Annotated in this window: 35 protein-coding genes and 1 pseudogene (1 of these 36 cut by a window edge); 19 read left to right on the top strand and 17 right to left on the bottom strand. The window is 61.8% G+C overall.

Annotated features, from left to right (window positions below; genetic code table 11):
* Positions 1-277: 277 nt before the first annotated feature.
* Positions 278-682 carry a type II toxin-antitoxin system HicB family antitoxin gene (locus IFT47_RS19610; protein ID WP_192173477.1) on the bottom strand — a complete coding sequence of 135 codons (405 nt, stop codon included), beginning with the start codon at positions 680-682 and terminating at the stop codon, positions 278-280.
* A 20-nt stretch (positions 683-702) separates the two neighbouring features.
* Complete coding sequence (locus IFT47_RS19605; protein WP_192173678.1) at positions 703-900, bottom strand: type II toxin-antitoxin system HicA family toxin; 198 nt, start codon at positions 898-900, stop codon at positions 703-705.
* Positions 901-1534: 634 nt separating this feature from the next.
* On the opposite strand from IFT47_RS19605, the gene IFT47_RS19600 reads away from it, so the two are divergent.
* Positions 1535-2893 (top strand): MFS transporter, encoded by a 1359-nt coding sequence (locus tag IFT47_RS19600; RefSeq protein WP_213016797.1) that lies wholly within the window; start codon positions 1535-1537, stop codon positions 2891-2893.
* Positions 2894-2967: 74 nt separating this feature from the next.
* Here the strand turns inward: IFT47_RS19600 and IFT47_RS19595 are convergent, their stop codons facing one another.
* Positions 2968-5397, bottom strand: a complete 2430-nt coding sequence (locus IFT47_RS19595) for a DUF3772 domain-containing protein (protein ID WP_192173478.1) — start codon at positions 5395-5397, stop codon at positions 2968-2970.
* 725 nt (positions 5398-6122) lie between these two features.
* Here IFT47_RS19595 and IFT47_RS19590 point away from each other — a divergent pair.
* Complete coding sequence (locus IFT47_RS19590; protein WP_192173479.1) at positions 6123-7067, top strand: DNA/RNA non-specific endonuclease; 945 nt, start codon at positions 6123-6125, stop codon at positions 7065-7067.
* Between the two features lie 84 nt (positions 7068-7151).
* Here IFT47_RS19590 and IFT47_RS19585 read toward each other — a convergent pair whose 3' ends face one another.
* Entirely contained in the window at positions 7152-8750 is a 1599-nt protein-coding gene (locus IFT47_RS19585) for a J domain-containing protein (RefSeq protein ID WP_192173480.1), read from the bottom strand.
* A 3-nt stretch (positions 8751-8753) separates the two neighbouring features.
* Positions 8754-10451 carry a molecular chaperone HscC gene (locus IFT47_RS19580; RefSeq protein ID WP_192173481.1) on the bottom strand — a complete coding sequence of 566 codons (1698 nt, stop codon included), beginning with the start codon at positions 10449-10451 and terminating at the stop codon, positions 8754-8756.
* A 350-nt stretch (positions 10452-10801) separates the two neighbouring features.
* Here IFT47_RS19580 and IFT47_RS19575 point away from each other — a divergent pair, with 350 nt between their 5' ends.
* The 4 genes and pseudogenes from IFT47_RS19575 to IFT47_RS19560 all read left to right on the top strand — a co-directional run bounded on the left by IFT47_RS19575 (position 10802) and on the right by IFT47_RS19560 (position 17235).
* A complete protein-coding gene (locus IFT47_RS19575; protein ID WP_192173482.1) occupies positions 10802-11503 on the top strand; it encodes a DUF3053 domain-containing protein in 702 nt (233 codons plus the stop codon).
* Between the two features lie 138 nt (positions 11504-11641).
* On the top strand, positions 11642-13828 hold the full coding sequence (locus IFT47_RS19570) for a M48 family metallopeptidase (RefSeq protein ID WP_192173483.1): 2187 nt from the start codon (positions 11642-11644) through the stop codon (positions 13826-13828).
* Positions 13829-13964: 136 nt separating this feature from the next.
* Positions 13965-15611 (top strand): annotated as a pseudogene (locus IFT47_RS19565) (right-handed parallel beta-helix repeat-containing protein); the annotation flags it as partial.
* A gap of 382 nt (positions 15612-15993) precedes the next feature.
* Positions 15994-17235: a DUF1835 domain-containing protein gene (locus IFT47_RS19560; protein WP_192173484.1), complete on the top strand. Its 1242-nt coding sequence runs from the start codon at positions 15994-15996 to the stop codon at positions 17233-17235.
* Here the strand turns inward: IFT47_RS19560 and IFT47_RS19555 are convergent, their stop codons facing one another.
* Positions 17236-17697, bottom strand: a complete 462-nt coding sequence (locus tag IFT47_RS19555; protein WP_192173485.1) for a GNAT family N-acetyltransferase — start codon at positions 17695-17697, stop codon at positions 17236-17238.
* Between the two features lie 192 nt (positions 17698-17889).
* Positions 17890-18783 carry an AraC family transcriptional regulator gene (locus IFT47_RS19550; protein WP_192173486.1) on the bottom strand — a complete coding sequence of 298 codons (894 nt, stop codon included), beginning with the start codon at positions 18781-18783 and terminating at the stop codon, positions 17890-17892.
* A 138-nt stretch (positions 18784-18921) separates the two neighbouring features.
* Here IFT47_RS19550 and IFT47_RS19545 point away from each other — a divergent pair, with 138 nt between their 5' ends.
* From IFT47_RS19545 to IFT47_RS19535, 3 genes are read left to right on the top strand one after another with little or no spacing between them, the layout of a single operon-like run.
* Entirely contained in the window at positions 18922-19665 is a 744-nt protein-coding gene (locus IFT47_RS19545) for an SDR family NAD(P)-dependent oxidoreductase (protein ID WP_192173487.1), read from the top strand.
* Between the two features lie 19 nt (positions 19666-19684).
* Entirely contained in the window at positions 19685-20086 is a 402-nt protein-coding gene (locus IFT47_RS19540; protein WP_192173488.1) for a VOC family protein, read from the top strand.
* Entirely contained in the window at positions 20083-21069 is a 987-nt protein-coding gene (locus IFT47_RS19535; protein WP_192173489.1) for a saccharopine dehydrogenase family protein, read from the top strand. Before IFT47_RS19540 ends, IFT47_RS19535 begins: the two co-directional genes overlap by 4 nt.
* 6 nt (positions 21070-21075) lie before the next feature.
* On the opposite strand, the gene IFT47_RS19530 is transcribed toward IFT47_RS19535, so the two are convergent.
* Positions 21076-21981 (bottom strand): AraC family transcriptional regulator, encoded by a 906-nt coding sequence (locus tag IFT47_RS19530; protein WP_192173490.1) that lies wholly within the window; start codon positions 21979-21981, stop codon positions 21076-21078.
* Positions 21982-22183: 202 nt separating this feature from the next.
* Here IFT47_RS19530 and IFT47_RS19525 point away from each other — a divergent pair, with 202 nt between their 5' ends.
* Positions 22184-22933 carry a glucose 1-dehydrogenase gene (locus IFT47_RS19525; protein WP_192173491.1) on the top strand — a complete coding sequence of 250 codons (750 nt, stop codon included), beginning with the start codon at positions 22184-22186 and terminating at the stop codon, positions 22931-22933.
* 52 nt (positions 22934-22985) lie between these two features.
* Here IFT47_RS19525 and mntP read toward each other — a convergent pair whose 3' ends face one another.
* The 3 genes from mntP to IFT47_RS19510 form a co-directional block, all read right to left on the bottom strand.
* Positions 22986-23552 (bottom strand): manganese efflux pump MntP, encoded by a 567-nt coding sequence (mntP, locus tag IFT47_RS19520; RefSeq protein WP_192173492.1) that lies wholly within the window; start codon positions 23550-23552, stop codon positions 22986-22988.
* A 247-nt stretch (positions 23553-23799) separates the two neighbouring features.
* The gene (locus IFT47_RS19515; protein WP_192173493.1) at positions 23800-25110 is read right to left on the bottom strand and encodes an ATP-binding protein; all 1311 of its coding nucleotides are present in this window, start codon (positions 25108-25110) and stop codon (positions 23800-23802) included.
* A 151-nt stretch (positions 25111-25261) separates the two neighbouring features.
* Positions 25262-26173 carry a LysR family transcriptional regulator gene (locus tag IFT47_RS19510; protein ID WP_192173494.1) on the bottom strand — a complete coding sequence of 304 codons (912 nt, stop codon included), beginning with the start codon at positions 26171-26173 and terminating at the stop codon, positions 25262-25264.
* Between the two features lie 91 nt (positions 26174-26264).
* On the opposite strand from IFT47_RS19510, the gene IFT47_RS19505 reads away from it, so the two are divergent.
* On the top strand, positions 26265-26702 hold the full coding sequence (locus tag IFT47_RS19505) for an ester cyclase (protein WP_192173495.1): 438 nt from the start codon (positions 26265-26267) through the stop codon (positions 26700-26702).
* Between the two features lie 20 nt (positions 26703-26722).
* Positions 26723-27643 carry an NADP-dependent oxidoreductase gene (locus tag IFT47_RS19500; protein WP_192173496.1) on the top strand — a complete coding sequence of 307 codons (921 nt, stop codon included), beginning with the start codon at positions 26723-26725 and terminating at the stop codon, positions 27641-27643.
* A gap of 244 nt (positions 27644-27887) precedes the next feature.
* Here IFT47_RS19500 and IFT47_RS19495 read toward each other — a convergent pair whose 3' ends face one another.
* Complete coding sequence (locus IFT47_RS19495; RefSeq protein ID WP_192173497.1) at positions 27888-29960, bottom strand: calcium-binding protein; 2073 nt, start codon at positions 29958-29960, stop codon at positions 27888-27890.
* A gap of 405 nt (positions 29961-30365) precedes the next feature.
* Here IFT47_RS19495 and IFT47_RS19490 point away from each other — a divergent pair, with 405 nt between their 5' ends.
* From IFT47_RS19490 to IFT47_RS19475, 4 genes are read left to right on the top strand one after another with little or no spacing between them, the layout of a single operon-like run.
* Entirely contained in the window at positions 30366-31388 is a 1023-nt protein-coding gene (locus tag IFT47_RS19490) for an NAD-dependent epimerase/dehydratase family protein (RefSeq protein WP_192173498.1), read from the top strand.
* Entirely contained in the window at positions 31388-32146 is a 759-nt protein-coding gene (locus tag IFT47_RS19485; protein ID WP_192173499.1) for a glycosyltransferase family 2 protein, read from the top strand. Before IFT47_RS19490 ends, IFT47_RS19485 begins: the two co-directional genes overlap by 1 nt.
* Complete coding sequence (locus IFT47_RS19480; RefSeq protein ID WP_192173500.1) at positions 32143-32421, top strand: lipid-A-disaccharide synthase N-terminal domain-containing protein; 279 nt, start codon at positions 32143-32145, stop codon at positions 32419-32421. Before IFT47_RS19485 ends, IFT47_RS19480 begins: the two co-directional genes overlap by 4 nt.
* A 3-nt stretch (positions 32422-32424) precedes the next feature.
* Complete coding sequence (locus tag IFT47_RS19475) at positions 32425-33945, top strand: glycosyltransferase family 39 protein (RefSeq protein ID WP_192173501.1); 1521 nt, start codon at positions 32425-32427, stop codon at positions 33943-33945.
* Positions 33946-34004: 59 nt separating this feature from the next.
* Here the strand turns inward: IFT47_RS19475 and IFT47_RS19470 are convergent, their stop codons facing one another.
* A complete protein-coding gene (locus IFT47_RS19470) occupies positions 34005-34895 on the bottom strand; it encodes an SDR family oxidoreductase (RefSeq protein ID WP_192173502.1) in 891 nt (296 codons plus the stop codon).
* Positions 34896-34994: 99 nt separating this feature from the next.
* Here IFT47_RS19470 and IFT47_RS19465 point away from each other — a divergent pair, with 99 nt between their 5' ends.
* Positions 34995-35882 carry a helix-turn-helix transcriptional regulator gene (locus IFT47_RS19465; RefSeq protein WP_192173503.1) on the top strand — a complete coding sequence of 296 codons (888 nt, stop codon included), beginning with the start codon at positions 34995-34997 and terminating at the stop codon, positions 35880-35882.
* 304 nt (positions 35883-36186) lie between these two features.
* On the opposite strand, the gene IFT47_RS19460 is transcribed toward IFT47_RS19465, so the two are convergent.
* Positions 36187-36372: a DUF2986 domain-containing protein gene (locus IFT47_RS19460; protein ID WP_192173504.1), complete on the bottom strand. Its 186-nt coding sequence runs from the start codon at positions 36370-36372 to the stop codon at positions 36187-36189.
* Between the two features lie 163 nt (positions 36373-36535).
* Here IFT47_RS19460 and IFT47_RS19455 point away from each other — a divergent pair, with 163 nt between their 5' ends.
* Positions 36536-37162, top strand: coding sequence for a pyridoxamine 5'-phosphate oxidase family protein (locus IFT47_RS19455; RefSeq protein WP_192173505.1), 627 nt, complete (start codon positions 36536-36538; stop codon positions 37160-37162).
* A 108-nt stretch (positions 37163-37270) separates the two neighbouring features.
* On the top strand, positions 37271-38179 hold the full coding sequence (locus IFT47_RS19450) for a LysR substrate-binding domain-containing protein (RefSeq protein WP_192173506.1): 909 nt from the start codon (positions 37271-37273) through the stop codon (positions 38177-38179).
* Here IFT47_RS19450 and IFT47_RS19445 read toward each other — a convergent pair.
* The 3 genes from IFT47_RS19445 to IFT47_RS19435 all read right to left on the bottom strand — a co-directional run.
* Complete coding sequence (locus IFT47_RS19445; protein ID WP_244655981.1) at positions 38165-38911, bottom strand: substrate-binding domain-containing protein; 747 nt, start codon at positions 38909-38911, stop codon at positions 38165-38167. The genes IFT47_RS19450 and IFT47_RS19445 overlap by 15 nt on opposite strands.
* Before the next feature lie 41 nt (positions 38912-38952).
* The gene (gene tcuC, locus IFT47_RS19440; protein WP_192173508.1) at positions 38953-40251 is read right to left on the bottom strand and encodes an MFS transporter; all 1299 of its coding nucleotides are present in this window, start codon (positions 40249-40251) and stop codon (positions 38953-38955) included.
* A gap of 191 nt (positions 40252-40442) precedes the next feature.
* Positions 40443-40998: the 3' portion of an EthD domain-containing protein gene (locus IFT47_RS19435; protein WP_192173509.1), read on the bottom strand. The gene runs 320 nt beyond the window's last position; 556 of the gene's 876 nt are visible here — the last part of the coding sequence; its start codon lies off the right edge, out of view; the stop codon is at positions 40443-40445.

Here is a 40998-nt window from a genome sequence, read left to right as displayed (position 1 = left end):
TTGCGCTTTCTGGTCATGTAGAACTCCTCGATAAATGTATTTTCCACTTATCGAGGTGTCCGGGGAAATTAGACCACTGCAGCCTGACGTCTTCCCGGCTTAAGCCGGTCCCACAATCGAGGTCACCGCCGGTTTTTCTGGATGCACGCGATCCATTGGTGGGACCGGCTTTAGCCGGGAAGAGGCCGGTGTGCATCCATCAGTTTGCGGTGTGACGCTTTCCCGGCTAAAGCCGGTCCCACCCGGTGCGCGTGGTATTGCTGCGGTCACTTTCTATTCAAACCCGCCCGAGTTTTTCCAGCGCCGCATCCGCCAAAAACGAAGAGCGGCTTTTGACGTTGTGGTCGCGAACATAACGGTCGATGCGCTGTATGACGAACCCTGGCAAGGTGACATTGACCTTCTCGGTCTTGCCCAGATAAGGGGTGATGTCGATCTCGATCATGCCCCAACCCATGTTTGCGTAATCGTCATTATCATGATGCGCTCGAGCCGATGATGGCATCGGCACGGCGTGACCGTCGGCAACCCGTTCTTCAAGACAAATATGGGCAATTTCGACCGCGGCGTTGTAAGCGTCTTCGAACGTGTCGCCAGCCGTCACCGCGCCGGGAATGTCCGGAATCTGTATGCCGACAGCCGTCGTCTCGTCGCCCCATTCGATGGCGATGGGATATTGCATGATGTGCTCCTGCGCTAGGATCAAGTGGGTGCCAGAGGTAATAGACATGCCCGCCTCCTGATGCTTTTGATCGTTCCGATGGGAAGGTCCTTCTTCGGATGCGGGACCGGGATGGAGTTGGGGCTGCACGGATGTGTGTAAACGTGATGGCTGCCTCTGATTCGGGCCAAGGTCCAGCCCGCGGCCTCTAACTCTGCAATTAATTCCCTGCTTTTCACCAGCAGCTCCCTTTGAAGTGTGGGGCGGATGGTGAAAGTCACTCGATGTTAGATCAAGGAGGAAGATGTATCTAGAGTTATGAATAATAGAAAAGGGCAGTCCTCTTCAGATGTCACGACGCCGAGGAGAGCACGGCGGATTCGGTCTGAACAGGTGGCCAGCGAGGGGCTGACAGGCAAAGTTGATCAGCATTTCACTGGCCGCCCCCTTCCCCGCGCCTGCCTGAAGCGCGGCATCGGCTTGGTGAAACCGCCGAGAAGAGCGGACCAGAGCCATCTTGAAGAAAAAGATTGATTTATTTTCATGCACAAGCTTCAACACCCGATCGCCCAGTCCCTCTACCCCTCAGACGATACAACCGGGCACGTTGTCGCACCCAAGGCAGCCCGGCTCGGTTGTGCTTAATCGATTCATCTGGCATAAAAAGCTGGCTTCGGGCCCGAAAATCTAGAAAAAACATAGATTAATGGGTCGACGACAGCTGCTGTCACGTCCGACCCCCGCCCGCTACCCATCAAGCCAGTTTGCTCGCTGCCCGAAGCGGAAATCTGTGCCACCCATCTGCCTTTCAACCTCATCGAGGCCATTCATTCGGCGCGACCAAACGCCGTGCATCAAAAAAGGAACGGAAAATTGAGCGATCAATCCACTCCGAACACTCCACTCTCACGATTCTGCGAAAAAGTCGGAATTCCCTATCCCATGTTCTGGGGCTTTGTCGGCCTGTTGATCTTCATGATCGGCGATGGCGTAGAACTCGGATACCTCTCGCCCTTTCTCAGTGAACGCGGCATGCCCGGCGACGAAATCGCCATGATCTTCACCCTCTACGGCGTCACGGTCGGGATTTCATCCTGGCTCGCCGGTGCGCTCTCCAATATCTGGGGCCCGAAACGAGTGATGTTCCTGGGATTGGTCATCTGGAGCGTGTTTGAAGTGCTCTTCCTGATCTACGGATTGCAGGAACTGAGCTACTCGATGATTCTCCTGACCTACGGCCTGCGCGGTTTCGGTTATCCATTGTTCGCTTATGGCTTTCTGGTGTGGATCGCAGCGTCAACGCCGTCCCGCAAAATGGGCATGGCCGTGGGCTGGTTCTGGGTGGCTTACGCTGCGGGCCTGCCGATGCTGGGTTCTCTGGTGGCGAGCGCCGCCATCCCGCTGATCGGCGCATTGCAGACCTTCTGGTTGTCCTTTGCTCTGGTGGTCATCGGCGGCGCGATTGGTCTGATCGGGATGCGTGAAGCCCACGGCATGCGTCGACTGGCGCCCGAGGGTGAGCGGCCGATGGTGTCGATGGCGAAGAACATCACCATCATGTGGACGCGTCCGAAAGTCTCGCTGGCCGCCCTCGTCCGGGTGATCAACACCTCGTCGATGTTCGGTTTTCTGGTGGTCATGCCCGGGTTCTTCATGCACACCGTCGGCTTCACCCTGGAAGAGTGGCTACGCCTGCTGACCATCGTCTTCGTGTTCAACATCATCGGTAATCTGAGCTCAAGCGTGATCAGCACCAAGATCGGCTATCGCAACACGATCCTGTGGTTCGGCGCGGTGGGCAGCACGATCAGCACGCCGTTGTTCTTTTTTATGCCCCAGGCGTTTCCCCACGATTTCCTGATCGCTTCGATCTTCGGTGCCTTTTACGGCCTGACCCTGGCGTGTTTCGTCCCGCTGTCGGCACTCGCACCCGCGTTGGCGCCGAATAACAAAGCCGCCGCGCTGTCGGTGCTAAGCCTGGGGGCAGGGGCGTCCACATGGGTGGGCCCGGCGGTGGTCGCGATTTTCAATGAAAGCTACGGCATTGAAGGGGTGGTCTGGGCATTCTGCGGCTTGTACGCACTGAGCGCCGTGCTGACCGCCTTCCTGAAAGACCCGGAGCCAGTGCATGACCCGATCCTGATCAAGATCAAACGCCGGATCAAAGTGTTCGCGCCGCGTCTGGATTATCGTTGGGCCCATGCCGAAGACCCGAACAAAGACGTAAGCTGATTCCGGTGCTCGCGCGGCGTGACCGTCATGAAAGGGTCGACTGCCGCGCCGCGTGTCTTAATGGGGCGGGGTGATCAATCAGCGACTGCCGGCGGTTGCTCCTTGCTCAGCCCGTCGTTGATCAACACCATGCTCTGCGGTGCGGACAACGCGATGCCCATTTCCCGAAGGCGGCCCAGCACGGTAAACAACAGGTCGCTTCGGGCACTGCCCACCGAGCGCGGGCTGTTGACGTAACCGCTGGCGCTGATGATCAGGCCCTTGTTGGTCAAGTCTTTGAAGGTGACCGAGGGCGCTGGCGTATCGAGGACGGCTTCGTGCTCGGTAAACGCCTGCAACAGCAGTTCGCGGATCTGCAGGACATCCGTTTCCAGCGGCAGCGTCAGGGAAATCCCGACCACGCCCAGCGCGTTGCCCATGGTCACGTTGCGCACGTTCTGAGTAATGAACTGGGAGTTCGGCACGATCACCGTGGAGCGGTCGGACATCTGGATTTCAGTGGCACGCACGTTGATCCGGCGAATATCGCCCTCGACCCCCGCCAGGCTCACCCAGTCCCCGACCTTGACTGGCCGCTCGGTCAGCAGAATCAAGCCCGAGATGAAGTTCTGCACGATGGCCTGCAAACCAAAACCGATCCCCACCGACAGGGCGCTCACTACCCAGGTCAGGTTGGTCAGGCTGATGTGCAGGGTGGACATCACCACCGCAATCACCAGCACAAACCCGATGTAGCCGATCAGGGTCACCAGGGACGCCTGCATGCCGGCGTCCATGTTGGTTTCCGGCAGCAGCCGTTCGCCGAACCATTCCTTCAGCACGCGCACGCCCAGCATGCCGAGTACCAGGCAACCCAGTGCCATGAGAATGTCGCTTGGAACGATGTTCAGGTTGCCCAGGGATTTGTTTGTGACTTCCATCTGGGTGAAGCTTTCGAGCAACTCGCCCGGGCTTGAACCCGAGGGCAGAAAGGCCAGCAGCACGGCGGCCAGCAACAGCAAGCTGCGGCCTACGCCCGCCAGAATGGTGCTCGCCTGGGCCTGATGGCGCGGGGACAGGCCGAGTGCCGAACCCAGTGCCATGCCGCCCGGTTGCTTGGGCGACAGGAGGGTTTCGCAGACGTCGCCGAAGAACGCCACCAGCAGGTAGGCGGTCGATGCCACCACGCTCATCCAGAGCAGCTTGACCGCAAGGAAGTAGGCCAGCGTCAGGTACCCGCTCAGCAACGCCAGCAAACTCAATCCGACCCACACCGCGACGACGAAGGGGATCAGCCCGGCGAGGCCGCCCGGACGCTCGATTGCAAAGCGGCGGCGGGTGCGGCGGTAGCGCACCAGGCCGAAGAAGAACACCAGCGAAACGGCCAGTGCGGTCAGGCCGTTGACCGCGACGGTCAGCGCCAGGCTGCTGGCGATCACGCTGTTGATCCGCTCCTGGGTACCGATGACCATCAGCGCCAGGGCCAACACAGGCGGAAAGCGGCCCATGGCCGTGGCAATCTCGTCAGGAATCTTCGGCAGGCGCCACGAGGGGTGCGGCAGCATCAACAGCGCGCGGCCCAGGCCGACGATGAAGGCGCAGAAGGTGATCAGCGTCTGCAGTTGGTCGAGGAGATTGACCACGTCGTTGCTCAGCACTGCATTGCTGGTGATGCCCCAGCGCAACAGGGAGGTGGCAGTGGTGATGGTGAGCACGGTCGAAAGACCGACGGCCAGTGCCAGGGCGCTGCGGCGCAGACGGCCCTCGGGCAGCCAACGGACCATCAGGCGGATCAGCAGGCTCTCCAGCAGGCGGCGCACCACCACCCAGATCAGCAGCGCGCCGATCACCACGCTGGCAAACAGCATGCGGTTGCCGGGCGCCAGTGCGCTGGTGAACACGCTGCGGACGTCGTCCAGCAGGCCGTTCATGCGCCTGAGGTCGTCATCGGTCGGGCGAATCAGGGTCGACCAGAACGCCGAGCTGAGAGGGCTGGCCGTGCGCGTGCTGATTTGCGAGTCGAACAGGCTGCGGCGCAGGCTGAAGATCTGCGTGGCCAGGTCCCGTGCCGACTGACTCAAGGTATTGGTCTGGCGTTCGTCGCTGACCAGCGCGTTTTTCTGGGCGGTCAATGCCTTGCGCTGGCTGGTCAGGGTGGGCGCTTCGTCCGGTTGCACCGGGCCGAGAATGTTCAGCTGATCGTTCAGGTGCTCGATGTCGACCGCCTGTTTGGCGATCAGGTCATCGGCTTGCTTCTGCACCTGTAATGCGGCCTGGCGCAGGCTCGACAGCAGGTCATCGTTGGCGCTGACGGTGACTTTCTGCCGGATCTGGTCGAGCTGTTCGCTCAGGTCATCCAGGCTTGGCGCCTCGACTTCCGGCGTTGCATCAGGTTGGCTCGCGGCCTGCGGTGCGGTTTGTGGCGCGACCTGCGCCGCCGCGGCCTGTGCGAAAGCGGGCAGGGTGACGCACAGCAACAGCGCGAGCACCCCAGCGTAGAAACGGTTCAACGTGACGTGTTGCATTCGGGTTCCTTTGGGGCGTTAACCGGTTTTGCGAGCTGATCGTTTGGCGCATGTATCGAACGGCAGGCGGGGCTCTCGATCATTCGTGCGCGCGGGGGCGGATGATAGCAAGGATTGGGTCGTGACGACTCACGCTCGCTGTCCATTGCCGGCAGTGGTGCGGCTGATGGAAGATCAAGAGCGTCTGCCTGGGGGCAGACTGTTTCGCCTTCGGCGAGTTACTTGATAAAGCCCCAAGTAACCAAGGGCTTGTGCTCCTGATTGGGCCCCTCCTGCGTCGGGGTTCCTTCACTCCGGTCCCGCTCCGTGGGCCCGCGCCGAACGGACATCCATGTCCTGACGGCGCTCTCGCCGCATCCATGCGGCTCGACCCACTGCGCGAGACCTGCGTTCAGCCTGCACCCAAGTCGCGACTGGTGTCGTCTGCACTCGCCGTGTATGAAGATCAAGATCAAAAGCGCATTTAGATCAGATCAAAGGCTTCCCGGCTAAAGCCAGTCCTACGGTCAAGGTCACCGCCAATCCCACTGCACGCATACGATGCTTTTGTAGGACCGGCTTCAGCTGGGAAGGGGCCCTCTCGGTCAACATCAATTCGTGCTGTGAACCACAGTTGGCCGATACCCCCTTCAGGTCATGTGATATTCACACTTGGCGGCACATGATCGTGTTCGGTGTTAAACCGGGCCCGTCCGACGGACCCCCATCAATCAAGAGGTAGCAGGATGCCCACACATAACGCTCAGGTGGATCTCGCCCACCGCCCCCGTCTCGCTGATCTTCAGCCCATCACCGCCGATCCGTCATCCCATGCCACCGCGCTGCGATCAACCCCCCAAGGGCGGATCACGCCGGCGTCGCAACTGGAAGGTCGCTCAGGCTACAGCGGCGATTTCCTCGGGGAATTCGTCGTGCCGTGGCCGACGACATCAACGCCGGACGACGTGTTCCCGGTGGGCAATCCGGGCAATCGTCTGGATTACACCCACTTCTCCATCAGCATGTCCCGGAGTCGGCGCATTGCGCTGTATGTGGGCGTGAACATCGAGGGTGGCAGCAGCGTCGAGATCGTGCGGAGTCAGGGCAACTGGGCCTACGACGGTCGCCTGCCGGTCGAGGCGCAGATTGGCGACGATCTGTACCGCGACAACCTGCTCGATCGCGGCCATCTGGTTCGCCGCCAGGACCCCAACTGGGGCGCCGAGGCGCAGACCGCCAATCAGGACACCTTCCACTTCACCAACTGCTCGCCGCAGATGTCCGCCTTCAATCAGAAAACCTGGCTGGAGCTCGAAGACTTCATCCTGGAAAACACCCGCCGCTGGAAAGAGCGGGCCACGGTGTTTACCGGGCCGGTCCTGCGCAGTGACGACCCGCTGTACCGGGGCGTGCAAATCCCCCGAGCCTTCTGGAAAGTCGTCGCGTTCCTTGGCGATGACGGCAAGCCTTCGGCCAGCGCGTACGTGATCGACCAGACTCGCGAGCTGGGCAAGCTGGAACTGGTGTTTGGCGCACTGAGGACGTATCGACGCAGCGTCACCCAGATTGAGGCGCTCACCGGCATCCGTTTTGGCGAGCTGACGCGGTATGACGGGTTTTCCAATGAAGAGCAGATCACCGGCACCCGGATCGAAGCGCTGATTCAGCGGCCGGAAGACATTCGGCTGTAGCGTTGTCCTGCGATACCGCTGCAGGGGGCCTCTTTTTCTAAGGCCAAGCCCTTCCGTGCGACTTCTCCTGAAAGCGGCCCGGTCTCAGGTGCCTCGCGTCAGCTGAGTGCCGGGCATGTCCATTTGCACATACGCAATCACACTCACCATGACGATGCAGAACAGCCACTGCAGGCGGCTGAGCCCGGCGATCCGGTAGATCGCCTGCAGCGGCTTGCGCCAGCGATATGGGCGATCCACTGGCACTGCACTTTTGGGTTGCAGCCTGCCAATCAGGCCAGTGATGACGTAGGTGGCCACCCCTAGAAGTCCCAGCCATTTCCAGAGCACAAAGGCCAGGGCCAGCACCGGTACGCCGTTGCGGATCACCAGATAACGCCGATTCCGCGTCAGTGTATGGCGTGCGCACCATGCGCTGAAGCGTTGATCCTCATCGTAGAAGTACTCCGAGAATCTGACCCAGTGCTCATACAGCTTCTTGCCCATGTACGTGAGTAGCAGCCCTGTCATCAAGATGAGCGGCGATATGACGACCAAGAGCAGGAGAGGGGCGGGGACGTCGAGTATGCCATTCAGTGCGAGGGTAATAGTCAGAACAATGCCCGCCCGCTGCGTGACGTGGGGCGGACTTTCCGGCCCCACCAGTGCTTGCCAGAACCATGGATTGTGGTCCGGGAACCTCCGTGCCCAGTCGGGAAACCGCTTCGTGAAGTCCTCGGATAATTGTTCGCAAGCCTGCCAGTCAGCCTCGGTGAATGTCGCGACGCGTGCCTGCAGGCGTTCCGCCGACGAACCCGTCAGGAACAGCGCAGCAGCATTGGCGCGAGGGTAGGGATGCTCCTCGCCCTGGCGCACCAGCGCACGCAATTCGTCCACCCATTTCTTCTCTTCGCAGCGCCAGAGCAGCGCGTGCCATTGCTCATCAACGATGGGGACAACGGCTGACTCGCTGTCCCAGGCGAACAGTTGCCGAATCCTTTGAAACAACGCGGGGGACCAGTGCCTATGTTCGAGAAAAAGATCGAGCACCTGCACGTGAAGCGTCTGGCGACGCGCTAAATCGCCCAGCCAGCCTTGTCGACTGTGGTGCTCAAGGCACCCGATGAAGCGTGTTTCTTCGCCGGCCGCCATGTATTGCTCCAGCCGGCGGTACAACCCCATGGAGAGCAGATGGCCAAGCCGCTGCTGATCGGCCTCCCGCGGGCGAATCTGCTGCCACGGCGTCAGCCACTGGCGGGTTTCAAGGCCCCAATGCAACAGGTTCGGGTGGGCGTCCGGTGCCTGTACGCAACGCATGAACAGCAGGGTCTCGACGGTCGATTCGATGCCCCGTGCGATCGCCTCATTCCAGCACTGACCAACGGCAGCATCGTCGAACGTCTCGAGCAGTTCAGCGGCCTGCTCCTGAGCGGAACGCACCACTGGCCGAGTGACTGGCACGGGCCTTTCCATCAAAGGCGTTGCCAAACCCTCCGCACGCAACGTCTCGCCTGCGCTGTCATCTTCGCCGTCGCGCGCCAGTTGCAACGCGCGCTCGTAGGCCTCACGCAGTTGCTGGAACGCGACCGGATTTTCGTCGGGACGGGTAACCTTCAGCAGCTTGGCGTATTGGCGTTTAACACTGCGCTCGTCGGAGCGGGCAGGGAGGTCGAGAATCTTCCAGCAATCGAACGTCGTGTCCATGGGTCATTGCCACCCGCCATGTTCCAGCTGTTTGAGCCGCTCGTTCAGCTCCGTGCGCGTCTGCCGGATGAGGCGCTCGTCCTGACTGTCGAGGGCGCGCTGAAACTGGCCTGCCCAGTCACCGATCAGTTCGCGGCGTGCTCCCAGGCTCTCTTGATAGAGATGCTCCAGACGCGCCATCAACAGCGTATTGATCTGCTGATCGCGCGGATGCACCTTGAGCGCAGCGAGCGCTTGCAGGCGCTCGGCAATTTCCTCAGGGCTGAGCACGCCGGGGTTGTTTTCGATCACCAGTGCGAACGCATCGCCAGTGCCGGGAATCGTGACCTGACATTCGAGAATGCCGTTGTTGTCGTAGGTGAAGCGGACGTCAAGATCGACGTTGCCCTTGTTGTGCGGCGGAAGGGGAATCTCCAGTTCGCCCAGAGGAATGTTGTCGCGCACGAGACGACTTTCGCCCTGGAAGATGCTCACCGTCACGCCGGTTTGCCCTGCGTCGGCGGAGTAAACGGTCTTCACCCGGCTGACGGGTACGGTGGTGTTGCGCTCAATGATCGGCAGATAGTGCCCATACTCACGGTGCTGGCCGACCCGTTCTGCGACCTCGATACCCAGGGTGTAGGAACAGACGTCCGTCAGCACGACTTCTTTCAGGGCCGCATCCCGGGATTTCAGCGCCGCCTGTATCGCGGCACCGTGGGCCACGGCTTCGTCGGGGTTGAGCTGGATAGAAGGGAAGCGCCCGAACATGCCCGCCGCCAGTTTGCGCACCAGTGGCATACGCGTGGTGCCGCCGACCAACAGGATTTCGTCGAGATCGCCGATCTGCAGCCTGGCGTCGCGCATGGCGCGTTCGACCGGGTTACGCAGCCGTTCGAGCAACGGCGCATACAGCGCGGCCATGTCCTCTTGAGTGAAGGTTTGCTGCCACTGCTGGCCGTCCACCCGCAGCACGAACGCGTCGCTGCGGACCTGGCCCAGGGCAATGCGCAGGCGCTGGGCTTCGCGATGCAGCGCGTGGGCGATGGATTCGGGGGCGGGAAAGCCTGGCTGGTCGGCCTGGGCGCGAACGAAGGCCTCGGCCAGCAGCCGGTCAAAATCTTCGCCACCGAGGAAGTTGTCCCCCGCACTGGCGCGGACTTCCATCACGCCCTCAAACAGCTCGAGGATCGACACGTCAAACGTCCCGCCACCCAGATCGAACACCAGAAAAGAACATTCCTTGCCGTGTTGCGGCAAGCCGAACGCCAGCGCTGCCGCGGTGGGCTCGTTGATCAGCTTGTCGACCTTCAGGCCTGCCAGTTCTCCCGCGATGCGCGTGGCTTTGCGTTGAGCATCGCTGAAATAGGCGGGCACGCTGATGACCGCCTCAACGACCGTCTCGCCATAGGCGCGTTCGACGTCTTCCTTGAGACTTCTGAGCACCAGCGCAGAAAGTTCTTCAGGACGGAATACGTGGTTGCCGAGGGCGGTCTGGTGGGCGCTGCCCATGTGCCGTTTGAACAACGCAGTGGTCAGGGAAGGGTGGGTGTGCAGGCGTTCGCGGGCAGCTTGCCCGACCAGAATCCGGCCCTCATCGTCCAGCCCGACCACGGAGGGGGTGAGCAACTCGCCCAGCGCGTTCGGCACCAGCACGCTGGCATCGTCTTTCCAGACCGCGACCAGGCTGTTGGTGGTGCCGAGGTCAATACCGACGATCATGGGCGAGTTCCTGTGTGCAGGCTTGGGGAGCCTGGGGCTGCGATAAACGCGTTGGGTGTCATGAATGTTGTCTTCCTTGAGCCCGGAGCGGGTGTGCGCGGATTTGAGAATGATCGGGGTACAGGGTTCAAGTGCTCGTTCGGACCCACTGCGCCGACTGCGTAACATTTCGCAAAATTACAAAATAATAGGATCCAAAGGGAATTTATTTTTCCGTAAGCTATCTAGCATCACGCTTACAGACGGTTCATCGGCCTCGACAAACTGCCGACTGAACCCAGACGCTGTACCGCCCCGAAGCAAGATTTCTCTGCCAACGGCTTTTTTCACTTCCTGGAGATTCCCCGACAATGACCGTCTCATTCAGCCGCCACTGGTTACTCGCCCTCGCACTGCCGCTGCTCCTGACCGCCTGCGGCAGCAGCGAGCCTGACCAGCGCGCCGCGTTCAAGCAGTTCCTGCAAACTCGCATCATCGACAAGCCGGGCGTCCACGTGCCCAAACTGACACCGGAAGAATCGAAGTCTTTCGGCGATTACACCCAGCACTACGCCGTGATCACTGACTTCAACAGTGGTATGGACGCCAGCATGAAACCCCTTAACGGCTTCGTGCAGAAAGGCGCGTTCCATTCATTGGGCGACGTGATTGAGCGCCGCGATGATCTCAAGACGGTGCAAACCGGCGTGAACGATCTGGTCGCACAGCTCAAGCAACAGTTGGCGAAAGCTGACGCCGCCCATGCCCAGCTCAAGCAGCCGGACGATCTGAAAACCGTGTATGACAGCGCCTACGATCGCACGGTGACCGTCCCGGCCAACACGCTCCTGACCGTCATGCCGCAAGTCAACGGCACCTTCGAATCGGGCCTCAAAGTGGCGGACTACGTCGACGCTCACAAGGCGCAGATCCAGATCAATGGCTCGGTGATTCAAGTGACGGACCCCAAGGTCCAGGCTGAATTGAACACGCTGTTGCAGGACCTGAATGCCAAGGCCAAGGTGGTTCAGGAAGCGCAGACACGCATGCAGGCCGTGTTGCTGGGTCGCTGAATCCGGACCTGATAACGGCACCGAGGGTGAGTTATCCCTTGGTTGTGTAAAGCACGCAAAGGGCATCAGACCCTTTGTCCAGGGAAGCAGGCGCGCGCCAGGGATGGCACTCGGCGGCGCTGTGAAAGGGGTCGCCCCATGAAAAAGCTGAAGCTCATCGCTGTACTGGTTTTATTCCCGCTGGCGCTGAACCTGTTTGGGGTCTGGGAGCTGCAACGCAGCACCGAGGACCGCCAGGTCTACGCGGGCTATCAGGCTGACCTCAATGAAGCGCGTCCGGAGCTGCAAGCCATTGCCGCCAAAGGCGGTTCGCGCCCAGTGATGGTCGACGTCGGCGACGGCGAGAAAATGGAAGTCAACGAGGCGTTGGCCCGCGTCGCCAGGTTGCAGGACGAGTTGGACACTCTGCTGCCGCTGAGCAACGTCATGGTCTGGCTCGCAACAGGCGTCATCGCGCTGGGATTGCTGGCTGCCCTGGTGGGCGGGCTTGGCTTGTTCGGCCTTAACTGGGCGGGTCGGCGCGCCATGCATTCGCGGGAGCAACTGCTGCATGGCTTTACCCGTGTGACCAAACTGCTGCCCTTCGTGCTGGTGGGGCATGTGGTGGTCATGGGGGCTGCCATCGCCGCCATCGTCGCCTTCGAGGCGCTGAATCTCTGGCACGCCGGGCGACTGTCCGCCGGCGAAATGAAATTCATGTTCGCTGCCATGGTAGTTGTCGCGGGTTGCCTGTATTCGATCTGGCAAATGGGCACGCAGTTGCGCGTCATGCTCAACATGTTCCAGCCCACGCCGATGGATGTGATGGGAGAGGCCGTCACCGCCGAACAGGCGCCGGCGCTTTGGGCTTACGTCAACGAGCTGGCCCGAAAACTGGGCGCATTGCCACCCGATCACATCGTGTTGGGCATGGCCGCCGGCTTTTACGTCACTTCCGGCGACATCGCCCTGGCGCCGGCCAACACCACCTTGGCGGGCCGCACCCTGCATGTGCCGCTGGTGTATCTGGGCATCCTCGACGAAGCCGAGACCACCGCTGTCATCGGCCACGAGCTGGGGCATTTTGCCGGCGCGGACACCGAGTTCAGCATGCGCTTCGTGCCGATCTACCACGGCATCGAGCGCAGCCTGGTGGTGATCGGCCAGACCCTGGTCGACAGCGAATGGCTGCAACGGGCGACCCTGCACCCGGCGTTCATGCTGGGTGCCTACTTCATGGAAAGCTTCGACCACGCGGTGATGCACTGGAGCCGGGTGCGCGAGCTGGAAGCCGATGCCGCCGGTGCGCAGCTGGCGGGCAATCTGGCTGCCGCGTCGGCCCTGGTGCGTATTTCTGCCATTGATCCGCTGCTTCAGGACCGCCTGGCCACCCATATCGCCCAAGCCACTCATGTCACCCCTGAGCAGAGCGCCGTTCAGGACCTGCCCACGGCACTTCTGCATGAGATGGCTGCGCTGCCGCTGACCTTGCCGGAAGAAGAGATGGCAACTCAGCTGCCCCACCCGTCAGACACCCACCCTTCAAACGGCGAGCGCGTGGCGTCTCTCAAGGTGTCCATCGACGATGCCGTGCGCACGGGCACGCGACCCCTGGATGCAACGCAAGCCTGTGCGGCGATGGATCGCTACTTCGCGCGGCCCGAGGTGTTGCGCAGCCGCCTGACGGACGATTATCTGAGCCATCATGTTCAGCAGGACGCTGCGATCGTTGAAACGTTGCGCACCCACGCCGGCAACGTAACCGGCGACGTTGCACTGCATGAAGGGGCCCGCCTGCGGGGTCAGATCCTGCTCGGATTCAGTGGCCTGTCGGCGCTGGCGGGGCTGGCTCTGCTGCTTGCCCCACTGCTGTTTTCAGGGGTGGCAGGGCGTGATCCTCAGCCGTTTTTTGTCGGTGGCGGCGTCGCTCTGCTCATCACGCTGTGCACGCTGCCCTTTGGATTGCGCTTCTTCAGACGCGCCCATAAAACCGCGCTGCTGCTGACGCCGGATCACTTTGTGTTCGCCAACCTGAAAGCGCCGCTGCCGATTCGCGACATCGCCGATTTCAGCCTTCACGTCGGCAATGTGCTCATGCTGACTGTTCTGCTTGAACACGACGCGCCGCTGCCCGAGCTGACCCCACGCTCGTTCCTCTCACCCGATGCCGTGCTAAACAAGAAGAAACGCTGGCTGATGCTGCCCCTCTCCCAGTTCTGCCGCGATGACAAAAAGCTCAAGATCCCCGAGCTGGCCCAACTGATCGGGACCTACCTCAACGCAGGTGCAGCGCGGCACTTGCTGCAGCAGCGGTTTGAGCAGGATAGAGAATTGAAGGCCGGGTGAATGGCGGACTTCCCGGGTACCGTGATCCCCGGTAGGCACGCGACCCCACCGCTCGTCGCCTGTCCCATCAGATGACCCGCCTTTCACACAGCATGCCCATACTGCCCCCGTCTCTTCATTCAAAACGGAGCACGTTATGACACTGCAATTCAATGTCCGGGATTTCGGCGCCGTTGGCGATGGACATACCTCTGACACCGCAGCCATCCAAGCCGCCATCGACGCGGCGGCAAAAGCCGGCGGCGGTGATGTTTATATTCCTGCCGGCACCTGGACCCTGACCCCGGGCGGAAAGCCTGCCGACGGCGCGCTAATGCTCAAAAGCAACGTGTTCATCAAGGGCGACGGCATGGGCGCCACGGTGCTCAAGCTGGCAGACGGCACCGATCAGGCGGTCACCGGCATCATCCGCTCGGCGAGCGGCGAGGCGACCCACGATTTCGGCGTCAGCAACCTCACCCTCGATGGCAACCGGGATGCCACCAGCGGCAAGGTCGATGGGTGGTACAACGGCTTTCTGCCGGGCCAGCCGGGTCAAGACTCCAATGTCACGCTGTCCGGCGTGGAGATTCGCGATTGCTCGGGCTACGGCTTCGACCCCCACGAGCGCACGGCGAACATGCTCATCGAAAACAGCGTGTCCCACGGCAACGGGCTGGACGGGTTCGTTGCCGACTACCTGATCGACAGCACGTTTCGCAATAACCTGGCCTACGACAATGACCGTCACGGTTTCAACATCGTCACGACCACCCACGACCTGGCGCTGCTGAACAACGTCTCCCACGACAATGGCGGCGGTGGCATCGTCGTCCAGCGCGGCAGCGAAAACATTCCCTCGCCGTATCACATCACTATCGAGGGTGGCGAGGTCTACGGCAACGCGGCTGAAGGCGTGCTGGTAAAACTGTCCAATGGCGTTGACATCAGCGGCGTGGATATTCACCACAACGGCACGTCCGGCGTGCGTGTCTATGGCAGCACGGACGTCGAAGTCCGCGGCAATCTGATCCACGAGAACGCGCAGAAAGCCGGCATTCCTGAAGTGCTGATCCAGCCGTTCGACGATCGCGGCGGCGTCTCCGGGAAGGTTCATCCGTCTGACCACAACACCTTCGCCGACAACATCATCACGGGCGGCGACAAAAGCGTTTTCGGCGTGGCGGAGGAGAGCGGCCAGTCAGGCAGCAATTCGGTTTATGGCAACACCTTCGCTCATCTGCAGCAGGGTTTGGTATCGCTGCAAGGCGCGGGTGACCACGTCGGGACCAACCCCGTGCTGAATGCCATCGACGGCGGCAGTGCCAGCGATTCCCTCGATGGCACGGCCAAGGCCGACTCCATCAATGGCAGAGATGGGGCAGACACATTGAACGGTGGGTCGGGCGCGGACCTGCTGTGGGGGGGCGCCGGCCATGACCGATTGCTCGGCGGCAGCGGCAACGACACCCTGATCGGCGGCGCCGATGCGGACGTGCTGTTCGGCGGCGCAGGTTCGGACCTGTTCCGCTTTGCCTCGGTGTCCGACAGCTACAGAACAGCGACCGCCAGCCATGCCGACCGCATCGGCGACTTCGATGCCGCTCACGACACCATCGATGTCTCTGGCCTCGGCTTTACCGGATTTGGCGACGGCCATGACGGCACCTTGAAATTCACCACCAACGCCGAGCACACCCGGGTTTACCTGAAGGACCTGGACGCAGACGTGCAAGGGCATCGGTTCGAACTGGTGCTGGACGGTGATTTCAACGCCGGTCTCCCTTCAAAATCGATGATATTTGCCGATGCCTCAACGTTGTTGGCCAGCCCATCCACGACAGCGGACGCTGTGTCAGTGGCGCTGGTAGGCGTGGCTCAGGATCATCCGGAGATTGGGCTCGTTTGACATAACGTCAGGCCCTTCCTTGCCTGAACGCGAGAACGGGCAGTAAACCGAGGGATGCACGCGCCGTGAGGCAGTACTCACGGCGTGATGCCAGTCGATTCCCGCACCCAATTCCCGCGCCAACCTTTGCATCCTCAAGACCTTCCCGCTAAAGTCGGTCTCCGGGCGTCTGCTGCGCCTGCGGTCCGCGCGAAGGGGTTTCCCAAGGCAAGCGTTTCCCCAATCATTCATTCCAGCTCCCGGCTTGTCGGCGGACCGAGCCTTGTAAGGAGTTGGCATGCCTGCCACGAATGCGTCCCGTCAACACGGTCTGCTCGATCTACCTGCGCTGCGCAAGCACGCAAAACGTCTTCTCAAAGCCCTGAAAAACAACGAAGCGGACGACGCCCGTACGCAACTGCGCGCGATGGGCCTGCCGGGCCCCGACTATCGGCTCGCCGACACCCAATGGCTGGTGGCGCACGAGGTGGGGTTCGCCAGTTGGCCCAAGCTCATCGCCCATGCCGACGCCGTCGCATTTGCCGCCCGTCATCCGGACTTCGCGGCGACGGGTGAAGCACAGGTTCAGCACTGGCGCTGTGGCAACGACATCGAGCGTAGCCTGCGGGTTGCCGGCTTTGCAGGGTCGTTCCATATGTTCGACGACCCCATGGTCATGGGCCCGGTGCCCGCGCTGCCCGACGATGAGTATTGGGCGGTGCGTGCCGCGTTTGCCGAGCAGGCGTTTGGGCTGTCACCCCGTGACGCCGAGCAGCGCCAGGCGATGCAGCGTGACGCATTGGCACGCCTGAATGACGACAGTGAACTGGTGCTGTGGTGCGAGGGCGATGCGTACGATCAACTGTTTCTGGTTCGACTGCTGGCGAGTTTGCCCAGCGTGCCGCGCAGGCTGGAGCTGATCGAGATCAATCGGGTGCCCGGCGTCGAGCGATTCATCGGCATCGGGCAACTGGCCCCGGACGTGCTCGCCTGGCTTTGGCCCCAGCGGCGCGCCATCGGTGTGGATGCCCTGGCACTGGCCCGGCAGGTATGGGCCGCCTACACCGCCCCCGATCCAAGTCGCTGGGCTGAGCTCGCGGCGCAACACCATTCGGCGCTGCCGCTGCTCGGCCCCGCGTTGGCGAGGCAGTTGCAAGAACTGCCCGGCGTCGAGGATGGCTTGAGCCTGACCCAGCGATTGATCCTGCGCATTCTCGCGGAGAAAGGCGAAATGCCCGCCGGCAAGGTCTTTGGTCATTTGATGCTTAATTATGAGCCGCTGCCGTATCTGGGCGACATGATGTTTCATGCGCTGCTGAGACCTCTCATCGATGCACCTCAACCGCTGCTGCACGAACAACCGGGCAGCGAATGGCCCAGGCGCCTTGTCCGGCTGACGGCGCAGGGTGAGCGGGTAGTGCGCGGGGAGTTGAACTGGCTTGATCTTGATCCGGCAGAGCGTTGGGTCGGCGGTGTGCGGATTGTTGCGGACAGTTCGCCCTGGTTGGTCAGCGCGGAAGGGCGGGTGTGGCGTCGCTGACTAGGCCGCAGACGTCAGCGACTTCTCCATGATGATCGTCCGCTCCTCGCCATGGTATTCATCGCGAATGGTTGAGTAGCCAAGCGACCGGTAGAAGCCCTCGGCCGTGATGGAAGAGGGCACGCGCAACTGACTGACGCCGTTGATGGCGGCGGCTGATTCAACCACCGCCATCAACGCGCGACCGGCGCCTCGGCCTTGGCAGGCGGGGGCGACGAATACGCTGCGGACGGTGGCCTGATCGAGGCTCGCCGTGGCAATGATTTCTTCGCCGTGGGTCGCCACGTACACCTGCCGCTGCGCCAGCAAGCGCAGGATCGCCGACGGGGAAAAACTCAGTTCCACCTGCGCGATGATGGCGGCGGAATAGTCCTGGCGATTGGACTCGCGCAGGGCGGCCACGATAACGCGGCTGATGGCGGTGGCGTCCTTATCCGTTGCCTTGCGGATCAGGCAGGTCATGGATTTTTACTCCTGTAAAAAACTGGAAAGCTTCTACGATTCCTGCTGTCTGGCACATGCACTGGACCTCTCAGGAGAAATCCTTCACCGCGGCCATGGCCGCGCAATTTTCCTTCAGTCCCATCAGAAAATCTTGAGTTTGGGCAGTTCTGCCGAATTTTTCTTCACTGCATACATTCGTACTCTGTGCTTTCACCGCCCGACCACCCCCGTATCCCTGAGAATCCTCCCGGCATCCCGAGCGGGAGGCAGCCCGAATACCCGGGTGTAATCACGGCTGAACTGTGTGGCGCTTTCGTAGCCGACCTCGAACGCGGCGGCCATGACGCTCTTGGCATGGGCAACCATCAGCGTTCTGGCCTGTAGAAGGCGTACCCGCTTCTGGTACTGCAAGGGGCTTAGGTGGGTGACGGCCTTGAAGTGCCGATGGAACGCCGAAACGCTCATTGAAGCGTGCTCGGCCAGGCGCTCCACGCCCAGGGGTTGGGCGAAGTCACGGCGGATCCACTGAATGGCCATGTTGACCCGGGCCATCGCACTGTCCGGCGCGGCGATTTCGCGCAACATCCAGCCAATCGGGCCCTGGAGCACGCGGAAAATAATTTCCCGTTCATAGACAGGGGCAAGGGCGGCGATCGCTTCCGGGTCGCCCATCAGCCGCAGCATTCGCACCCAGGCATCCATCAATTCATTTGTCATCAACGCAACAGAAAACCCCGCATCCTGTTCGGCGCGGCTGGCAGGTTTGGGCAGGTCGGCGAACAGCGTGGCGAGCACCGCCGGGTCCAGCGTCAGGCTGACCGCCAGGTAAGGCTCGCCCGACGCGGAGGGATGTACCGAACCCACCGCAGGCAGATCAATGGACATGACGAAGTAAGTCGCCGGGTCGTACCTGAGCGTTCGATCCCCCACGGTCATGCTTTTGCTGCCCTGCAAGATCACGTTGATCATCGGGTCATACACCGCCGCCAGCAAATGCTCGGGGATTTTGCCCTGCACCATCGCCACCCGGGGGATGCCTGTTTCGGTGCGACGGTTTTCAGCACCGGCCGCAAGCGATCGGAGTTCGTTCAGTTGTTTTTCCATGGGCAGCATGCTGAGGGCTGAGCGTCATGCCGCGCAAGGGAAAAGCAGAAACGGGCAGGTTCCGAGCAGGAACGGACACGTCCTCGGACGCTGTGATAGGTACTGTGGAGTCACGTTTGAATCACAGAGGAACACGACATGGGCGTTATCGTTATTACCGGCGGCAGCCGCGGGATCGGTGCAAGTGCCGCCGAACACGCGGCGAAACGGGGTATGGGTGTCATCCTGACGTACAACGCCAACCCTCAGGCAGCGGCGTCGGTCGTCGAGCGCATTGCACAGGCCGGAGGGAAAGCCGTTGCGCTGAAACTCGACGTGTCTGACGTCGGCAGCTTCGCGGCGTTTCGCGAATCCGTGGTAGGGGCGCTTCGGGAAACCTGGGCGGCCACCACGTTGAGTGGCCTGGTCAATAACGCCGGCTATGGCCTGTTCAACCCCTTGGCGACGGTCAGCGAAGCGCAGTTCGACGGGCTGTTCAATGTGCACCTCAAAGGGCCGTTCTTCCTGACTCAGGCGTTGCTGCCGTTACTGGCGGCAAACGCCAGCATCGTCAATCTCACCAGCGCCACGACACGAGTGGCCACGGCCGGCGTTGCACCCTATGCCGCGTTCAAGGGCGGCCTTGAAGTGCTGACCCGCTACATGGCCAAAGAATTTGCCGAACGACGGATACGCGCCAACGCAGTATCACCCGGCGCCATCCGCACAGAACTGGGCGGCGGCCTCAACGATGAGTTCGAAGCGATGCTGGCGGCGCAGACCGCACTCGGCAGAGTGGGCGAGCCGGAGGATGTTGCGCGCGTCATTGCCATGTTGCTGTCGCAGGAGGGCGGCTGGATCAATGCCCAGACCCTTGAAGTTGCAGGCGGCTACAACATCTGACCACGGGAGGTTTTTTAGCATGCTGGACCATATTTTTCTGTCAGTGAGCGACATCCCACGTTCCATCCGCTTTTACGACGCAGCGTTGAGGGAGCTGGGTATTACGTCGCGGCTGGATTACGACGGCAAGGACGGCCCGCCGGGGCACCCTGACCTGAAAGGCTTCGGCGCCAATGGCCGGGTGTTTTTCTGGCTGCGCGAGGGCGTTGTCGAAGGACGTGCTGTCCACGTCGGCTTCGTCGCCAACAGCAAGGCCGAAGTGGACGCGGCCTATGCCGCCGCCATGGATCACGGAGCGGTGGACAATGGCGCGCCGGGCGCACGCTTGCACTACGACCCTGATTACTACGCCGCCAATGTGCTGGACCCGGACGGCTACAGCCTCGAATTCGTCTACAAAAAATGGCAGCACGCCCAATGAGTACACTTCTGATCTACGGCGCCACGGGCTACACCGGGCGAATGGCAGCAGAACGCGCCAAAACCCAAGGGCTGGCGTTCGACATCGCCGGGCGAAATCGTCATCAAATAGAGGCACTGGCTGCGGAACTGAACGTGCCTTATCGGGTGTTCGATGCCGACGGGGATGCTGCGGCTTCGCTGTCAGGGATCTCGGTGCTGCTTAACTTAGCGGGGCCTTTTGCGCACACGGCCGAGCCTTTGATGCGCGCCTGCATCCACGCCGGGGTGGACTATCTGGACATCACAGCAGAGATCAACGTGTACCGGTTGGCCGAGCAGCTGGGGGCCGTAGCGGCTGCACGCGACGTCATGTTGTTGCCAGGCGTCGGCTGGGACGTGGTGCCTACGGACTCGCTCGCAGTGCATGTCGCCAGGCGCGTTAATCAACCGCGTTCGCTGAAAATCGCGCTGCAGGTCCCGGGGTCGATGTCTCGGGGCTCGGCCATGAGCGTCAGCGAAATCATCGGTGCCGGTGTACTCGCCAGGGTGGAGGGTGAACTGGTCGCGACACCTCATGCACAGCCGCGTCAGTTTGATTTCGGCCAGGGACCGCTGCTCTGCGTGCCGCTCTCTTTCGGAGATCTCGTGACCGCGTGGCATGCGACCGCCATTCCCGACATCACGATGTATGTCCACCTCTCGGGCGAAGCGTTCCCGGAGGGCGACCTCTCACTGCTTCCCGATGGCCCCAATGCGGCGGAGCGTGATGCCCATCGCGCCCGCGCGGCGGTTGAGATCACCGGGGCGGATGGCTCGATGGCGCGGTCTGTCATAGAAACCGTCAACGGCTACACCTACACGCCGCTGGCGGCGGTTGAAGCTGCCCGCCGCGTGTTGGGCGGTGAGCGGCGGGCAGGTTTCTCGGCCCCGTCTCAGGTGTTCGGCGGCAGGTTTGCGCAGAGCATCGCAGGCACGGTCATTACCGATCTGCCAGCCAGTTAATGGCGGTCATGAGGCTGCCGGTGGCGCGGTGGTCTCGCCCTGTGTGGCGAGGGGCGATTTGAACCGCGCGGCGTCCCGTACGGGAGGCAGGCCAAACAGCCGGGCGTATTCGCGATTGAATTGCGACGCGCTTTCGTAGCCGACCTTATAGGCAATGGTCGTGGCGTCCAGCGAATCGAACAGCAGTAACCAGCGAGCTCGTAACAGGCGCAGGCGTTTTTGATACTGAATGGGTGTCATGGCCGTGACCGACTTGAAATGCCGGTAGAAGGCGGCAACGCTCATTTCGGCCATCAGTGCGAGAGGCTCGACGCGGAACGGCTCGGTGTAATGCTCACGAATCCACTGAGTGACACGGCGTATCTGGGCCATCCGACCATCCGGCCGCGCCATGTCACGAAGGATACCGCCCAGAGGTCCCTGCAATGCGCGGTACAAAATCTCGTGTTCGATCATCGGGGCCAGAACGGCAGCGTCATGGGGACGATCAATCAGCCGCATCATCCGCACCCATGCATCCAGCATTTCATCCGGTGCAGCCACAGCCTGGAAGCACACGTTTCGCGCCGGCCCGGGTGCTGTGGTCACGTCCATCAGCAGGGTGGCAATGACATCAAGGTCCAGGGTCAGGCTGACGGCCAGATAGGGTAAATCAGCCGCTGCGGCGCTGATCTGGCCCGTGGCAGGCACATCGACCGGCACCAGAAAATACCGGCCTGCGGTGTACCGAAAAACCTCTTCGCCTATCGACAAGGTCTTGGTGCCCTGAAGCACCAAATGCAGCATCGGCTGATAGACCTGATCTGCGCAGGCCTCGGCGCAGACCATTGCAACGCGGGGCAGACCGGTGTCGGTCCAAGTGTTCTGACCGCTCATCACGATACGGCGCAGTTCTGCAATTGTATTTTCCATCCCCCACCGTGGGCTACATAGCGGTACCTGGCAAGCCAATTGAGAAGATCAGGCAAGAATGTGCGAACAACCGGCAAACGCTATCCGATGGTTGGCCGAATACTGGCGCCACGCAGCTCGATCAAGGCCCGGTATTCACGACCGGTGCTGACGACGGACAGTGACGACGCTCAACAACATCTCATTTCAAGAAGGTCACGGTATGAAACTCAACGGAAAAATCGCACTGGTCACGGGCGCCTCGAAAGGCATCGGCGCCGGAATCGCCAAGGCGCTGGCTGCCCAGGGCGCCACCGTCATGGTCAACTACGCCTCCAGCAAGGCCGACGCCGTGGCGGTGGTCACTCACATCACCGCCCAGGGCGGTTCAGCCGTCGCCATACAAGCGGACATGAGTCAGGGGGCCGACGTCGCGCGTCTGTTTGACACCGTCCGCGAGCAGTACGGGACGCTGGATGTGCTGGTCAATAACGCAGGGGTGGCGGTGTTCCAGATGATTGATGACCTCACCGAGGAAGCCTTCCACACGCAATTCAACCTGAACGTCCTCGGCTACCTGCTCGCCGTGCGAGAAGCGGTCAAGCTGATGGGGCCTGGTGCAAGCATCATCAATATCAGCTCGATCCTGAGCACCGACCCCTACCTGGCGTCGAGTGTCTATTCGGCCACCAAGGGCGCCGTCGACACCTTGAGCTTTGCTCTGGCCAGAGAGCTGGGGCCGCGTGGTATCCGGGTCAACTCAATCCTGCCGGGCCACACCAATACGCCCGCAACGGCCGGGCACTTTGCGGGCGAGCTGGGAGAGAAAATACTGGCGGGTACGCCTTTGGGACGCTTCGGAGAGCCAGAGGACATCGCACCTCTGGCCGTATTTTTGGCTTCCGGCGATTCCCATTGGGTCACCGGTGAATCCATCAGGGCGTCCGGTGGCGTGCGCGGCGTCGGGTATTAACCCTCCCGTCTTGAGGCCTGAAGCGCACGGTTCACGTGCGCTCACTCCGTCGTTACGCCGCCGACAAATGCTCATAAAGAATCGTCGCGCCAACCAGCATCAGCACAATGCCGCCGATGATTTCAGCGCGCTTGCCCACCACCGTGCCCAGCACGCGGCCCAGCATCACGCCGATGGTGACCATGACCGTCGTGGCGACACCAATGGCCGCGGCAGCCACCAGGATATTCACGTTGACGAAGGCCAGGCCAACGCCCACGGCCAGCGCATCGATGCTGGTGGCGAAAGCGGTCACGGCCAATATCAGGAAGGAGTGCTGATTGGGTTTTTCTTCTTCGGCGTCATCATGCTTGAGGCCGTTGTAGATCATGTGCACGCCGAGGACCACCAGCAGGGTGAAGGCGATCCAGTGATCCCAGTTCTTGACGTAGGACGTGGCGGCCTGGCCGATCAGCCAGCCGATCAGGGGCGTGATGCCTTCGATGACGCCAAAGATGATGCCGGTGCGCAACGCTTCTATGAAACGGGGCTTGTGCAGGCTTGCGCCTTTACCGATGGCCGCTGCGAAAGCGTCCGTGGACATGGCCAAAGCAAGAAGGATGAGGGAAATCGGGTTCACGGTTATGTTCCAGTCGGGCAATGAGTCAACGACGCAGCCACACGCCCGACTTTAGGCATGGATGCATCGTTGGTCTCGCCAACCCGAAGGTGTTCGTGCCACGGCAGGCCGCCGAGAATGTTGACACGAACGCTCTGTGACACGGGGTCCAGAGCAGGCTACTCCCCAACAAGGGCCGCCACTATAACGCGTGAATGTAAAAAAAATGTCGGCGCCTGATGATTTGTTCAGCGAATCAGCACACCGCTCAACCCGCTTCCGACGTGGCGATACAGCCCAGAATTCTCAGATACAGACTCACCGTCGTCCCCGCCCCGGGCGCTGTTTCGATGCGCGCGTCACCGCCCGATTTGATTGCGAAATCCTTGACCTGAGCCAGCCCCAACCCGGTGCCTTCGCCTGTCGCTTTGGTGGTGAAGAAAGGCTCGAACACCTGGCGCGCGACCTCGGCAGGCATGCCAGGACCGTTGTCACTGACGCTGACCACAAGGTAGTCGCCCTGTTGCAGCGACAGATCATCCTCCACATGCACCCAGCGGGTGGACACCCGAATCTGGCCGGAACCCTTCAGCGCATCACGGGCATTGCTGAGCAGGTTCATCACGACCGCGTGCAGTTGGGCTTCGACACAGAGGACGCCCCAGCCCCATTCCGCCAGATCGAAGTCAAGGTCGATGCCTTCACTCATCGAATGGCGCATCAACGGCTGCGCGGCGTGGAGGCGTGCGGTCACATCGATGCAGATCAGTTCAGGGCCGTCACCGCGCACGCTCGACATCAAATAACTGATGAGCTGCCGGCCTTGCTCAACGGCCTGCAGGCCGGTCTCGGCGAAACGCTCGACGTCCACTGGCCTCCGGGAACGCAGGCGGGTCAACTGAAACGCAGCGCTGACGCTCTGCAGCAGGTTGTTGAAGTCATGGGCAATGCTTGCGGTGAGCATGCCCAGCGAGGAGATGCAGCCGGAATTTTGCAGCAGCGGGGTGACTTCGCTCGGGTTCTGTTCGGCTTGCTGGAATTGATCCTGAAATTGCGCCAGCTGCCGTTCACGTTGTTTGCTCAGCAAGCGGGCTTCCAGCAGCGCCGCGGCCTGCCGGGCCAATGCCTGGAGGGCGAGGGATTGGCGTTCGCTCAGCTGACGGGCGCGCGTGTCGATCACGCAGACAGTGCCCAATGCGACGCCGCTGTCCGTGACAATGGGCGCGCCTGCGTAGAAACGAATGAAAGGCGGGCCGAGCACCAGCGGGCTGGAAGCGAAGCGAGGGTCGAGGGCCGCGTCTTCGACGACCAGCACTTGCACGGGATCAAGAATCGCATGGCCGCAGAAGGCCAGATCCCGATGGGTTTCCTGCACCCCGAGGCCCACGCAGGCCTTGAACCACTGGCGTTCCCGATCGACCAGCGACACCAGCGCAATGGGCGCGTCGCACAAGGTGGTGGCCAGTAGAACGATGTCGTCGAATGCCTTTTCGTTGGCACTGTCCAGCACGTCCAGGTGTTCGAGCGAGAGGACACGCTCTTCCTCGTTGAAAGGAAATGGGGCGGGATGGTGGGCCATCGATAGTCTGCGCCGGGAAATAAACAATCGCGCATGATGCGCTGTGGCCCGTCGCCCGGCAAGGCCATCGCCCTGTCGATGGTCGGGCCGGGCCGTTAACCTCCTTTTCAAGCACGTTTCGCAGTCGCGCCGTATCAGGCCGCAGCTGTCTTTAAAGCCCCGCTGCAACCGATTCGATCATGCCTCTGAACCATTCCTGAGCGGGATTCCCATTGCCACGACGATGCCAGATGAGATGAAACGTGATCTCCGGCAGCGCGACCGGCGGCGGGAACAGGACCAGTTTCCCTCCCGTCGGCGAGCTGAGGGCGATGCGTTTCAGGACGGTGGCAGTCATGCGGGAAGAGGCGATGATCGCCGGCACCGCGAACATCTGCGGCAGCGTCAGTGCCAGGGTGCGTTGCTTGCCCAACTGAGCCAACGCCTGATCCACCAAACCGTGTCGATCACCCTCGGGCGAGACCAGTACATGGGGCAGCGAGAGGTAAGTGTCCAGGTCCATGCCGCGCCGGGCTGCCGGATGGCCATGGGCGACGAGGGTGACGAAAGCGTCACGCAGAATCGGTCGCGTGAAAATGCGACCGTCTTGATGGCTGGGCAATACGCCGATTGCCGCATCAATCACTCCCGCATCCAGCATGTCCACGGCATGGTCGCGGTCATTGACTGCGTGAACGTTGATCGACAGGTGTGGCGCGTGTTCGCTCAAGGTCTGCAGCAGCGTGGGGAGCAGCACGAAGGCGGGATAGTCCGACAAGCCAAGGTTCATTGTGAGCACGGCATCGGCCGGGACAAAGTCAGGCATTTTCACCAGGGCGGCTTTTATCTGGCTCAGCGCCTCGGCGACAGGTTGGGCCAACTCACGGGCACGGGGCGTTGGAAGGAGGCCGTCAGGGCTGCGCAAAAAAAGCGGATCGCCCAACAGCGTGCGCAAGCGCGAAAGCGCGGCACTCATGGCCGGTTGGCTGACGCCGACCTGGGTGGCGGCGCGCGTGACGTTGCGCTCGTTCATCAAGGCGTTGAATGCGGCGAGCAGGTTCAGGTCGATGCCATGAAAATCCATAAATCAAATAAACCTATATACGAGCCATTTGTTATACGGATGGTAGCCCTGCGCTCACACTCTCGCCATACCCCACGCCGAGAGCAATCTTATGTCTACCGCAGAACTTGCCACCCGCCTTCAGACCGAACGCCAGGCCGTCGAGACCCTCTACCGCGCCTTCAGCGAGAACAATCCCGACCTCGTCGACAGCGTGCTGGCTGCCGACTGGGATGACATCCCCCTGGCACCCGGGCAAGGCCCAGGCCCCGATGGCATCAAACCGATTATCCGCAGCCTCGCCGACGCGTTTCCGGATGTGCGCATCGTCATTCACAACATGGTTCAGGCCCCTGGTCAGGTCGCCGTACGGGCTGAAATAACCGGCACCCACCTCGGCGAGCTATTTGGCATCGCCGCCACGGGCAAACAGGTGAGCTTCCGTTTGCATGAGTTTCACGCACTGGAGAACGGGCGGGTCGTTACCACGTGGCACATGGAGGACTGGTTCGGTCTGTTCCTGCAACTCGGTCAATTCCCTCAAGCCTGAGCAACGAAGAGAAAGCCCTCATGAAAACAGCGTCCATTTCTGTATTCGGCGGTCCTGAGGTCGTCACGCTGCACAACCTCGATCTGAGCAAGCCAGGCGTTGACGAGCTCCTCGTGGGCGTCGAGGCCGCCAGCGTCAACCCGCTGGATCTGAAGATCATCGCTGGGTACATGCAGCCGGTCTTTCCGGTTGAGCTGCCATACACCCCGGGCACCGATTTCAGCGGCATCGTCAGCAGCGTCGGTGAGCAGGTGAGCCACCTGAAACCCGGTGATCGCGTGTTCGGCCGCAGCACCCCCACTGCGGGTGGCGCCTTTGCCCGGCAGCTGATAATCGCTGCCACCGAGCTTTGTCTGATTCCGGCTTCCATGAGTTTCGAGCAGGCGGCGGCGCTGCCGACGACCTTCGGCACTGCGCAGCAGGCGTTGTTTGAGGTGGGGCAATTGAAGCCCGGTCAACGCGTCTTGATACATGCGGGCGCGGGCGGTGTGGGCAGCATGGCGGTGCAGTTGGCGCACGCGGCTGGCGCTTATGTCATCGCCACGGCTTCGGCGCGCAACATCGAGCGGGTGAAAAGCCTGGGTGCAGACGAGGCGATCGATTATCGCACCGAGGATTTCACCACCCTGCGTGACATCGACCTGGTGCTCGACACGGTCGGCGGCCCGACGCTGGAAAGCTCCTGGTCGGTACTCGGCAAGGGTGGACGGATTGCGACCCTCGTGGAGTTCGACATCGAATCCCGCGAAGACCATGCCGGGGAAGCCGTGTTCTTTGCCAGCGCCACCCCCTATCTCCAGGAGGCGGTGCGGCAGTTCAGTGCAGGGCAATTGCAGGTTGTGACCGACTCGATCTTCGCCCTGGACGAGACCCGCGCCGCACTGGAGAAAGTCGCCACCGGGCATGCCTGCGGTAAGGTCATTATCCGTACGGCCCATTGATTCAGTGGCGTCATCCATGTCACGACACGCCGATGGCTCATAGGTTTGGTGTTCGCGGGCACGCGCAGCCAAAGCATGGGGTCATGAAATCGAAGGCTGTAGACGGGAGTGGCGGCTGGATGGTTGCAGCTACACCGATGCGGATCTTGAAGTCCTATAACGAGTGGGTTGATGCGGATCACCGGCGCTAAGCGTTGAACGAGGGGAACGCGCATGAGCCGTTCCCCTCGTCGCACCCCGCCTGTTAGCCGAGGGCAGCCTCGCTGGCCATGCCCACGAGGGTCACTTCCTGCGCCTGCGCAAAGATCATGTCGGAGTTGCGCAGGTCCAGGGTCCAGTCGCCGGTGAGGGCGATTTCGAAGCGATGGCCCTGAGCGTCCGCTTCCACATCCTTGAGGTAGGTGCGGTCCAGGTCGTCGTTATAGATCATTTTCAGTGTGGTCCCGGTACCGTCACCGAAACCCGTGTAACCCAGCGCCGACACGTCGATCTTGTCGTTGTTGTTGGCGAACCGGACAATCAGGTCCACGAAGCTCTGGCTGTCGGTGCGATAGCTGTCGCTGGCTGCCGTGTAGCGGAACACGTCAGCGTCATTGATGCCATCTCGGCCATAGACTGAAAGGTTCGGGTCGTCGCCGCCGCTCAGCAGGTCGGCACCCGCGCCCCCGATGATCACATCCGAGCCTCTGCCGCCATCGATGCGGTCGTTACCGGCCAGGCCGTAGATGACCTCCGACATGGCACTCCCCGTGATCACGTCCTTGCCAGCCGTTCCTTCGACGGTGGGGGCCGTGAACACCAGATTGTTACTGTTCAACTGCCCCGTCAGGTTGCCTTCGAGCGCCAGTTCAAAGCGCTGCCCGTCGACATTGGCATCGAAACTTTTCAGGTAAGTGCGGGTGCCGTCAGCGTTGGCCTGGATGGCCAGCGTGCCATTGTGGCCGTCGCCAATGCCGGTGAAACCCAAAGCAATCAGGTCTACGCGGTCCTGGGAGGCGTCGAAGTCCAGAATCCGGTCGCTGCCGGTTTCCGTAGCGGTGCGGTAGCTGTCGCTGATCTGGCTGAAGCGGAAAATGTCTGCGCCCATCCCGCCTGTCAGTACGTCACGGCCACCGGCGCCTTGCAGCACGTCGTCACCGCCCAGGCCGCGGATGATCTCTGCCGTGTCGTTGCCAATCAGGTGATTGGCCTCGCTGGAGCCGTCCACGTGGTATTGCCCGTCCTGGCTGCCAAAGGTGGTGTCCAGGCTGCCATCGGCGTTCAGTCGAGTGATCACGTCGCCGGCGATAAGGATCTTGCCATCGGGCTGAACGATGGCCGAGTGGGCATAGGCGGAGTCCCCTTGGGGCACCTGAAGGGTGAGCTTGCCATCACCGCTGAAGGAGGTGTCGAAGGCACCGTCCGCATTCAGCCGCAGTACGTTGAAGGTGGTACTGTCATGACTCTCGCCGGCAATGATGATCTTGCCATCGGCTTGCACGGTCATCGCGGCGCGGTAGTCCAGCCCCAGGGCGGTATCGAAGTACACCACGCCGTCCACGCCAAACGTGGTATCCAGGTTGCCGTCGGCTGCAAGTCGCTGAACGGCATACACCGGATCGCCCGGGTCGTGAGGCCCCTCGGAGCCCACGTACAGCCAGCTGCCGAGCAATACGCTGCCGTCGGGCTGCACAACGGTGGCGATATTGCCGGTGCCGTAATAGCCGGTCGGGTTGAGGACGAGTGTGCCGTCGACACCGATGTTTTCCGCCGGCGTACCGCTGCTGTCCAGCTTGAACACCACGGCTTGCGAGGTGCCGCGAGCGCTGACGTACACCGAACCATCGGCTGTGGCGTAAATCGCCATTCCATCGGTGCTGATCGGTACATCAAGGGCTGCGGCGCCGCCTTTGCCGAACGTGGTGTCCAGGGTGCCATCGAGGTTGAAGCGTTCGACTTTCAAACCGCCAAGCCCAGGCTGCGCCGACAGGACTTTACCGTCGGCCTGCACGGCCATGACGTAGTAAGCCTCATCTTCCGGATCCAGGCTGGCGGGCACGAGGGCAATCCCGTCCTGGCTGAAACTGCTGTCCAGGCTGCCGTCGCTGTTCAGGCGCACCGACGTGAAGCTGCCGCGTGTTCCGTAGCTTTCATCGCCCGGCGAGCCTGGATAACCAATGGCGGTCTGGAAGCTTTCGCCGCCGACGAGGATCTTGCCGTCCGGCTGAAGAATGATGCTCCAGGTTTGATCGGCCCCCGTGGAGGGGTCCACTTGCACGGTGCCTGGACCGGTTCGTACGGTGTAATCGATGGTGGGCTTGCTGTCTCTTGAAGCCATGACATTGTCCTTTTGACATGGAGCTTGATGGGATTTGAAGGCGCCGAGGGAATGACGCTCAGGGGTTGACCGTGTGGGTGTCAATAAATGCGAACGAGGTTCCCTGTCGGCAAAAAACCGTCAGGCTGCGCGAGAGCGGGCGGCTCAACAGCTTTGGGCTTCGCTCGGTCCACGTCTCGAGCGCATCACACGATGGGCCGCTCACCCTGTTCACATTGCTTAAATATTGCTGTGACACAGTTTCATGTCGCTTGATCAAGCATCCAGCAGAAACGGACAGCTGACCCAGGGATTTCGGGCGGTTGGCCGGTTCTGTCAAAGGACTCATGAAATGAATGTCACTGTCTTAAGCGCAGGATACGCAGGACCTACCCAGGCTCGATGCCACCGCCAGGCGATAACCCAATGACGGTGCTGATCACCGGGGTGGCGGGATTCATCGGCTTTCACATGGCCAGGAAGTTGTGCAGCCAGGGCGTTCAAGTGGTGGGCATCGACAACCTGAACGACTACTACAGCGTCGATCTCAAGCGTGCCCGACTGGCGCAGCTGGAAAATTACCCCTCCTTTCAGTTTCAGCCCATCGACATCGTCGACCCACAGGCTTTGCTCGGGCTGTTCAGCGCGTCCGGCTTCAGTGAGGTCATTCATCTGGCGGCCCAGGCCGGTGTTCGGTATTCCATCGACCACCCGGGCGTGTACGCCGATGCCAACCTGGTCGGGTTTCTCAATGTCCTTGAAGCCTGCCGGGCACACCCCGTAAAGCACCTTGTTTATGCGTCGAGCAGCTCGGTGTACGGCGCCAACACCAAGATGCCGTTTGCCGTGGAAGACGCCGTTGAACAGCCCGTTTCCCTGTACGCCGCGACCAAGCGCGCCAACGAGCTCATGGCCTACAGCTACTCGCATCTGTACCGGATTCCTGCGACGGGCCTGCGGTTTTTCACCGTCTACGGCCCCTGGGGGCGGCCGGACATGGCGCTGTTCAAATTTACCCGGGCCATCCTCAAAGGCGAGCCCATCGATATCTACAACGACGGCGAGATGGCGCGGGATTTCACCTACGTCGACGACATCATCGAGTCGATGAACCGGCTGTTGCCCCGACCACCGCCACTCATGGAAGGGCGCGCGCCGTGTCAGCTTTTCAACATCGGGCGAGGTGCGCCGGTGAAGCTGCTCGACTTCGTCCACTGCCTGGAGTCGGCGCTGGGGATTCAGGCCAGGCGCAACTATCTGCCGCTTCAGCCGGGCGACGTGCTGCAGACCTGGGCGGATGTCTCCGGGCTGGCGAAATGGATCGACTTCAGTCCGCAGGTTGGGCTTGAGCAGGGCGTGGCTGAATTCGTGCGCTGGTACGGCGACTTCTATTCCTGCGACCAGAGCAAACAGGCCAGACAATCAAAACAAGAGGCGCGGTGGGCGTGATGAGTGAATCGGTGTTTGTGTCGGTGTTGATCCCGGCAAAAAACGAAGCGCAAAACCTGCCTTCGTTGCTCCATGAAATACGCACCGCGCTGGCCGGGGAGCGCTACGAGGTGTTGGTGGTCGACGACGGCAGCACCGACGACACGCTGCGTGTGCTGCAGCAGATCAAGGCCTCAGGATTTGAGCCCCTGCGCATCCTGCACCACGGGGTTTCCCTCGGGCAGAGCACGTCGATCTGGCATGCCGCCCAGGCCGCGCGCGGTGAGTGGCTGGCGACCCTGGACGGCGATGGCCAGAACGACCCCGCCGACTTGCCCGGCATGCTGGCGCTGGTGCGCAATACCGGGCAGGGCAATGACCGGAACCAGGGCCAGCCGGTGAGGTTGGTGGCGGGGCATCGGGTCGACCGGCGAGACACCGCGAGCAAGCGCTGGGCGTCCCGTTTCGCCAATGCCTTGCGCAGCCGCCTGCTCAAGGACGCCACGCCTGATACGGGCTGCGGGCTGAAGCTGATTCATCGAGCGGCGTTTCTGCAGCTGCCTTACTTCGACCACATGCACCGCTTCATTCCCGCGCTGATCCAGCGCCATCACGGCCGAATGATCGTTCATCCGGTTCACCACCGTCATCGTCAGGCCGGCGTTTCCAACTACGGCAACTTCGACCGCGCACTGGTCGGCATCCTCGACCTGTTCGGGGTCTGGTGGCTGGTGCGCCGCACGCGACTCAACACCCGGCCCGAGGAGATGAACGGATGAATTTCACCCGCGAAACGCTCTGGCTCACGGTGGGATTTCTCGGGCAGGCGGTCTTCACCGGCCGTTTCGTCTTGCAGTGGCTGTACAGCGAAATCAAGAAACGCAGCGTGATTCCGGTGGGCTTCTGGTACCTGAGCATGCTCGGCAGCGCGTTGTTGCTGCTCTACGCCATCTACCGCGAAGACCCGGTGTTCATCATCGGTCAGTCATTTGGCTTTGTGGTTTACCTGCGCAACCTGCAGCTGATTGCCAAACACAAAGACCTTAAGGAATAGCCGGTGGGACGTGTTCATTCTCCCGCGTTGCAGTGCCTGGCGCTGGTGGCGCTCGCGCTGATTCTGGTCGGCGCCGGCTTTGGCATCCGGCAGCCGCTGAATGTCGACGAAGAACGGTTTCTGGGCGTCGCGCTGGAAATGCTGCACAGCGGCAGTTGGCTGATCCCCCATCGGGCCGGTGAAATCTACGGCGACAAACCACCCTTGTTCATGTGGACGGTCGCGGTTTTCACCTGGCTGACCGGTTCGCCGTCGCTGGCACTTTTCATCCCGGGCCTGCTCTCGGCGGGAACGGCCACCGCAGTGTTGTACGACCTGGGCCGGCGCCTGTGGTGCCGCAGGGTGGGTCGCATCGCCGTGCTGCTGTTTCTGGCGACTTACCAGACCTACAGCATTCTGCGTACCGGCCAGATCGACAGCTTCCTGTGCCTGTGGGTCGCGCTCGGCTTCTACGGCATGGTCCGTCATCTGCTGCTGGGACCGGCGTGGGGCTGGTTCTACGTCGCGTGTCTGGCCATGGGCCTGGGCATCATCAGCAAAGGGGTGGGTTTTCTGCCGGCATTGATGCTGGTGCCCTACGTCTATGCCGTGCGAAAGGGCTGGCCTGGTGTGACCGTCATGCCGGGGCAGGGGCTTCGCTGGGCGGCCGGTTTTCTGGTGGTGCTGGCGGGATGTGCAGTCTGGCTTGTGCCGCTGCTCGCCACGGTCTGGCTCAAGGGTGGCGCTGACGAAGTGGCCTACCTGAAGGAAATCCTGTTTCACCAGACCGGTGGCCGCTACGCGTCGGCCTGGGATCACCGCGAACCGTTCTGGTATTTCCTCACTGTCATTCCGCAGTACTGGCTGCCGCTGGTGCTGGCGTTGCCGTGGCTGGTACCCGCCTGGCGTCGCCAATTGCGAAAGCACGACGCACGGATCTTGTTGTTGCTGGGCTGGGTGGTCCTGGTGGTGCTGTTTTTCTGCCTGAGCACCGGCAAGCGCAAAATCTATATCTTCCCTGCGCTACCCGGCCTGGTGCTGGCCGCCGCGCCGCTGATTCCGTGGCTGCTTCGCCGCTGGTTTGGCAATCGTCCGAAGGCCCGCGCTGTGTTTGGCGTGGCGGTGGTGGCATGGTTTTGCCTATGGTTCGGCCGTGGCTTCGTCGAACCGTTCACCGAGGGCCCCAACCCCCACAAGGTGCTGATGGGCGAAGCGGCCCGGCTGACCGACGGCGCCGAACTGGTGCTGGTCGGCTGGCGGGAAGGGCACTGGCTGTTCGCCCGCCAGCCGGTGGTGCATTTCGGGTTTGCCGATCAAACCGCCGTCGAGCACGCGGCGCTCTGGCTGCGCACCCATCCATCCGCCTTTGCCCTGGTGCCCGCCGCTGAGCTGGAGCGCTGTTTCATGGCCGACAAGGCTCGCCAGCTGGGATCAACGTCGAGGGCCGAGTGGTTGATCGTCGGCGCCGACGCGGACAATGGTCGTTGCCAACCGCCGGCGCCCGTGCGCGCTTATCGCTTCTCGTGGGGTTCTGACGCGTTGTAGGCCCGTGGCGCGCACGGGCCCTTGGTTGGGATCGGCAGCTCGGCGTCTCTACGGATCATTCACCGCCGTTCAAAACACCCTTTGAGATCTTCAATCAAACCCGGCCCGGTCGGCGCCCAGCCCAATCGCGCCCGGGTTTTGCTGCTGTTGCTCGACATATCCCGTCCCACAAAGCTCGACAGCCAACCGAACCTCGCCATCGCCTCGTCGGCTGGCACTGAAACAACGGGCAGTCCCAGGCCTTCACCCAGGGCTTCGGCGATGAGGTGGAAGGGGATGTGGCTTTCGGCGGTTGCGTGATAGCGAGCGCCGGGTTGGTGTTTTTCCAGCGCGAGTCGGTACAGCTGGGCTGTGTCAGAAATGTGCGCGGCGGACCAGTGATTCATTCCGCCGTCGACATACGCCGAGACGCCGGTCCCCAGCGCGTGCTTGATGAGTTCGGTGACCAGGCCCTGTTTGACCGTGTCGTGGATCTGCGACAGACGCATCACCACCACGTTGAGGCCGCGTTGCAACAGCGCCTCTGCTGCCCGTTCCGAAGCGGCTCGAGGGTTTGGATGCTCGGGATTGAAGTGATCTTCATCGGCGGGCTCGCCCGGTGCCGGCGAACCCATCGGCGTGCCGGAGGTGATCAGCAGCGGGCGCTGCGAGCCGTTCAGCGCTTCGCCCAGTGCGGCGATGGCCCGCGCATCTTTCTGGCAGTTGTCGACGAAGTGGGCGAAGTCGTGATCGAACGCGGTGTGAATGACCGCGTCGCACTGCTCGGCGCCGAGTCTGAGGCTGGCGAGGTCTTCGAGGGTGCCGTGATGGGGCTCGGCGCCGATGGCCCGCAATTCGTCGTAGCCCGCTTGGGAGCGCGTCATGCCCAGCACCTGGTGACCCGCGGCGAGTAGTTCCCGGGCGACGTGGGAGCCGATAAAACCTGTGGAGCCGGTGAGAAATACGCGCATTGCTGAAAACTCCTTTTGCTGAAGCCGGCAGGATGCGCGTAACGTTTATCCGCTTAAAAGACGTGACGTTATCAGGGTATAAAAACCAACAGGATCATCATGGCCAACCCCTCTGTTCATTTGCTGGGCACGTATCTGAAGGATTGCCGTGCGCGCCTTGATCCGGCCAGTTTCGGCTTTGCCGGCCGGCGACGCACACCGGGTCTGCGCCGGGAAGAAGTCGCGCAGCGCGCCAATATCAGCGCGACCTGGTACACGTGGCTGGAGCAGGGGCGCGGCGGGGCACCGTCGGCACAGGTGCTGAACCGGATTGCGGAAAGTCTGCTGATGACCGAACCCGAGCGCGAGCACCTGTTCATGCTCGCTTTCGGCCATCCGCCGGAAGTGGTCTACAGCGCGCCCGACGGGGTGACGCCGCGACTGCAACGGGTCCTCGACACCCTCGCGTTCAGCCCGGCGTTCATCAAAACGGCGACGTGGGACGTGCTGGCCTGGAACACCGCAGCGGCGGCGGTCTTCACCGATTACAGCCTGCTGCCGGTGGGGCAACGTAATATCTTGCGGCTGATGTTCTGCAACCCGCGCGCCCAGGCCCGGCAGGCGGACTGGAATGCGGTGGCGCGCTTCATCGTCGCAGCGTTTCGGGCGGACGCGACCCGCGCCGGCGCGGCGTCCGAGGTCACCCGGCTGGCGGAAGAACTATGCACCCTGAGCCCGGAATTCGCGGTGCTGTGGGGAGACAACGACGTGCGGCTACAGGGCGAAGGCACCAAACGCCTGCGCCATGACCCCCATGGCATCATCGAGCTGGAATACTCGAACTTTGCGGTGGACGGGCGACTGGACCTGTCGATGATCGTCTACAACCCGGTCACCGCCGCCGACGCCGAACGTGTGCGGGCGGTGATCGAAGACCATTCCCGGCTGAAACCGGAGCTTTCTGTGGGGCTGGCTTTAGCCGGGAAGGCGTCGGTAGTCACGCTGTAAAATTGATGGCGTACGCGCTGGCCGCTTCCCGGCTGAAGCCGGTCCCACTGACACCGCGCGCGCCCTGTGGGACCGGCTTTAGCCGGGAAGGCGTCGGCAATCACACCGAAAAATTGATGGCGTACGCACTGGCCTCTTCCCGGCTGAAGCCGGTCCCACTGACACCGCGCGCGCCCTGTAGGACCGGCTTCAGCCGGGAAGGCGTCGGTAATCACACTGAAAAAATGATGGCGTACGCACTGGCCTCTTCCCGGCTGAAGCCGGTCTTATCAGGGGTTGGCGGCGCATCGCAAATGGAGGGTGTTCAAACCGCCTCGGAAGGGCTGACCGCGTCAGGGGTGGATTCGGTCGTGGATTCAGCAGTGGCCTCAGCCAGCTTCAACCGGTCGGCCTTGCTGACGTAGGTGTCTTTGTTCTTCGGCGCCAGTTTGGCACTCGCCTTTTTTGCGTTGGCTCTGAGGATCTGGTTAAGTTTCTTGCGACGGTTCATGCCTGGTTACCCGGTGTGCAGATGCTGGACGGTGAAAAGGCAGGCAGTGAATCAGATCGCCGCTCAATCTGCCACACGCGTCTGCCACTATTGCCCCAATCGGGGACAAGGCGTCAGTGCATACCGACCCTTTCCTTTAAAGAAGAAACCGCAGAGAACCACGATGGATCTTAAAGACAGCTCATACCTGACAACCGTAGAGGCACTGGAAGCGGTGTATGGCCCGATCGCGCCGCCGTCTCTGGTCAAAGAAGTTGACCACATTCACCCGGTGTACCGGCCGTTCATCGAAGCGGCGTCCTTCGTGATCCTCGCCTCGTCGGGCGCAGGCGGCCTGGATGCCTCGCCCCGGGGAGATCAGCCAGGCTTCGTGCATATCGAAGACAGCCAGACGCTGTATCTGCCAGACCGACGCGGCAACAACCGCATCGACACCCTGCGCAACATCGTCGAAGACCCGCGAGTCGCGCTGCTGTTTCTCGTACCGGGCGTGGGCGAAACCCTGCGCGTCAACGGCACGGCGCAGATCTCCATCGCGCCCGATCTGCTGGAGCGTTTTGCCGTGGACGGGAAGCCGCCGAAGTCGGTGCTGAAAATCACCGTCACCAGCGTGTATTTCCAGTGCAGCCGGGCGGTGATCAGGGCAGGGCTGTGGGATGCGTCCAAGCAGGTGCCGCGCAGCGCGCTGCCGACAGCGGGTCAGATTCTCAAGGCGGTTTCGCACGCAGCGATTGACGGCGACGCGTACGACAAGGCGCTGCCGGGCCGGATCGCCGACACGCTTTATTAGGCCAGTCGTTCCGTGCAAGGGGCAGCCGTGGGACTCGGCCGGGGATGGCTCGCCGACGCATTGCGCCTTACCATTGATGCCCGTCTACGATCAAAGCGACGACATGCCGTGAACATCAACTTCGACCTCAATGACCTCCAGGCTTTTCGTGCGGTGGTTGAAAAGCAGGGCTTTCGCCGGGCGGCCGAGTCCATCCGCATCACCCAGTCGGCGCTGAGCCGTCGCATCGAAAAGCTTGAGTCCGCCCTGGGGGTCAAGCTGTTTGAGCGGACCACGCGAAAGGTATCGTTGACCAACGTTGGGCGAGCGTTTCTGCCCCAGGTCGAACGTCTCCTGGATGACCTGGATCTGGCGCTGCTCAGCATCGGCGACGGTGGCGCCAACCGCAGGGGCACGCTGACCGTGGCCTGCGTACCGTCTGCGGCCTACTATTTCCTGCCCCATGCGATCCGCAGCTTTCACGGGCAATACCCGTTGATCAACATCAGGCTGATCGACGTCTCGGCCAACGAAGTCAGTGCAGCGGTGGCGTCAGGGGAAGCCGATTTCGGGGTGAGTTTCACCGGCAACCTGGCGCCGGAAATCGAGTTCAGTCCGCTGCTCGAAGAGCACTACGTGATTGCCTGCCGCCGCGACCATCCGCTGGCCGTCCTCGACACCGTCACCTGGGCTCAGGCGTGCGAACACGACTGCATCACGCTGGATAAATCTTCGGGCAATCGTCTGGTGCTGGATCGCGCGCTTTCAGGTTTTCAGCCGGGCAGGAACAGCGTCTGCGAAGCACGCCACGTGACGACGGTGCTTGGCCTGGTCGAGGCGGGGCTGGGCATTGCGGTGGTGCCGTCCATTGCGATGCCGATCTCTGCCCACCCGATCCTGGCCAAAGTGCGGCTGGTGGAGCCGGAGGTGATCAGGCAGATGGGCGTGCTGAAACGCCGCGGACGCACATTGACGCCCGCGGCACTGGAGCTGGAGCAGCGGATTCGCGCGCTGCCCGGGACGTTACCGCGGGACTGAGTCCAGGCCGGTCTCGCGAATGCTCGCCTGGGCGTCGGGGGATGACAAAAACTTCAGCAGCTCCTTCGCTTCAACGGGGTGATCGGCATTTTTCGGAATCCCGGCGGCATAGCGGGTCACCGATTGCACGTCTTCCGGAATCTTGCCGACGAAGGTCACGCCGGGGATCGGCAACAATTCGGCGACCTGCTGGAAGCCCAGCTGGTAGTCACCCTTGGCCACGACGGAGGCCACCGGAATGCGCTCGATCATCTTGCTTTTGGGTGCCAGCTGCGGCTGAACGCCGAGCTTCTTGAACAGCTCTTTCTCGATGTAGACGCCGCTTGCGCTGTCTGAATAGGCCACTGACTTGGCCGCCAGCAGGGTGTCTTTCAGCTCGGCATCGGTGCCGATGGCAGGTTTGTCGGCGCCGGCCTTCACTACCATGCCGATGCGCGAGTCCGCCAGTTCCACACGCGAGGCGGCGTCGACCTTGCCCTGCTTGATCAAATCATCCAGTGCGTAACCCACCATGATCACCACGTCGGCGTGCTCGCCGCGACTCAACCGGTTGGGGATGGCTTCCGCCGCTTTACCCATCGACGGGCCGAGCACCGTTTTCAGCGTGTTGCCGCTGTGCTCTGCGTATTGCGGCCCCAGGTGTTGATAGGCGGCAGTGAAGCCGCCCGAGGTCATGACGGTCAGCGCTTCGGCGTACGCAAGATTGCCGTAGGCGCAGCTGGTCAGCGCCATCACGCAGAGGGGTTTTAGTAAAGAGTTCATGACAGGGTCCTTCAAGCAGTGGCAAGTGACTGAGTGGCGAGACGTCGGTACAGCACCAGCGTCGCGGTAAAGGCGCACAGGGCGGCGAAGATCATCCAGTAGGCCGGCGCGGCCTTGTCCCCGGTCAGGTGAATGAGCCAGGTCGAGACAGCCGGCGTGAAGCCGCCGAAGATCGCTGTCGCCAGGCTGTAGGCGAGGGAGAAACCGGCCACGCGCACCTCGACGGGCATCATTTCCGTGAGCGCGGGAATCATCGCGCCGTTGTAAATGCCGTAGAGAAACGAGAACCACAGCAGCACTTCGAGCATGTGGGCAAAGGTCGGCGCCTGGGCCAGGAATGAAAGCGCGGGATAGGCCGTCAGCAGCGTCAGCAGCGACATCGCCAGCAGCAGCGGCTTGCGCCCCATGCGATCACTCAGCGCGCCGCCGATGGGCAGCCAGAAGAAGTTCGACACCCCCACCAGCAGCGTCACGATCAGCGCATCACTGGTACTGAGCTGCAGCACCGAGCGGCCGAAGGTCGGTGCGTAAACGGTGATCATGTAAAAGGCGGTGGTGGTCATCGCCACCATCAGCATCCCGAGGATGACAACACTGGCGTTGCCGAGGAGGGTTGCGAACACTTCCTTCATCGTCGGGCGGTGTTTGCGCGTGGTGAATTCTGCGGTTTCTTCAAGGCTGCGGCGCAGCAGGAAAATGAACGGGATGATCAGGCAGCCGACGGCAAACGGAATGCGCCAGCCCCATGCCGACAGCTCGGTCGGGGCAAGCCATTGATTGAGGCCGTAACCCAGGGCGGCGGCGACAACGATGGCCACTTGCTGACTGGCCGATTGCCAACTGGCGTAAAAACCTTTGCGCCCCGGCGTTGCCATTTCGGCGAGGTAGACGGACACGCCGCCCATCTCTGCACCTGCGGAGAATCCCTGCAGCAGCCGTCCGAGCAAGACCAGCGCCGGTGCCCACAGGCCGATCGTCGCGTAACCCGGCACCAGGACGATCAGCAAGGTGCCACTGGCCATGATTGCCAGGGTCACGATCAGACCGCGACGGCGGCCGACGTCGTCGATGTACGCCCCCAGCAGCACGGCGCCCAGCGGCCGCATCAAGAACCCTGCACCGAAGACAGCGAAGGTCATCATCAACGAGGCGAACTCGTTGCTGGCGGGAAAGAAAGCGGAGGCGATCTGGGTGGCGTAGAAGCCGAAGAGGAAGAAGTCGAACTGTTCAAGAAAGTTTCCGGAGGTGACCCGGAAGACCATTCCTGCCCTGGACTTCCCGGAGGAGGTCTGGCTTGGCGGTTGATGCATGTTGTTCTCCAGCGTTTTTTTTGAGTTTGTAAGCGCTTGTAACTGGAGATTCTGTGGCAATTTTCAGACGACGATAATCGTTATTTTTTCATCCTTTGATGCATAGATCGGATCAATTGCGAGGCCGTGGCGGGTGCTCACAGGCTGGAAAGGCGTCGGCAGCCGTGGTCTACGGCCGCCGACCGGAATTGTCAGCGGGACTGCGTGCCTTTGAGCATCAGCTCTTCAACATCCGGCTGAACCTGATTCACCGCGCCCAGGTATTCAATCAGCTCGGCTGCCCGACTGCCGCGCAAACCTGCGGTGGTCAGGGACTTGTCGCGCACGTAGGTGTAGAGCCCGGAGACAGCGAACGTCTTGAGCTGGGCGATGTGCTTCGATTGTTCAGGCAGGGTGTTCTGGAACACGTCGCTCTGGAAAAAACGCCGACGCGCCAGTGGCGACTTGAACGCGATTTCCAGCACAGCCAGTTCGGCGCGGGCCGGGTTGGCAAAGTGCGCGACATTGGGCGCAGGTGGGTGCTGGCCATCGTTCTCGAAGGGTTCGCAGAGGTGCAGGCAGACTTTCACCACTTCATCGGACGCTGCCAGCAGCGGTCCCAGATTCGATTTTAAGTATCCGTGCAGCTGCGCGAGGGTTTCCCGCGGGCTGAAGTGGATGTGAATGCGGTCGAAGGTGTCGGTGCCGTTGAACCGCTCATCCGACAGCGAATTGGTCAGCGTCAGCGAGCCTTGGGGCAAGGCGTAG

Origin of the sequence: Pseudomonas sp. CFBP 13711, assembly GCF_014842265.1 — a bacterium.
Lineage (GTDB): Bacteria > Pseudomonadota > Gammaproteobacteria > Pseudomonadales > Pseudomonadaceae > Aquipseudomonas.
This window is presented reverse-complemented; position numbering and strand designations above follow the sequence as displayed.

Bases quoted from the DNA above. Each gene is read 5' to 3' on its own strand.
- IFT47_RS19610 (WP_192173477.1), bottom strand. From the start codon at position 682: ATGCAATATCCCATCGCCATCGAATGGGGCGACGAGACGACGGCTGTC.
- IFT47_RS19595 (WP_192173478.1), bottom strand. From the start codon at position 5,397: ATGCAACACGTCACGTTGAACCGTTTCTACGCTGGGGTGCTCGCGCTG.
- IFT47_RS19590 (WP_192173479.1), top strand. From the start codon at position 6,123: ATGCCCACACATAACGCTCAGGTGGATCTCGCCCACCGCCCCCGTCTC.
- IFT47_RS19585 (WP_192173480.1), bottom strand. From the start codon at position 8,750: ATGGACACGACGTTCGATTGCTGGAAGATTCTCGACCTCCCTGCCCGC.
- IFT47_RS19580 (WP_192173481.1), bottom strand. From the start codon at position 10,451: ATGATCGTCGGTATTGACCTCGGCACCACCAACAGCCTGGTCGCGGTC.
- IFT47_RS19575 (WP_192173482.1), top strand. From the start codon at position 10,802: ATGACCGTCTCATTCAGCCGCCACTGGTTACTCGCCCTCGCACTGCCG.
- IFT47_RS19570 (WP_192173483.1), top strand. From the start codon at position 11,642: ATGAAAAAGCTGAAGCTCATCGCTGTACTGGTTTTATTCCCGCTGGCG.
- IFT47_RS19560 (WP_192173484.1), top strand. From the start codon at position 15,994: ATGCCTGCCACGAATGCGTCCCGTCAACACGGTCTGCTCGATCTACCT.
- IFT47_RS19555 (WP_192173485.1), bottom strand. From the start codon at position 17,697: ATGACCTGCCTGATCCGCAAGGCAACGGATAAGGACGCCACCGCCATC.
- IFT47_RS19550 (WP_192173486.1), bottom strand. From the start codon at position 18,783: ATGGAAAAACAACTGAACGAACTCCGATCGCTTGCGGCCGGTGCTGAA.
- IFT47_RS19545 (WP_192173487.1), top strand. From the start codon at position 18,922: ATGGGCGTTATCGTTATTACCGGCGGCAGCCGCGGGATCGGTGCAAGT.
- IFT47_RS19540 (WP_192173488.1), top strand. From the start codon at position 19,685: ATGCTGGACCATATTTTTCTGTCAGTGAGCGACATCCCACGTTCCATC.
- IFT47_RS19535 (WP_192173489.1), top strand. From the start codon at position 20,083: ATGAGTACACTTCTGATCTACGGCGCCACGGGCTACACCGGGCGAATG.
- IFT47_RS19530 (WP_192173490.1), bottom strand. From the start codon at position 21,981: ATGGAAAATACAATTGCAGAACTGCGCCGTATCGTGATGAGCGGTCAG.
- IFT47_RS19525 (WP_192173491.1), top strand. From the start codon at position 22,184: ATGAAACTCAACGGAAAAATCGCACTGGTCACGGGCGCCTCGAAAGGC.
- IFT47_RS19515 (WP_192173493.1), bottom strand. From the start codon at position 25,110: ATGGCCCACCATCCCGCCCCATTTCCTTTCAACGAGGAAGAGCGTGTC.
- IFT47_RS19510 (WP_192173494.1), bottom strand. From the start codon at position 26,173: ATGGATTTTCATGGCATCGACCTGAACCTGCTCGCCGCATTCAACGCC.
- IFT47_RS19505 (WP_192173495.1), top strand. From the start codon at position 26,265: ATGTCTACCGCAGAACTTGCCACCCGCCTTCAGACCGAACGCCAGGCC.
- IFT47_RS19500 (WP_192173496.1), top strand. From the start codon at position 26,723: ATGAAAACAGCGTCCATTTCTGTATTCGGCGGTCCTGAGGTCGTCACG.
- IFT47_RS19495 (WP_192173497.1), bottom strand. From the start codon at position 29,960: ATGGCTTCAAGAGACAGCAAGCCCACCATCGATTACACCGTACGAACC.
- IFT47_RS19490 (WP_192173498.1), top strand. From the start codon at position 30,366: ATGACGGTGCTGATCACCGGGGTGGCGGGATTCATCGGCTTTCACATG.
- IFT47_RS19485 (WP_192173499.1), top strand. From the start codon at position 31,388: ATGAGTGAATCGGTGTTTGTGTCGGTGTTGATCCCGGCAAAAAACGAA.
- IFT47_RS19480 (WP_192173500.1), top strand. From the start codon at position 32,143: ATGAATTTCACCCGCGAAACGCTCTGGCTCACGGTGGGATTTCTCGGG.
- IFT47_RS19470 (WP_192173502.1), bottom strand. From the start codon at position 34,895: ATGCGCGTATTTCTCACCGGCTCCACAGGTTTTATCGGCTCCCACGTC.
- IFT47_RS19465 (WP_192173503.1), top strand. From the start codon at position 34,995: ATGGCCAACCCCTCTGTTCATTTGCTGGGCACGTATCTGAAGGATTGC.
- IFT47_RS19460 (WP_192173504.1), bottom strand. From the start codon at position 36,372: ATGAACCGTCGCAAGAAACTTAACCAGATCCTCAGAGCCAACGCAAAA.
- IFT47_RS19455 (WP_192173505.1), top strand. From the start codon at position 36,536: ATGGATCTTAAAGACAGCTCATACCTGACAACCGTAGAGGCACTGGAA.
- IFT47_RS19445 (WP_244655981.1), bottom strand. From the start codon at position 38,911: ATGGCGCTGACCAGCTGCGCCTACGGCAATCTTGCGTACGCCGAAGCG.
- tcuC (WP_192173508.1), bottom strand. From the start codon at position 40,251: ATGCATCAACCGCCAAGCCAGACCTCCTCCGGGAAGTCCAGGGCAGGA.